Raw genomic sequence first — 49,000 nt, 5'->3', positions numbered from 1 at the left:
TACCAGCAGACCAAAGTCGACGGGGTGGTGCCCACCATTCTGGTCGAGCAGGCCGTGGTCAACGTGATCAGCGAACAGCAAGACTGGATCCGGCGGCGTTACCCGGATTTGGAGACGAAGTACCTGTTCCTCGGGGTGCGCTACCAGCACCAGGGCCAACGACCACGCAGCTATGACTCCTACAGCCGGATCCTCAATCGGCTCGACAACATCCACGGTCTCACCGACACCGCCGGCCACCCGCTGCGGTTCTCCCAGACCCACCGGCTGCGCCACACCCGGGCCACCGAGCTGCTCAACGACGGCGTCCCGATCCATGTGGTGCAGCGCTATCTCGGACACGCCTCCCCGGCGATGACCCTGCGCTATGCCGCCACCCTGCAAGCGACCGCCGAAGCGGAGTTCCTGCGGCACAAAAAGATCGGCGCCCATGGCACCGATATCACCATCAGCCCGTCCGACATCTACGACATGACCCAGCTCTCGGCCCGCACCGACCGGGTGCTGCCCAACGGGGTATGCCTGCTGCCACCGGTAGCCACCTGCGACAAAGGCAACGCCTGCTTGTCATGCGGGCATTTCGCCACCGACGCCACCCACCTCGACGAACTGGTCGACCAACGCGCCAGGACCCTGAAACTGATCGACGTCCGCCGCGAACAGTACCGTGCCCGCACCGGGCGCGAGCTCACCGACGACAACGTGTGGATCCATGAGCGTCGACGCGAAATCGCCTCCCTGGACGCCATCCTCGACCGGCTCCACCGCGACGACGTGACCGATGACGGCGCAAACAGCGTCGCCGGTGCGGGTACCGCCAACCGGGCACCCACGATGCAGACTGCTGCCCGCGGAAGCCACGAATCAGTGTTGCGCAAGGCTGACCCGGACACGCCGCGATGAGTCGCCCCAAGCCGCCGCCACCCACCCAGAAAGCACTGAATGCGCTGGCCGAATACCGCGACGGCCGCAGCGATGAGAAGCGGCGTGCCGTCGAAAAAGCGATCGCCTACCTGCGCAAGACCAACGCCGACATCAACTTCTCCACCGTGTCCCGCCGCGCCAAGGTGTCCCGCAAGACCATCTACAAACACGACGACCTGGTGGCCCTCATCAAGCAGTACCGCGACCGCCCCGCCGCCCGCCAGCCAGCACCGGCCGGCCGCGAAACCAGCATCGACGCTGCGCTGCGCCACCGGCTCGCCGCCAAAGACAAAGAGATCGCCGCACTCAAAGCCACCGTGGCAGAACAACAATCAACGATCGAGCTGCTCTACGGCCAACTCGACACCCTTCACGAACAGATCACCTGATCATCTCACCGTGGGGCGGTCATTCCGGAGCATCCCAGCTGACCCGCGCGCGCGGCGACGGTGTCCAGCTCACCTGTCGGCTAAGTGCAGCAGTCGGGGTCGAGCACCACGCAGAGTGCTTGGAGCGCTTCGGGTTTGACGCGGTGAAAGACGTTCATGCCGCGACGGTCGGAGATCACCAGCCCGGCTTTGCGGAGTTGGCCCAGGTGGTGGCTGACGGTGGATTCGCTCAAGTCGAGCGCCCCGGCCAGTTCCCCGCTGGTCTCCTCGCCGGGGCGCGAACTGAACAGTAGAGACATGATTTTGACCCGCATCGGGTCGGCGAGCGCCTTCAGGCGCATCGCCACCGCCAGGGCGTCGTCGTCGCTGATCGGGCCCGCGGCTACCGGGGCGCAGCATACCGGCGCGGACATGTCGATCACGGGCAGCGCTTTGGGCATGACCCCATCCTGCCACCAATCTTGACATATATCAAAAAGGTGGCATCCTGAGGTCGACGCGTCAATTCGATATATGTCTCAGCCCTAGAGGAGGCGGATTATGTCCCGTGTTCAACTCGCCCTCAATGTTGATGATCTCGATGAGGCGATCACGTTCTACTCCAAGCTGTTCAACACCACTCCGGCGAAGGTGAAGCCGGGCTATGCCAACTTCGCCGTCACCGAGCCGCCGCTGAAGCTGGTGCTGCTGGAAAACCCCGGTAAGGGCGGCACCATCAACCACCTCGGCGTCGAGGTGGAGTCCAGGGAAGCCGTCCATGCCGAGATCGCCCGGCTGACCGGCGAGGGGCTGTTCACCGACGAGGAGATCGGCACCACCTGTTGCTTCGCCACCCAGGACAAGGTCTGGGTGACCGGCCCGGCCGGGGAGAAATGGGAGGTCTACACCGTGCTGGCCGACTCCGACACATTCGGCGCCAGCCCACAGCACCTCGACGAATCCAGTGAGGGTGACGGTGATGTGTGCTGCGGCGGCGCATCCAAGGAGTCAGATCAAGCCGCAGCATCCTGCTGCTAGCCGACCGTTCGCGACCTGCCGCGGCCGTGGCCACACGGGCCGCGGTAGGCGCATGATCGGGGCATGGACCGCGACGCCATCGCTGCCGATCTGGAGCGCGCGCGTGTCACGTTTCACCAGCTACTGGCGGCCGCCGGTCCCGACGACTGGGGCGCCCCGACGCGCGGAACCCGTTGGACCAACGAGCAATTGCTGTTCCACATGGTGTTCGGCTACATGGTCGTGCAGCGACTGCTGCCCCTGGTGCGGGTGATGGGCCGACTGCCTGACCGCGTCAGCGTCACCTACGCCCGGGTGCTCAACGCCGCGACCACGCCGTTTCATCACGTCAACTACTACGGATCGTGTGCCGCCGCCCTGGTTTACAACCGGGTCAGGATGGGCGCCAAACTCGACCGGGTCATCGCCGCGCTGCAACAACGACTCGCCCGAGAAACCGACGACTCCCTGCGCCGCGGCATGCACTTCCCGCCGGGATGGGATCCGTTCTTCTCCGATTACATGACGCTCGAAGACGTCTACCGCTACCCAGGGCGCCATTTCGACTTCCACGCGGCCCAGCTCATCTTCACCTGACGTTCATTTGCCATCTGATTCGATAGCTGTCAATATCGATGTATGTCGAAGTCCCGGGAGATGTTGGCCGATCAAGTGTGTTGCCCTCCGGGCGCCCTGCTGCACGAACCCATATCGGCGGCGGTGGCGGCGGATATGGCGGTCAAGCTCAAGGCGCTGGCCGATCCGGTGCGGCTGCAGCTGTTCTCGGCGATCGCCAGCCACGCCGGCAGCGAGGCCTGCGTCTGTGACATCTCACCCGGGCTGGAAGTCTCCCAGCCGACCATCAGCCATCACCTCAAAGTGCTGCGGGACGCTGGATTGCTGACCTCGCAGCGCCGGGCGTCGTGGGTGTATTACGCCGTGGTGCCCGAAGCGCTGGCCAGCCTGGCCGTGCTCCTCGGCGCGACCACCGCCCACACCGTGGCGGGAGTATCGGCATGACCGACACCACCACATCCCCTCCAGCGGTCGTCGGCAAGCTCTCCACCCTCGACCGGTTCCTGCCCTTATGGATCGGCGCGGCCATGGTCGCAGGGCTGCTGCTGGGCCGCTGGATCCCCGGCCTGAACACCGCTCTGGAAAAGGTTCAGATCGACGGGATTTCGCTGCCGATCGCCCTGGGCCTGTTGATCATGATGTATCCGGTGCTGGCGAAAGTCCGCTACGACCGCCTCGACACCGTCACCGGCGACCGCAAACTCCTGCTCTCCTCACTGGTCCTGAACTGGGTGCTCGGACCCGCGCTGATGTTCGCACTCGCCTGGCTGCTACTGCCCGACCTGCCCGAATACCGCACCGGCCTGATCATCGTCGGACTGGCCCGCTGCATCGCCATGGTCATCATCTGGAACGACCTGGCCTGCGGAGACCGCGAAGCCGCCGCCGTCCTCGTCGCGCTCAACTCGATCTTCCAAGTCATCATGTTCGCCGTGCTGGGCTGGTTCTACTTGTCGGTGTTGCCCGGCTGGCTCGGCCTGGAACAAACCACCATCGACACCTCACCGTGGCAGATCGCCAAATCCGTACTCATCTTCCTCGGCATCCCGCTATTGGCCGGCTACCTGTCCCGCCGCATCGGCGAGAAAACCAAGGGCCGCGACTGGTATGAGGCCAAGTTCCTACCGACGATCGGCCCATGGGCCCTCTACGGTCTGCTGTTCACCATCGTGATTCTCTTTGCCCTGCAAGGCGATCAGATCACCCACCAACCCTGGGACGTCGCCCGCATCGCCCTACCTCTGTTGGCGTACTTCGCCGTCATGTGGGGCGGGGGCTACCTGCTCGGCACGCTGTTGGATCTGGGTTATGAGCGCACCACCACCCTGGCGTTCACCGCCGCCGGCAACAACTTCGAACTGGCCATCGCCGTGGCGATCGCCACCTACGGCGCCACCTCCGGCCAAGCGCTGGCCGGGGTCGTCGGCCCGCTCATCGAAGTCCCGGTCCTGGTCGGATTGGTCTACGTCTCGCTGGCGCTACGTAATCGGTTCAGCCACCACACCTCCCAACACCTGCCCACCGGCTCGACGACGAGAACGGAACCAGCCGATGACTGACAGCCCCGTCACCCACCAACTGCGCCACGACCTCTCCATCGACCAACAACTCGCCCTGAAAACCGCGGCGAGCCGTCTGCACGGCGAGTTCGACGGCACCTTCGGCACCGAAACCATCGAACGGTTCCTCTGCTCGTCCTACGACCAGTTCGCCGGCCGCGCCACCATTCCCAACTTCCTGCCGCTGCTGGCCGAACGGTTCGCCCGCCAGCGCCTCCACGCCCTGGCCCGGGTGGAAGGCAAGATCAGCGACGGCAAACCGACCGTCCTGTTCCTATGCACCCACAACGCCGGCCGCTCCCAGATGGCCCTCGGCTTCTTCACCCACCTGGCCGGCGACAACGCGATCGCCTGGTCCGGAGGGTCAGAACCCGGCAACGAGATCAACCCCGCCGCCATCGAGGCCATGCACGAAGTCGGGATCGACATCACCGGCGAATACCCCAAACCCTGGACCGACGAAATCGTGCAAGCCGCCGACGTCGTCATCACCATGGGCTGCGGCGACGCCTGCCCCATCTTCCCCGGAAAACGCTACGAAAACTGGGAACTCCCCGACCCCGCCGGCCAAGGCCTCTACGCGGTCCGCCCGATCCGCGACGACATCGAAGAACGCATCCACCGACTCCTGACCGATCTGAACGTGCCCATCACCCGCTAATCGCGAAAACCCAAGGAAAACACCGATATGGCCGACAGATCCGTGTTGTTCGTCTGCGTCAGTAACGCCGGCAAGTCGGTGATGGCCGCCGGGCTCATGCGGCAGATCGCCGGCCCGCACATCCGCGTGACCTCGGCGGGCACCCACGCCAAGGGTGCAGTCAACCAACAATCGGTGCAGGCATTGGCCGAAGTCGGCGTCGACATCAGCGACCATCAGCCCACCCAACTCACCGAGCAGATGCTCGACGAGGCCGATCTGGTCGTCATCGTCGGCACCCAAGCCCAACTCGAGGACCATCCCGGCACCACCATCCAACGGTGGGACACCGACGAACCCTCCCTGCGCGGCATCGACGGCATCGACCGCATGCGAATCATCCGCGACGACATCACCACGCGCGTCCAGGCCCTGGCCGCCAACTTGTCCACCGCGGCCGCACCACCCGCCGGCCAGTCAACACAATCCGACCGCCGAGACGGTTGAGGGCCACCCCGCTGCCGTTCGCCACCGATTGAGGGTTGCATTCCGTACCTAGGTACGGGTTTATCGTCGACGTATGGCCAGCGAGGAAACTACGGGTTGGGTGCCCGATTCGTGCTCGTTACCCACGGTTGATCGGCCGTTGCGGGTGGCCGAGTTCGACGGGCTATTCGGTCAATCGGTGCTGCGGTCGGTACGGGTGAGTGCCACACGGTTGGATCTTGTGCTGGCCGCCGACGCCGAGGCCGCTGCCCGCGACCTGGCGGCACGCGAAGTCGGCTGCTGCTCGTTTTTCCGCTTCGACTTCGACACGGCCGGTTCGGATGTGGTGATAAGCATCGGCGTTCCCCCGTCGCACACCGACGTGCTCGACGCCCTCGCACAGCGGATCGGTGACATGACGACGGGGCAGACGCGGTGAGCGACAGCGGATTGCGCAGCGGGCAGGTCGCGGCCGCAGCCGGGGTCAACACCGAGACGCTGCGCTACTACGAGCGACGCGGCCTGCTGCGCCAGCCGCAGCGATCACTGGGTGGACACCGCCTATACCCACCGGAAACCGTGACCATGATGCGGGTGATCAAGGCCGCGCAACGGTTGGGCTTCACCCTCGACGAAGTCGCCGACCTGTTGGCCGCCACCCGACTCGGTAGCCGCTCCGAGGCCGGACTACACACCCGGGCGGCCACCAAACTGGCCGAGGTCGACCAGAAGCTCGCCGAACTTACCGCCGTGCGCGACACGCTGCGTGCTGCGCTCGCCGCGGGCTGTGACGACCTCCTCGCCTGCGCCGAAAGCCCCTGCTGCCCACTACCATTCACCGCAGAACCCGACAACGAGACGAAAGGCGGCACCGGTGGCTGCTGCTGACGACCGCGCCCGCAAGGCGTGGTGGGCATCGATCGGCGTCGGGGCGCTGGCATGTGTGGGCTGCTGTGTGGTCGTGCCACTGCTGGCCGCGGCCGGCATCGCCGGCGGTGGCATGCTGCTCGTCGGTTCCCGGTGGCTAGAGCCACTCGGATTCGCGCTCATCGCCGTCGGAGTCGTCGGGGTGGTCGTGTCACAGATCCGCGCCTACCGCCGACGCGGAGCCGACACCTGCCAGTGCACTCGTCCGAACACGAACACCAGTTGCCGGTGCCGACGATCACAGCCGGCAGCGGCCCCAGTGCCCGGCCAGGTCTCCTAGGGTCATCACCATGGTGATCCGTTCAATCCTGTTGTTCGTGTTGGCCGCGGTCGCCGAAATCGGAGGCGCGTGGCTGATCTGGCAAGGTGTGCGCGAGCAACGCGGCTGGCTATGGGCCGGGCTCGGCGTCATCGCACTCGGAATCTACGGGTTTGTCGCCACCCTGCAGCCGGATGCGCATTTCGGCCGGATCCTGGCCGCCTACGGCGGCGTGTTCGTCGCCGGCTCACTGGCCTGGGGCATGGCGCTGGACGGGTTTCGACCCGACCGCTGGGACATCATCGGCGCCCTGGTCTGCCTGGCCGGCGTCGCCGTGATCATGTACGGCCCACGCGCGCACTGACACTTCCCCAGGAGGGGCATGCTGTGATCGAGTTCCTGTCCTGCAGCACCGGCAATGTCGTCGGAATCCGGTTCAGCGGCAAGCTGAACCGGCAAACCTACCGCGACGTGCTCGGCCCACGAATCGACTCCCTTCTGGAGCAGTACACCACGTTGCGGGTGCTGATCCTGATCGACGAATCCTTTGAAGGCTGGACCCTTCCCGCGGCCTGGGCCAACACGATCTTCGACCTCAAACATCGACGTCACTTCGACAAGATCGCCATGCTGGGCGCCCCGAAATGGGAAGAATGGTGCGTCAAAATACCCGCGGCACTGCTCATCCGCGGTCAACTGAAGACGTTTCCACGCGATCAACTCGAACCCGCATGGGACTGGCTTCGCGCATAGCGCCCGCTGAGCGGTCAGGCCAGCGTCAGCCAGCAGCGCCACCACTGGTGGTGGGCCTATGTGTGCGTTGCAGCCGCCGTCGGCGCTTCGGTCGTGGCACCAGCGGCCAGTGGTGTGGTGCGTCCGGCGCGCACACCGTTGGCGATGACGACGATTTCGTGCACCGTGCCTATGTCAACCTAAATTGGCTCCGCCTGGGCGGTGTCAGTTGGCCCCGCCTGGAGGCGTGCAGAACTCGCGCGGGTTGAGCGAAGCTGGATGTATGCGTGTGGAGCTTCTCACGAGCCCGGGGTGTCCGAATGCGGCGGCGGCTCGGCGCTTGCTCGCCGAGTGTCTGTCTGAGGTGGGTATCGCTGACGATGTGGTGGTGGAAAGGGTCGGTGCATATCCATCGCCGACGGTGCTCGTTGATGGTGTGGATATCATGAAGCCGGGCACTGAGTTGGCAGCTGATGCATGCCGATTGGACCTTCCGACCAGGGATCGCGTGCTGGCGGCGCTGCGGAGTGCGACACCGTTGACCTGATCGATCCGGGGTTTCACCCCGTTGCTCGGCCGACCCCTCTTGGCTGTGACGTGATCCTGTTGCGCCCCGAGTTCAACTGGCTGTCGTGGTTTCCTGGGTGCGGGTGTGTGCCAGCCGGTGGGAGTCGGTTCCGGTTTCGATGATGGCGCCCCGGAGGGGTTTGGTGCGTCCGGCGCGGACCCCGTTGGCGATGACGACGATTTCGGCGAGTTCGTGCACGGCGACGACCGCGGCCAACCCCAGCATCCCGGTGAGGGCGAGCGGAATGAGTACCGTGATCAGGCCCAGTGAGAGGCCGACGTTTTGCAGCATGATGCGCCGGGCACGGCGGGCGTGGGCGAAGGCTTGGGTGAGGTGGCGCAGGTCTTCACCCATGAGGGCGACGTCGGCGGTTTCGATCGCCACGTCGGTGCCCATTGCGCCCATGGCGATGCCGAGGTCTGCGGTGGCCAGGGCGGGGGCGTCGTTGACGCCGTCACCGACCATGGCCGTCGAGGAATGTTGGCGCAGTTGACTAATCAGCGCGGCCTTGTCTTCGGGCCGCAGATCAGCATGCACCGTATCGATCCCCACCTGCTTGGCCAGGGCGGTCGCGGTCGCTTGGTTGTCACCGGTCAGCATCGCCACCTGATAACCCCCACGGCGTAACGCCTCGACGACCCGGGCGGCTTCGGGCCGTAGTTCGTCACGCACCGCGACCGCCCCAATGACCTGACCGTTGTCTTCGACCAGCACCGCGGTCGCCCCGGCGGCCTGCATCTTGGCGACCTGTTCGGCCAGCGGGCCGGGATCGAGCCAGCCGGGCCGACCGAGCCGCAACCGGCGGCCGTCGCGATACCCGGTGAGGCCGGCGCCGGTGACCGCCTCCACCTCCTCGGCGGGTCGGACCGGGCCCTCGGCGGCGGCGAGGATCGCTGCAGCCAGGGGGTGTTCGCTGCGGGCCTCCAACGCCGCCGCGACCTCCAGCACATGCTCGCGGGTGGCGCCGTTGGTGGTGGCGACGTCGATGACGGTGGGCTTGTTGGCAGTCAATGTGCCGGTCTTATCCAGCGCCACGGTGCGGACCGCGCCCAGGGCTTCCAGCGCCGCGCCGCCCTTGACCAGGACGCCGAGCTTGCTGGCCGCGCCGATCGCGGCGACCACGGTGACCGGCACCGAGATCGCCAGCGCGCATGGGGAGGCCGCCACCAGCACCACCAGGGCGCGTTCGATCCACACCAGCGGATCACCCAACACGCTGCCGATGGCCGCGATGAGGACGCCGGCGATCATGATCGTCGGGACCAGGGGTTTGGCGATGCGGTCGGCCAGGCGCTGGGCTTCGCCCTTGCGGGACTGCTCGGCCTCCACGATGGCCACAATGCGGGCCAGCGAGTTGTCGGCGGCGCTGCTGGTGACCTCGACCTCGAGCACCCCGGTGCCGTTGATCGACCCGGCGAACACCTCATCACCGGGCCCGGCCTCCACCGGCACGGATTCGCCGGTGATCGCCGAAACATCCAGCGCGGTACGGCCTGAGACGATGACCCCGTCGGTGGCGACGCGTTCACCGGGTTTGACCAGCATCCGGTCACCCACCCGCAATTCGCTTGGCGGGATGATGGTTTCGGCGCCGTCGCGCAGGACGGTGGCCTCATCGGGCACCAGCGACAACAGGGCGCGCAGGCCGCGGCGGGTGCGGGCCAGCGAGTATTCTTCGAGACCTTCGCTGATGGAGAACAGGAACGCCAGCATGGCGGCCTCGCCGACCTCGCCGAGGATCACTGCGCCGACCGCGGCGATCGTCATCAGCGTGCCGACCCCGATCTTGCCTTGGGTCAGCCGGCGCAGCGTCGAGGGCACGAACGTGTAGGCCCCGATCGCCAACGCCAGCGCATACAACCCGATTTCGACCGGGCGGGGCCCGCCGGCCCCGCCGACCACATACCCGGCCAGCAGCACCACACCCGCCACCGCGGCGGCGCGCAGTTCGGTGATCTCCCAGAGCCGTTCGGGTTCGTGCTCGTCGTCGCTACGTTCGTCGCTGCCGCAGCCACACGCCTCACTCATCGAGCAACCTTCTTCCGCTGATCGGGGAGGCCGTAGTTGGGGCACAACGCCACCGCGTTGCCGGTGGCCTCCAGCACCGCCTCGGCCGCGCGCAACATCTCCAGCAGCTCCGGGCGGGCCAGCCGATACACCGAGGCGCGGCCCTGCGGCCGGAAATCCACCAACCCGCAGTCACGCAGGCAGGCCAGATGCGCCGACACCGTCGACTGCGCCAACCCCAACTCGCCCGTCAGATCCACCACCCGGGCCTCACCACCCGCCAGGCGGCGCAGGATCGCCAACCGGGTCGCATCCGAGAGGCTGTGAAACAACGCCGTCGCCGCATCCACATTCCCGCACACCGCGGGATCGACCGAACCACTTTTCATCGCCACATAACGATGATAGCGTCCAATGCTATTGATCGGTCAACCTCGCCAACATCGATGCCATGCGATATAGCCGCCGATCCCACGAAAGAGGTATCTGAATGGCGCGCGCCAGCCGCATGTTGCTCACCGCGTTCGTCATCGCCGCGATGGCGATCGGTGCGCTGGTCTACCTGTCGGTGCGCGACCGTGACTCGACCGCCCCAGCGCAGTCCGATACCAGCGAGATCGGGCAGGTGGTGCGGGAGAACAGTCACCGGCTCAACTCGGTGCCTGAGAGCAAGGTGACGTTCGTGGAGTTTCTCGACTTCGAATGTGAGGGTTGCCGCGCGGTTTACCCGGAGATCGAAAAGTTGCGGGCTGAATACGGGGACCGGGTGAATTTCGTGATCCGCCACTTCCCGCTGCCAGCGCACGTCAACGCCGAGCGGGCCGCCCGGGCCGTGGAAGCCGCCGCCCAGCAGGGCCAGCTGGAGGCGGTGTATCGCAAAATGTATGACACCCAGGCTCAGTGGGGTGAAAAGCAAACCCCGGCCGATGACGTATTCCGTGGATTCGCAGCAGAACTCGGCCTGGATATGGCCGCTTTCGACGCGGCCTACGCCGATCCCGCCACGCTGGAGCGCATCCGGCTCGACATGGCCGACGGCCGGGCCTTGGGGGTGCAGGGCACGCCGACGTTTTTCCTCAACGGCACCCGCATCCAACCGCACAGCTATGAAGACCTCGCCAAGGCCCTTGATCAAGCGCTCGCCGAGAACTAACCGCGCCGTCCCACGTCCATCGGCTTTAACGCCCATCTCCACATCGGCACCTATCCCAGTCCCGGCCAGGAGGTTTCACCCATGCCCGCCACCGCGCTCATCTTCTACGTGATCTTTGCCGTCTTAGGGTTCGGCTGGCGCAGTTGGACCCAATACCGCCACACCGGATCCACCGGATTCCGCGGCATCCACGGTCGGCCCGGGTCGCTGCAATGGTTGGCCGGTGTCGGATTCATCGCCGCCATCCTCGCCGGGGCGGCCGCGCCCCTGCTGCAACTGCTCGACATCCTCACCCCGATGGCCGTGCTTGATGCGCCGTGGATCCAGACCACCGGCATAGTGCTGGCCGTCGCCGGGATCGCCGCCACCGTCCACGCCCAACGCGACATGGGCCCATCGTGGCGCATCGGAGTGGACCCCAGCGAAACAACCACATTGGTGCGCCACGGCGTGTTCGCGCTGGTACGCAACCCCATCTTCACCGCCATGCTGATCTTCGCCGCCGGCATCACCCTGATCACCCCAAACCCGCTTGCCCTGGCCGCCTTCGCCGTCTTGTGGGCCACGATCGAACTGCAGGTACGAGTGGTCGAAGAGCCCTACCTCAACACCATCCACGGCCAGGCCTACCGGGACTACTGTGGGGCTGTCGGCCGGTTCGTTCCCTACATCGGACGCCGCCTGACCGTCTGACCGCCGACGCGAGGTGAACCATGCCCACCGATGATCGCACCGCCCGCTGGAACCGGTACTGGGACAAGAAATCTCGCACCTATGACCGTGAGATCGGGTTCTTCGACCGCCACCTGTTCGGCGACTCCCGCCAATGGGTCTGCAGCCAAGCCACCGGCGACGTCCTGGAGGTCGCGATCGGCACCGGACTCAACCTTGCCTTCTACCCCGAGAACGTCACCCTGACCGGGATCGACTGGAGCCAGCAGATGCTCGACATCGCCCGCCAACGCGCCGCCGACCTCGGTCACCCCGCCACCCTGCAACAAGCCGACGCGCATCACCTGCCGTTCGACGATGCCAGCTTCGACACCGTCGTCTGCACCTTCGGGCTCTGCGCCATCCCCGACCACACCCAAGCCCTCACCGAAATGACCCGAGTCCTGCGCCCCGGCGGAAAACTCATCCTCGTCGACCACATCCGCAGCAGCACCGCCCCAGTCCGAGCCGTGCAGCGGGGCCTCGAACTATTCACCATTCCCCTCGGCGGCGAACACTTCCTACGTCGCCCCCTAGAGCACCTGCGGGCCGCGACCGACCTCGCGATCGACCATCGTGAGCGGTTCACACTCGGCCTCGTCGAACGCGTCGTCGCCCACAAAACCCCTGCCACCTGACCTGCCCTGCAGCCAAGGGGTCCGAGCGGGACACCATCACGAAAGCAGCCGCACATGACCGAATTCACCAGACGCGCCGCACTTGCCCTACTCAGTGGGGCAGGGGCGATCGCCGCACTGGGATACCTGTTGCGCACCAACAGTATTCGCATGCCCACCGGGAACGCCAACGGTCCCGGCATGATGGGCGGAGTCTCCGGCACCGACATGGATCGCTACATGACCATGTTCGCCCGCCACACCGAACTGCGCCGCACCGTGGAAAACATCCCCGGAGGCATCCGTACCACCACCGAATCCGACGCCCCCGATCTCGTCGCGCAACTGCACGCCCACGTCTCCTCGATGTATCAGCATCTCGACCAAGGCGCCGAAGTGAGCTGCATGAGTCAAAGCCTGCCCACCCTGTTCCGCCATGCAACCGACTACCAGCGGCGAATCACACTGACACCTAACGGAGTTATCGCCACCGAGACCTCCTCCGACCCCGAGCTCACCAACACCATCCGCGCCCACGCACACGAAGTCACCGGCTTCGTCACCGACGGCATGCCCGCCATGATGGGCCCGATGATGGGCGGCCGCGGAATGATGGGCTCCTGAATCGTCGCGTCAACCAGAACGCACCAACCAACCCCTAACCGGAAACACCAACAGCCTAACCTGTTTCCGATCAGGCCCGACTAGATCAGATCGCCTCAGCGGGAACAACAGTAAACATCAGAATCTGACCCCAGATAACGCCGCGGCCCGGGCCCGCTACGCCGACCATGACACGGGCCGAAACTGCCGGCCTACCAACGACCAGCTCGCCGAAGCCACAGGGTTCTCGGTGCGTCAGGTGCAGCGGGCCAATGAAGCGCTGCGGCTTTTGGGTGTTGCCACCGAGATCATGCGCGGTCGGCAACGGACGCTGACGGAGCGGTTGGCGTCATGGCGTGTCGGTGATCGTGGCCGTGGTTGGGCATCGGTCTGGGTGCTTCATGATTCGGCCTGGCTGGCGCCGGTTATTCACAGGTTGTCACCCCACCTCGTAGGGTCTCTTTTTACTTGTAAAAGCTCGCTTTTACGAGAACTCACTACCACCAAGCGGACGCCTGTCGGCGCCCGTGGTCGCGGCGCGGGGCGCCGCGAGGGCCCGGACAAGGCGGGTTCGGCTCTGGCGCGGTCCTGGAGGGCGCATCCTGGGGCCCCACCGTGGGCCAGACGGTACTCGGCGGACGCTTGGGCTGCGATGCTGGCCGGACCGGCTGTGCACGGCTGGACGGCACGTGACCTCAACCAGCTGATCACCGACTGGCTCGGTATCACCGGGCGCCGTATCCCCGATGCGCCGCATAAGCCGATCGGGCTGTTGGGCGCGATTCTGGCTTGGCATGGCGCCGAGAATCTCGATGATCGGCCGGCCGTCGCCGACGAAGCGCGCGAGGTCGAGGAACTCGCTGCGATCGCGGCCAGGGTTGCGCGGCAGGCCACCGAGCTCACGCCGCCGAATGGTCCGGATGGCGGTGGCGCCGGTCGTGTCGCCGCGCGTGCGGCGGCGTTGGAGGCTGCGCGTAATGCTGCCCGGAAGCGGACCGAGGAGGCTGCGCGTCAGGCCGCCCAGCTGCAGGAGGCGGTGCGTTGGGCCCGCGGGGTGGAGTAGGTGTGAGTGCCGTGGTGTTGTTGGTCCTCGCCTCATCGGGAGTTCGCGGCGCTTGCGGTCTCGGCGCGGAGCCCGGAATCTCTCGCCGCCGCCGATCATCGCGATCCGTTGCCGCGCTGCTTAACGTGGTAGTTGCGTGACTTCTCGGGCTCCCCGTCTCCTCGGCGGTGCGGTCGCACCCAGGTGGTTCCGCCTTCGCGCAGTCGCCGCTGGTGACCCCGCACCTGGTGGCCAACGGGTGCATGGCGCGGATCGTCGAGATGGCGTTGGTGGCCGGGAAGTGGCGCGTCGCCCCACATGAGGACCACCGGGCCCCCGAGTTTATGGAACTTGGCTGGCAGTACGGGAGATGTCGCGTGCGGTCGCGGGGCCCACAAGTTTCGTGTATGCACTTCGTTGATGAGTGCGAGGTGGATGTATACCGCATCGAAACTGCTTGTAACCGCGTCGATTTGGAATTGGCTAAAGTTGTTGCGGCGAGCCGAAGTCGAAGGTCGCCGATGGGTAAGCAAACCGTCTACAGTCAGCTCTACGATTTCGGGGCCAGGCCACCATAACGGTGCTTTTCGACCGGCGGGGTTGCTGGTGACGAACTGGATGCTCAGACGCCGGCCACCGTTATCAGTGGCCGTGATCAATGCGCCGCAGAGCAATTCTTGGTGCGGGTACTCCAGCCACAGTGTGTCGAAGGGTGGCCTAAGACATTTGGCCTTCCAGTCCGTCGACGGCGCGGCCTGGGTTTCGACAGCAAACCGGACAGGGCAGTTGGTGATTACCTTGACGAGGCTATCTGGGGCTGGCGCGCCGTCGTCGGTCTGGTCGCAGATTCGCATGCCGCGTTCGGCGATCAAGTCGAGTAGCGGTGATGTATCGACTGTCTCCTGTTGGGGTGTCTGTTCGCGGTCCGGTGCAAGCGCTGCCGGAGGCGGCAGGGCGGCTCCGGGCTGTGGAGGCTTGGGGTGACTTTCGGCTGGAGTCTTCGGTCGCTCTGTAGCAGCGGTCCGGGCTGCCAGGGCTCGTGCTCTGGCCCGTTCGGGGGATGACCAGCCGAGGGAGTCACGGCTGACCGTTTTCGGCACTACGCCGGCGGCCTGGGCGGCGGCGACCATCCGCATGTTCTCAGCGGCGCGGTCCTGAGCCGCAGCTTTGCGGATTTGCTTGGTTCTCTTGCGTTCCTGATGGCTGGGAGAAACAGGGTTCGACGATCCCACAGCGGAGCGATCGCTCGAGTTCTGTGGGTCCTTATCCCTCATGCCGCGCAATCCTAATTCCGACCCACGACCACCCAACGCCTAACGTCGAAGATCCCTTGGCGAAGAGCCCCCGGTTGTAGGAGACCGGGGTTAGGAGATGAGTGCGGTCACCATGGTTGTTGTCTCGTGCAGGGCCGTGGGGCCGATGTTGCCGATCGGTTCGTCGAGTGCAGCGGTCGGGAGCCATTGGACAAGTTCGGGGAGTGCGACGCCGTTGGGATCCGCCACGGGGACGACCATTGCCATTGTGGCATTGGGGATTTCACCTGGAATGTAGGGGCAGGTGATCACGCGGCCGGTTTCGGCGGCCAGGTGTATCGGGTTGGACAGGACTATCACGAACATTTCGCTTTTCGCGTCGCGGCGCGGCACGATGTCGCCTGGTCGTATCACAGGCCGGCGGCTTGGTTGGCTTGGTAGATCTGCTGGGCGTAGTCGTCGATGTTCAGTGCGGGCACTGTGTGAGTTGTGTAGTTCTTCAGGGCAATTCGAAGATGCTCGTGGCGTAGTGCTTGTTCGATGAGCTCTGATCGGTTGAGGCCGGCGGCTTTGGCGTCGCTGTCTGCGGCTGCCAGCACTGCGCCGTCCAGCGTGACGGACACCTTTTCTTTCGGCATACCAATCATCCTACTAACAGGAGGATGATCCGTCCTACCGTTCGGTCGCCGCGCAGAGTTAGTCGGGTAGTTCGACGTAGGGGACGCCGAGCACGTCGGGTTTGAACCGTGGGTCGCCCGGTGAGAGGTATTCCGCGTAGAGGTTGCGGACTTGGTCGGCGAACTGTGCGCGGGTCTGGCGGAGTGCGTCGGTCATGATCTGTTCGAGCTCGGTGTTGGTGTACTTGTGCAGGGCGTCGTCGTCGACCTCGAACACCGTCAGGTCACCGTTCTCGTCGAACCGGACCGTCACGTCGGGATGGGCCTGGTCGAGGGCGATCTTCTCGCACGCATCCATCCAGGCGCGGTTGCGGGCGCGCCAGTGCGCGATCCCGCCTTCGACGCGCGCCACGTACTCCTCGTCGGACAGCTGCGTCACTTCTTCTCCCCCTCAGACTGTTTGACACTGCGTGCCTCGCGGCGGCCCTTGACCGGTTCGGTGTTCGGCTGCTCCTCGATGTGCAGCCGGCGCTCCGGATACAGCCGGCGGTCATCTTCCGAGCCGCCACCGCGGCCGCCCATCGGTGCACCCATCATCGGTGGCATCATGCCCCCGCCCATCGACGCCCCTCCCATCGATGGGCCGGCCGGTGACGATGCGCTGACCGTCGCCGGCGCCGCGGCGATCGGTGCCGATGTGCTGGCGGTGGTGGCCGGCGCTGTCAGCGGGCCCGCCGGTGACGATGCCGGTTCGGTGTCGCCGGGCATTCCCCCGCCGCCTCCGCCGTCGAAGCCGCCGAAATCTGGTGTGCCGCTGCCGGCTTCGTCGCCGCCGCCCAGTTCCGGTGCTGCGGCTGACATGGCTGAGGTCAATGCGCTGGCGCCTTGGGTGACACCTTGGACCGCTTGGTTGCCGACTTCCTGAAGTTTCTGGCCTGCGCCGCTCACTGCGCCCAGTACTCCGCCCAGGGCGCCGGATACGCCGCCGAGCACGGCGGGCAGGACGGTTTGAATCATTTCGGATGCGGTGTCGGTCGCGCCGTCGAGCGTGGGATCGGCCAGCGGATTTGCCGCGGACAGTGGGTCTGCGGTGTCTGTGTCGGTGCCGGGCAGGTCGGCGGGGTCTGTGCCGCTGGGTGTGGCGTTGGGGGTCCCATGAGGTCCGCCAGGCCGGTTTTCGGGTGGTTGCATTGTGCCTATCGGGCCGGTGTTGGCGGCAGCGGTGTATTCGGCGAATCCGCGGTTGGCTTTTTCGTTGGCTTCGGCGAGCTTGAGCTGCAGGTCGGTGATGGTGGCCGAGTAGCGGCCCATGCTGCCGGGTTGCGTGTTGGCGACGTTGGCCGCGTGCAGGCGGCGCTCCAGGTTGCTGAACACTTCCGGTGCGGGGATGGTGGCTTTGGCTTGGCGGAAGTTCGCGGCCTGAGTGCGTGCGTGCGAGGCCAGTGAGCGTGCTCGTTCGGCGTGTTCGGTGTAGCGGGTTTGCAGGCTCGAGATGTGGGTGTCGGCCTGGTCTGCGGCGGTCGACGTCCAGCTGTTGGTGGTGTCGGTGCGTGCCGATTGCACGGTGTTGGCCGCGTTGTCGAGCGCGGTTGCCCTGTTGTCGAGGGTGGTCGCGGCCGCATCGAGGCTGTCGGCGCCCGGGCCGCCGTGGATCAGTTGGGCGATCTCGTGTCCGGTGGTGGGGATGACGCCGGCCGGTGCGGGTACCGCCGGGGCTGGAATGTCGGGTGCGGTGAACGTTGGCATGTTGACCGAGACAGGGCCTGTCGAGGCGGCCGTGTCGCTGTAGGCCAGGCTGCGCGAGGACTCGGTCTCCTGCTCTTCGTAGGTGGCCGCGGTGGTGTTCAGCCGCGTCGACGCGTCGGTGGTCCGAACGTTCGACGACGTCGTGTCGATGTCCAGGCCGCCCATCAGAGTGGCCAGCTGGGTGGTGACCTGCACCGAGGTCGCGTCCGCGGCCGGCGGCGTGACCGACGCGCCGGACGGGGCAGTCGGTGCCGCGTTCAGAACCGCGCTGGCACCGCGCACCCCGTCCGGATCGATGTCGACGTTTTTCCCCATATCGTGTGCCGATCTAGGTCGACAACGCCTTGGTGTTGGCGTCCTCGGTGTCGCCGTAGCTTTGCAGGTCACGACGGATGTGTGAGGCCACACCCGAAGCGAAGGCGCCGAAACGCTCGCCGGCCTCACTGCGGGCCTTGAGTGCTGCGGCGTATTCCTGTCCGATCGAGGACGAGCCCAGCTTGCCGAACGCTCCCTTGGCTTCGGTGAGCGTGGCGTCGTCGACGTGCAACCGCTCACGGGCGGCGTCTGCTTCGGAGTCCCACCACGAGGCGTGGTTGTTCCACTCGTCGGGATCGAGGTTCAACGATCTGCTCATCGGTTTCCTCCTGCTGTACCTATTGTCTGCATTTCCCCACCGTAACCACGGTTTTCTGGTTATGCCGTATCAGAAATTGATGTTGCGGCGTCGGTATTCGTCGATCTCTGAGGCCATCGGGTAGGCGGCTGTGCCCGGGGCGATGTTGGCGCCGCGCTCGTTCATCGCCGCCAAAGAGTCACACCGCACCCGCATCAACGCCACCTTGTACAAGTGCAGGACGCGTTCGGACAGCTCTTCGGCCGTCCATGTGGCGTTGACTTCGGGCTCGATCTGCACACGAGGTACCTCGTTGGCGTCGAGTTCGACCATCAGCGCTCCGTCGCGCGACGACTCCACATAGGTGTGCTCGGTGGTCGTTGCTTCAGGCTGCATCGGCGTTCTCCTACACGGCTCCGACACCGGTGGATCGCGCGGCTGCGCCCGGCGCCTGTGTCCAGCCTAGAAAGTCTGTACGGCTGCCGAGTGCACTAAGTGGTTGCACCTGCCCATCCAGCCAGATTTTTCGGTTCCCAAGGGCCAGGATCGGCTCCTGAGCGTCAAAATAGCCCAGCTCGCCGCCCTTCATCATGTTCGGATCAACCGGTGCGGTCACCGCGGTGCCCGGCGGTGGCAGCTGGATGTTGTGTGCGGAATAGGCCGCGGTCACGCCCATGCCCTTGTTGATCACGTCATCCATGACCGCTTTGGTGGTCGGGTCGGGAGCCTTGAACTCTTCGTCGCCGGCCTTGACCGTCAGGTCGGACTCCCCCGGCTCAGGCTTGCCGGCTTCCGGAGCAGCGGCTTCCGGCGCGGTTTCGTTCTTGGCCTTCGGGTCGCCGGCGAGCGGGTCAGCCGGGTTCGTCGGCGGGGTCGGCTGCGGCTTGTCGTCCTTGAACTCCTCTTTGGGTTCTTCGGGCTTCTTACCTTCCTCGTCTTTGAATCCGTCCTCAGGTGACGTCGACGCATCATCGGCCGGCTTGTCGGTGAAACCGTCCTTGGCCATGCCGGCCAAACCACCACCCAATGACCCGAGCATCGAGCCGAGATCTCCGATCGGCAGGCCTCCCCCGCCCATACCCGACATCATCTGCGGCAACGAGCTCAGCCCGGCCAGCGCCGGACTCAACGCTGACAGCGGATCCATCATCCCGCCGCCCAGCGGGCCCAGGCCCGCCAGCGGATCCTCCAAGGGGTCGCCACCGCCCGCCACCGGGCCGCCGCCGACCGCCGCTGGGTCGCCACCGCCACCACCAGTGCCGCCACCGTCACCGCCGCTGCCGCCAGGGCCGCCACCATCACCGCCGCTACCACCGGCCTCGTCGTGCTCGTCGCCCTTCGGACCCGTCGTGCGGTACTCGTCCCCCAGTTCCTTGAGGATCTGCCCCTGGGTGGCGGAGTCGACGTGGGCATCGGCGAGGATCTTCTGGACCTCGGCGAGCTTCTCGTCAAGGAACTTCTGGAACGTCAACAGGCCGGCAGGGTTGTCCAACGCCTCCGGACCCATCTGGGCCTTTTTGTCCTCAATCTCCTTGAGGATGGCCATTACCCGGTCATACGACGCCTTGTTGGCGGCGAAGATCTCCTTGAGCTTGGCCGCCAGCTTCTCGTCGATCGCCGACACACCTGCAGTACCCGTGCCGTAGTCGCTGCCAGCCTGGTTCGCACCACCCGGAAGGCCACCATTCTGTGCACCAGGCGGCGGCGGTGGGGGCGGGGGTGGTGCGGCCGCCGGCGGTGGCGTGATCGGGTCATGGCCCGGTGGCAGCGGATAGGTGGGATTAGTCGACGTCCCTCCACCGCTGCCGCCGCCGCCATCGATGGTGGGCGAGACAGCCGGTGACTGTGGCGCGGGTGCGAACAGGTTGCCAGCGGCGCCGATCAACTTGCCCACGTGGAAAACCGAGTCCGCCAAGATCTGGTCAAACGGAATCGTCACCGTAGACCCGTCCTTTCCTTTCGGGAGGCGCCAGCCGCCGCAGTTCTGTTGATGTGAACGCTATGGACCGTTTGCCGGTTATGCGACAGCAGTCGGTAACCGAAATAACGCCGCTGCAGCAGGGACTGATGGCGGATCAGCCGGCAGTACTGCACTGAGCGTCCACTCCTATCCCGAGAAGCACGGCTGTCTCGTCACGTACCTTGCCCACGACGTCGTGGTGCCGGTCGACGCGCCGGCCGATCTCCCGGAGCGTCAGCGGGGGCTGACTGTGGAACAACAGCTGTACCGTCTCGGCGATGACCTCCTGCGGATGGCCTGTCAGCTTGCCGCGCGCCTGGATACCGGCCGCGACTGCCAACGACAGCTCGGCCACTCCCCCGACGTAGTTGCCGACCTCTGCGGGCGCGGGTGCGGTGAGCTCGTCCTCGGGTGTGAATGCCCAAAGTCGAGCCAGCAGATGGGTGCAGGCCAAGAGCGCGATCGGAGGGATGCAGGATATGCCGGCCCCCAGCCAGGAGCCGGCCGTGACGGGGCCTTGGTCCTGGCCTGTGAGATGGGGCAGCAGCGGGTGAATGAAGTTGGCGCTCATACTCACAACGGCTCCGAAGGCCAGAACGCACCACGAGTAGATCTGGTTCGACTTCTGTCCGGAGTAGCCACCGAACGCGACCAGCGACATCGTGGCGACGATGATCATGCCGTCGACGATGAGCGGCCACAGCCATGCGATGTATCCCGGCCACGCCAGCTGCGATGCCATATCCCATAGCGAATAGAACGAGAGTCCGAATGAGCCGAGAGCGATGAACACCGTGACGCCAACCGCGCTGCGTCGGGCGCGGCGCAGCATCCGCAGCTTCTCGTCCGCGCGGCTTGTCGCCCCAGGCTCTCCCACCACGGGCGGCGGCTCTGGACTTGTCGGCTGAGCTGACGGCGCTGGTTCGGCCGAAGCCTCAGGTGCCATTGGGGGTCGCTCATCGAGGAGGGTCATTCGGGCTTCCTTTGCATAGCTCGGATCTCGACTCGAAGTGTCAGCGGCAACCCCAGCCTTACGCGACAGCCAAAGCAGATTCGAAGCATTCCGATGGTGGCCGGTGTCTGGTTCGGGGCTGGGGTATCGCCTTCCGCGCCTGTTGAACGTGCTGGGGCACCACGTGCGACAGGCTCACCGAGCTGGCGGAAGGGCTTGCAAGAGAAGCCACGAACCGACCCTTGACCGACAATCAAGGGGCATGACCAGCGTGTCTGACCGGTTTAACCGGCCTTCCGTGCCAAACTCTGCGTCAACACGAGCACCAGGAGGCACACCTATCACTTTGCCGACGCGTCGGGCGCTGCACCCAGCGTAGGACGCCGCAGGGTCAAAAACCAGAAAACCCCGCCGAAGCGGGGAGATCCGAAACCTGAACCGAAGCGCCAACTTCCGCTCAGGCGACCCGTAACAACCGAATTCTCTGACACCGATTTGGGGCCAACCACGTAAGGCTGGCTCCAGGATAAAGGACGCCCATGTGAGCCGCAATGAACGACACCCCATTGTGATATCGGCGCGGGCAGCTCGGCCCAACCAGCCAGGCCCGCAACCATTTTCCGTGATCCGCCCGTGACAACGGCGGTCCTCCCAGCTGATCGCAGGGCCCCAGCATGCCCGCCGGAGCTCGTGTGGAAACGGCTGGCACGACTCGTGGCTGCGCCCGGGCGCAGTCGGATGCGCCTGTGGAACCCGGACACCGGCAAGTTCAGCGACACCGCCAAACACTGCGAGCGCCTTCCGAGCCGGCCCGCCGCGGTCTATCTCTACTCACGACGCCGTACCCAGACGTTGTGGTTGGACTTCGATGCCAAGCTGCACGGACCAGCGGCCGCCTCAGCCGACCTATCCAGGGCCGTGGAATGGCTCACCGAATGCGGCGGAGCGGTCGTCACTGATCGATCCAGCAGCGGCGGCCGACATCTGATCTGCCCACTGGCCATCGGCACCTCAGCATCACTTGACGAAATGAACCACCTGGTGCGGCTTCTCGCCGCCCGACTGCCCACCCTCGACATCACCCCGAACACCAACGCCGACACGGGTTGCATGACGCCACCGGGATCACCATGCCGCGAAGGTGGCTACCGCCAGCTCGACGGAACCCTGGACGCCGCCGTCGAGGCCTTCACCACACGATCCGACCCCGGCCTACTGCCGCGGTTGCTCATGCTCCTCGGTGCACTCAATCCACCAGACCGTCAGCGCCCCATTCCCGCACCAGAAACGCCCAGCGCCGCAGCCGAATACACCGTGGGCGCCGGCGACGACCAACGCATCAGCGCTCCCTACGTCCGCCACGATCCGCTGCCGGCCGACGTCGCCGCCTACGCCACGCACGCAACACTCAACCCAGCGCGCCTCACATGGCAGTCCAACCATGAGGCCCGCCAATCCGTCGTCGTCAATGCGATCGCCCGTGGCCACAGCCTGGCCACCCTGCGCGAGATGATCGGGCCGAACGGTCCCTGGCACCAAGGACTCGGTTCCGCCTACCGCCGCTACGACCACCGCAGCGACCAGGCCCTCACACGCGATGTCACCAAAGCATTCGACTGGTTGATCAACAACGTCTTAAAGTCCTCTCCCCCACGGCACAAGACAAAGAACTCACCGGGGGGGTACACCCCAGGACCACGCGGACCGAAGGATCTTCGGGACTGGCTCGCCAACGCAACCGCCTGGGCCGATAAAGAATTCGTCGGCAAGAGGTACCGCTGGACAGTGCACGCAGTTCTGCAGAGCATCGCCTTCTACGCTGTGATGGCCGGAGAACAACGATCAGGAACCTGGCTGGTAGGTGTCGGCGGCCGAGCACTCTCACTGAGCTGCGGGCTCCTGAGCGAAGACACCATCTGGCGCGTACTCGCAGACCTTCGGGAAAGAGCCGGCGCCCCCCTCGTCCTGGTCCGACACCACATCCGAACCGAGGCCGACGTCTACGCCCTGACCACCCAGAACCGCGTGACCAACGACCCCGCAGCCGCCGAACGCACCCGCATCGAACCAGTGCACGACGCCTGGATCGTCCTGGGCCACCACCTGCGCCGAATCTACGAACTGGTCGCCCACCACGGACTGACCAACAAAGCTGATATTTACGCGGCGGCCGCGGTGCCCAGAGCCACCGGCGACGCCATGGTGCTCGACCTCGAAGTGGCCGGCCTCCTCACACGTACCGGCCGAGGCGCCGTAGCTCGGGGGCCCGTCGAGCTCGACACCATCGCCACCAGCCACCATCTCGACGACTGCCGCACCGCTCGCCTTCAACGTCATCAGGCCGAAAGAGCCGCGTGGAAAGACTGGCTCGATCAACGCGAACAAGCCCGCAACGGCACACAACAGGCCGTATCCCAAGAAACACTCGTCGCCGCGCGGCCCTCAACAGGTGTCGACGAACCCACCGAACACGCTTACCTGGACCTCACGATGTCGACCGGTCCCCCACCGATGGACGACATCGACATCGAGCGGGAAGCAATCGACATGATCGCCGACCTGCTTGGCGGGAGGATCCTCGTCGCGTAGAAGACTGGGTGACCCGGTGTCCTCAGGACGCCTTGGCCGGCTCCAAGATCTCGCCGTTCTTCTCGCAGTACTCGTGAGCCTGCTTGATCAGCTCAGTGACGAACGGTTCGAGCAGTACGGCAACCTTGACGCCCTGGGCTTCTGCGAACTTGGTGAGCGCCTCGTGGTCCAGGGCACTGACCCGTTTGGCCACCATCTTGTCGCTGGCGCGAGTCTCGTTGTGCCGCCAGTTCCTCCGGCGACGCGGCGCCTTGGCGACGTCCGGTGTGTCCGGCATATGCGCGCTCCGTTCAACTAGCGGTATCGTGTGGCATACCCAGACTGACCAGGTATTACAGGATCTGTGTAACAGAATATCAGTAACACGAAACCTGTAACAGAAATCCTGTAATAGCATGTCAGGCGTGTCGTCGTACGCCCAATCCGAGAGAGTCCAAGAACTCTCCCGGGTGGTGTTCGGCCAGAAACACCGACTCGCTGTAATGGCGGCGATCGCTCAAAGCGACGGCCTGGTCAACCCCAGCGACCTCGCGATGCAACTCGGATTCGCCGCACAAAGCGCCGTCCAGCAGCCGCTCAAGGACCTCACCGCCGCCGGCCTCATCACCCGCCAAGACGGAATGGGACGCGTCTACTACCGGCGAAACCCGCACACCCTCTGGGACGCCGCCATCGAATTGCTCGGCCAAGCCCTGGCCGTCGACGTCAGCTCGGAGACCGTCGAGAACTGATACACCACCGCGCCCGGAGCACATCGGCGCGAAACTTAGGGCCCTTCACGGGACCTCAATGATGTGGTGAGCACGCGGATCCAGCTCCCGGCACCTGGACGGATAAGGCTGGATCCGCTGAGCTCACTGAGCCGTCGCGTCCTTCTTGCCGGGGAGGAACGCGTTGAGGACCGGGGCAATCCACGTCGACCGGGTATCGAAACCCAACTTCTTGCCGATTTGGTCGATCACCGCCTCCTGTTCCGGAGTCGGGCTGAACGAGATTTGGGAACTCCCACCACCCAGATAACGCACCGCCGACGGATCGGCAGGGAACAGTTCGTTCACCGGAGCCGTGCTGTACCGCGACTCCTGGATGATCTGGTCAAGCTTTTCGGCCTTGTGCATGGCGCTGATCGCCTGCAAGACCACCTGCAAATTGGTGGACTTGTTGTCATGCCGGTACTTCTCGAACCGCTTCTTGACACCGGCCGTCACGTACACAGCTGAGGCCGGCTTGTTCCGTGTCCGAGGTCGACCAGGCTTGCGCGTGGTCGGATCTGGCGGCGTCAACCGAACCGGCGCCACGGCCGCAGGTGCCGGTTCGGCTGGCTGCGGATCAACCTCAGGAACCTCGCGCCGCTGCGGGCGGTCCGGAACAGGGGCCAGCGGAGCGGCAGGGACGGGGCCGATGAGATCGGCCAGACCTGAAGCGCGGCTCTTTGGCTTGGTGATATCGCCGAGATCCTCTGCAGGAAGCTGCTGTCGGGTCAACTTGCTCATGGCCATGCTCCTTCTTCGATCATGTCGGCGCGGATCTGCGATCCACGTCTGAGAATCTCGGCGGTCAGTTTTACGAAGTCCTCGGCAACTCCAGCCGACGTCTTGCTCACTACGGCATTGGCGTCCGCCGTCCCTCTTCGGATCGCCGACTGCGATGGATTGTTTGCGACTTCCAACTCCAGTTCGTGGGCCAGCCGGCCAAACTTCGGCACGTCACGACCGACAGCTTCCGAGTGGCGAATGAACGCCTTGAGCATCACGTCCTCGTTCTGCCCCAGGTCCGCCGCAACATTCTTCCCGTGCTCTTCGCGGATCTTCTTCGACGAATAGCCCGACGCGAACACGCAGCAGCCCAACAACATCACGTACGGATTGAGCTCACGCATCGCCCGCAAGTCGCCGGCCACTTCCCGCAATCCGATCCTCGACAGGTCGTCGGTCTTCATCGGGATTATCACGAACCGTGACGCACACAGAGCTGCCTGTAGTAACAGCTGGTTCTCCGGAGGCGAGTCGATGAAGATCACGCCGTACTGATGACTGATCTCTTGAAGAGCCATAGCCAGCGACATCAGCACCTGCCTGGCTGACTGAGAATTCCCCATCTCGGCCGCCATGACGGGGGCGATCCGGCGTACAAACGGGCCGCCCGGCACGACATCTAGCCCGGGCCGAACATCACGCGCCGGACTCAGCGCAGCGCCAGCAGTGATCGCACTGTAGAGGTTCCGCCCCTTGTCATCGGCTTCAGTATTCGCGAAGCCCAACATGGTTGCGACATTCCCCTGCCCATTGAGGTCGACCAGGAGAACCCGAGCACCATCGGCGGCGAGAAGCGCCGCACCGTGCGTCGAGCACGTCGACTTGCCCACCCCACCCTTGCCGTTCGCGAACAAGTAAACATTGCCGAGCCTGCTCCAATCGACCGCGGGTTCTGCAGGCCCAGATTCATCCCAAGCGGCTACGCTGCTAGTCATGCGGGCGCCTCACTCTGCGAGTATCGGGGGTTCTGCGCGCCTGCTGAACCGCACCACCGAAGGTGCTGCACACCATGCACGCTCATGGTTCACAAAGTCTAAGGCGACCAATGCGACACGCCGGCCTATGCCACGCACGCCTCAGCACATGACACCGGGTCAGACCGCGAGCCAGTGTCCGACCATCACCTCACCCATGGCGCGCTGTAGCAAACGTGACAACAACTCACACGGTGCCGCACATGCGCTCACGGGTGCGGTCACCCATCGCGGCCCACACAACCAAATCAACCCGCGTGAGCGCTCGTCATCAGGCTCGCGCGCATGCCGTTTCGTGCACGTATACCTCCACTTGCAGCCACGCGCGGAATGCGGTGGGACGCATTGGGCGCCGCCATATCATGCGCAAACCCCCATGTCAGGCCACATGCCCAACCCGGCGCGGCATGCTGAACCATACCGGCACCAATACCTGACTAGATACCTGGATGCATACCGCACCTCAGGTATGTCCGACTATGTGAGGCGATACCGTGCTAGGTGGTCGAGTGTCGACCCGTCTGCATGTTTGGTGGCACCCACAGCGGAGTGCTGCGATGGATAACAGCTATCGGATAATTCAGCGCGCAGTGATCGCAGCCGTCAATCCGACAGTGCGCCAGGTGTCGCGAAAAATCTTTTTCCCTACTCGGCGTGTCGCGTGTTTCGCGATGCAAATCGATGGCATGCGCGGTACGCCACACATCACTCTGATGCCGATATCGACACCCATCCGACATCAAGCAGACAGAAGAATCCGACTTACTACGCGTGGCCCAACCCAGCCACAGATACCGACCCGAACCCACGCAACAGCCTGTGGCGGAATCTGCGTCCCGGCTCGCCACTCAACGAGGGTGTTCATGCCATCCGTCACGAGCACATCCGCAGAGCGCGTGACGCGCCGTCATGTTGAGCATCGCAGTGGACGCGCAATGCGACTGCCAGTACGGGCACATGCTGCCCATCGCACCCGCGTATGTACATACCTCGCTGCACCGCACCACATGCTGATCGCCATCACTGCAGCGATATTCCGACCTGTAGCCCGACCTACCTGGTACAAAATGTGATACGGAATGTGGCCCGAAACCCGCGACAGTACAAGTGACCGCACACGACCACTCATCGTGCGGACCGCCTGTTGGGTGGGGGAGCGGCCACCGGTCGACGCGCCTCGGAACATCTCCCACCAGGCGTTTTGTCGGGTTCGGTCACCTCTCCCGAACCGGACACCGCAGAAAAGGACCCTGACGCGCCTTCAGTCGCGTGGGACAGCCGCTAGGCCTCCAAGTATCTAACCGTGCGATGTTTGGGCCGGTACGTGGCTGCTAGGCCGTTTTCGCAGGTCGCGTGAGTCAAGCACCCCGGGTTCCGGCCCAGTCCGGTGCCTAGATCTTGCGGTCGGGACGCGGACGTCAACGTTCGACATGGGGTAGGGGAGTGGCAGCGTGACGACGTTTCAATGTTCCGGCCGGCACTGAGAGCCTGTGCCCGATGCTGACCACGTGGCCAGGTTCCACCGGGCAACTCCTGTGGCGGACGCAACGTTTACCCAACGCTGCGCCAGATCCCTCGCGCTTCGAGCAGCGGCTGCACCAAAGCCAGAACCTCACCGGCCGGAATTTCAAACTTTCTCATCACGCGATCTCGATTGGCGGGTAACTCCGAGTACGGACCAGGCTCGGGGTCCGCACTGGAAAGCCCGTCCCGCAGAGCGGCCGCCAACTTCTGGATAGCCGGCCACGCGCATTCCAGATCACCCGACCAATAAGCTTCCATACTCGGGATGCTGGGATCCACCCGCACTTGTTGCATGTACATCGCGAGATCACTACCGCCACCGAAGTGCGGTGCGTCTTTGAACGCAGCTATGACCGCCTCGCGGAATGGAATGCCTCGGTCGTCGGATTCGTCCAAGCCGCCGAGGACCGGGTGCGCCCATTGCGCACGAGCCTCGGCCCACGGGCCCGCGTAGAAGACGAATGCGACCTGCGCCGGCTGACCGGCAACCCAACGCGTGATCTTGGCATTGCCGGTGCCCCGACCGGCCACCATCGAAACGGTCACCGGGCCATCCAGATCGCCGAGCACAGTCATCAACACAGCGACGGCGTGACCAGCCTCATGATGCGTGATCGCCGCAGTCTGATCGCTCATAGCGCGCCGCCTTGGTTCATTCGCCGATCGCGGGAATCCATGTCTTGGTTTCCCAGTCCCAAATCGGATCCGAAATAGAAGGTGGAAGTGGTACGACCGTCGCGCCGGCGCCGGCATGCTCATCGGCGTACCGTTGCGCCTCGGCATGCTCATCGGCGGTGAAAGCCGCTGTCACACTGGGGTTGCCGGGAACGCGAACGAGGATCGTCAATTCGTCCAGTGTGACGTCGCGGCGCTTCGGCGCGACTCGGATCCGCAGGTCCCCGGCGGTGGGTTCACTGCTCACTGTTCCGGCACCTCGTTGGATGTTCTGCCCATCGGTACATCATCGCGGGACCGACATTCCATGACTGTGCGCCAGCCAAACATGTCATGACATGGGCTAAGAGGTGCTCATATTGGATGCCTGCTCGCCGTGTTCACCGCACGATCCGAGCCACACGACTAGGCCTAGCGTTCGAGCAACTTCCGGCCGCGCGCAACGAAGGTGGACCGACCGCTCCGCCTGCCGGCGAGGGATTCGCGTCAGCGCCGGAATCCACGACCTGCCGGGCGCGCTTCGAACCCATCGAAGGGGTCGAACCAGGTCCCTGGATCCGGGATTACGCCCAGCCACACGGGTGCGTCGCCGGGGGAGAGGTGCCAGCCGATGTGCCGGTTCCCGACCAGTGCATCGGTTGCGAGATCCCAGTCGCCGTCACCGGCCGCCGCCGGCAGCTCCGCGACGTCGTCCCCGTACTCCTCATCCATCCAGATGGCTTGTGCCGTCGCCACCGACAGCGCCAGCGCGACCTCCTCGGCCACACAACGCGGGTAGGGCAGGCGGCCTGCTTCCAGGTCCAGGGCGAGGTCGTCGAAGACCCGAGCGAATTGTCGCCTCCACGAAACCGGGCATCCCCACGCCGCTTCAGGTAAGCGGTCGAACATCGCCCACCAGCCCGACGATTCCTCCTCCACTGGCAGCCCGCCGCGCTCCTCGATGTCGTCATAGCAGTCGTCGGCATGCACCCACAGATACGTGCGGAGTAGTTCACGCTGCCGCGGAGTCAGTCTCGATCGAAATGCCGCTACCTGCCCCATTATTTCCCTTCCTGGTGATCGCCCTGCACGCTCGTGCCATCCCTACTGAGCATCGGAGACGCTCTTCTTCGGTTTTCCTGGTCGAATACGTTGAGGAACCACCGTGGTGTAGGTAGCCGGATCCTCGATCTCGAGGCTGTGTTGCCATGCTTCGTCGGCGTCGGAAAACAGGGGAGAAGTGGTGGCCGTGCCGCTCTCACGGTCCACACTGATGACCCAGTATCCCGCCACTACCTGGACCCCTCCCGGGTGCGTTTGGCCCAGCGTTCGTGGGCGGCTTGCCCTGACATCTGTGCTGCGGCACCAATTTTGGCCCATGACAGCCGGTTCTGCCGGGCACGCACCACTGCCTGGTCGAGCTGTTCTTCGCCGGCGCGGATCGCCGACAAGGCAGCCTTGATGGCTGTCTCGGCATCAATGTCGTCGATGTGCTCGTGCTGCCACACGTCATGGGTGGCGGTATAAGCGTCGCCGACGACATCCAGAACGTCCTCATCGGCCGCGTAGATCCGAAACATGTTGGGGTCATGCCGAATCGGTGACGGCACGCGAGTCCAGAATTGCTGGCTGACCCAGCGTTGCGCGGGCGTCGAAGATCCGGGGGGATAGCAGTTGCAGACGACCCGCCAACCGATCACTTCGCCAGCCGGCCGCGTCTCAAACTCGGATGTGCCGCCGTGGCGCCGTACCGCTCCCTGCCCGAACGATCCATCGCCGTACCGATCTACGGCCAGGTGTCCCGGCGGAATACCCGTGCCACCGATGCCCAAGGCCCGCCGGCCGTCCTCGAACTCGGCCGCAAGATATCCCTCGTGCCACTCGCTGCCGCGATCCCCGGTGGAGTACTCCCATCCCATGCGCAACACCATACCGAGGTGGCATCAGGATTTCTTGATGTTGAACATGGTTGCGTCAAGTACATTTGACGCAGTCCGCTGCGCTTCCGGTCAACGCCAAAAAAGCACTTCAACCAGTCTGACCAGGCAGCCTCCGTTAGCGTGGACGGCATGGACGAGGGGGACCGCCTAGTGGCCCATGCCGCCGATCTGCGGGCACAAGTGGTCGAGTTGTTTGAGCACCGTGACGAGATCCTGGCAGAGATGGACGACGATGAGCTGCAAGCACTGCTTGAGGTACTGCAGGGGATACGGCGCAATCGTGAACGTGGCGGGCCCTCGCTGAACTGACAGCAAGGCCGCTAGATAGGACCTCGCCGAGGAGTAGTCGTGAACCCTCGCGGTCGGCAGGTTGGCGCGTGCACTCCGTGGCGGACGTGATCAGCAACTATGGTTCAGGGTGGTTCTCCAGCGAGGGAGGCGGCATTCAAAGGGGGTTGACTGTGACGTTCGACCGCGGTCAACGAGTCCGTGTCCAGGCTGCCGGGGTGCCCGAATTCGCGACCATTCGCTATGCGCTTCGGGGGGATTCCGACGGGTCTTGGGACCTGATCCTCGTCGACGATGACGACCGTCGTCACGAGATCAATCTGGCGGCCGGCGACACCCAGACCGTGCGCAGGCTCGTCAGCGACGGCCACGGCGATTCGGCGCGGGTTCTAGCGGCGATGTGGACGCAGTGGATGGACGCGGCCGCGACCAACGCGGAGTCCAGCGCCATGGCCTCGATGCCGCTCAAGCCGTACGCCCACCAAACCACCGCGGTGTACGGAGCGATGCTTCCGCAGCCCCAACTCCGGTTCCTGCTCGCCGACGAACCCGGCACCGGCAAGACGATCATGGCCGGCCTGTACCTGCGCGAAATGCAACGCCTCGGACTGGTCAAACGTGCCTTGATCGTGTGCCCCGCCAACCTGGCATCGAAGTGGGTCGACGACTTCTCCCGTCTGCTCGGCGGCGGTCTGCGACAGATCACCGCGGCGACGGTGCGCGAGGATGCGCTGAACTCAAACGACCTGTGGGTCGTCTCGCTCGAACTGGCTGCGGTCAACCCCGCCGTCCAAGATGCGCTGCGCCCCGACAAGGCCGGCTGGGATCTGGTGGTGTTCGACGAGGCGCACCGGTTGACTCCGACGGCGGCAGGGTTCCACCAGGTGGGCCGACTGCTGGCGAAGAACACCCCGCGGGCCCTGTTGATGACCGCCACTCCGCATCGCGGCAAGGAATGGCTGTTCAGACACCTGCTGCACCTGGTCGACCCCGCGATCTATCCCGACCCGGGCAGCGATCCGAACGTCGCGCTATCGGCGTTGCGCCCCGGTCCCATCCACTTCCTTCGCCGGATGAAAGAGGATCTGGTCGACTACGACGGCAAGACGCGGCTGTTCAAGGGTCGATCAGCGCACAACCACAGCGTGGCCCTCTCGCAGGTCGAATACGCCTACTACCAGGCCGCACTCGACATGGTGGAGCAGTTCTTCCCGCAGACCGCGCAACCGTTGGCGCGGATGGTGTACGGCAAGCGCGCCGCATCGAGTCTGTACGCGCTGGCCGAGACGTTGCGGCGGCGTTCCACCCACATGGGCGAGATGAGTGAGGCCGAGGCGGCGCTGATCGCCGAGAGCAGCGGTGACGGCGACGAGAACGAGGTCGACGAGGCCAAGGTCATCCACACCGGGTCGACATCGACGCGGGCAGAGCGCACGGCGATCAAAGGACTGGTAGACCGGATCGACGCCACCCTCGCCGATGCGGCGTGGCTGCCGTCGAAGTGGCGACGCCTAACCGAGGACTGTTTGGCCAAGCACTCGATCCTGCCGGGCAACGGCGAGCAGGCGGTGGTATTCACCGAGTACGCCGACTCGGCCCAGTGGATCGCCGATCGGCTCAACGCCGAGGGTTACACCGCGAAGATGTATTCAGGCCGGCAGAATAAACCGGATCGCGACGAAGTCCGAAAAGCGTTCATGCGCGGCGACTTTCAGGTCATCGTCACCACCGACGCGGGCAACGAGGGTATCGACCTGCAGGCAGCCCATGTGCTGGTCAACTACGACATCCCGTGGTCACTGGTACGTCTGGAACAGCGGATGGGCCGCATCCACCGGGTGGGCCAGAAGCGTGAGGTCCACCTGTACAACCTCGTCGCCACCGACACCCGCGAGGGTGAGACGTTGCTTCGGCTGCTCGACAACTTCGTCACTGCGGCCAACGAGTTGCACGGGCAGATGTTCGACAGCCTCTCGGCCGTAGCCGAAATCACCGGCGTGGACTACGACCGATGGCTGACCGACCTGTACGGCAACGACGAGGCCAAGAAGCAGACCGCGATCGACGCCGCCCGCGCGGTGCAGGCCCAGGAGTTGACGCGCGTCGCTCGCCAGGTCCGCGATAACGAACGCCGGCTCGCCAGCCAGGTCGACGCGGTGGCCGCGCTGACCCTCCTGCAACGCGACCTGTTCGCGCGCATCAACCCTGCCATCGTCGAGGCCTACCTGGACCGGCTGTCGGCAGCCAGGGTGCTGCAGTCAGCGCCGACGGCCGCGGGGCCGGGTTTCCGACGCTTGACCTTGGGAGGCCAAGCACTGCCGGCGTCGCTGGGGGGCGGCACGGACGCGCTCATCGCCACGAGCGGGGAAGCCGTACGCGCAGCCGAGGGCAGCATCGACGTCGGCGACACGGTCACTCTGGGACCGGGAGAAGAGGCATTCACCGACCTGATCGCCTTGGCTGATCGCGCCCTGGCTGAAGATCTCTATCAGTCGGGCGCCGCTGCCGATCCCAGCAGCCTGACACCATATGACCTGTATGCCTACGAGGCGACGATGACAGAGAGCGACGGGAAGCGTGCCAGCGTGTGGGCGACGCTGGTGAAGGTCGACGACAGCGGCAGCGCCCGCCCGGTGCGTTGGGAAACGTTGGCCAATCTGGTGCCCACCGACGCGGCCGGTACAGCGGCCCATCCGGCGCGTGAGGGCCGCGCCCTGCAGGTGGCGCGGGCGGTCGCCGACACCACAGTCACCGAGCATCGCAAGGTCCGCACGGACTGGTTCAGTCAGGCCAGGCGCGACCTGAACAACTTGCCGTTGAACCTGACTGAAGGCATCGAGGACCGCGACACCCGTGTGGCGCTGCGGCGCCAGTTCCAGGTGCAGACCGCCGCGCGGATCGCGGAGCTGGAACGTCTGACCGACGTGCAACTGACCGAGCCGAAGCTGGTGGGCCGGATCCGAGTGGTGGCGGCCGCCGACGCCGGCACCCAGGCAGAGATCGACGCCGAGATGGTCTCGATGAGTCACGTCCGGCAGCTGCTCGTCGACGACGGCTGGGTGGTCGAAGACGTGCACACCGAGGGCCGCGGCTACGACTTGGAGGCCCGCCGCAACAGCCAGATCCGGCACGTGGAAGTCAAGGGGGTGCTCGACAGCGCGGCCAGCAACGGCATCCGGATGACCGGCAACGAGGTGCTCATCGCCACCCAGCACCGTCGGAGCTACTGGCTGTACGTCGTCGACCAGTGCGCCGACGGGGTGGGCCGATTCTTCGGTGCCTACGAGGATCCCGCCACGTTGTTCTCCAACGACATGACTGGGGACGCGATCTTCCGCGTTCCTGGTAGCAGCCTCAAGAATGCGCCGGGAAGCAACCTATGACCTGGATGATCGAACGCTGGTTTCCGTGCGCCGAGGTCAGTGCTAACAGTCAATCCGGTTGGGGGAGTGGGAACTCCGAAGTCGGCATTATGACCTGGTTTGCGAAGCGGCCCACCGCGCAGGCCAAGGCGGCGACCATCTGTTCGCTGCTGCCGTGGCCCGATGATCCCGCCGAGCAGCAGGACTTGCAGCGCCTGGTCCGCGAGGCGATGTCGGGGCGCTTCGCCGCGGTCGAGGAGATCAACAAGAGGATCTCTGCCAGTCACAGCACGCCAGTGTCGACGCTGGACCCGTTCAGCGGGCGCGGCATGCTGCCGCTGGAGACGGCGCGCTTGGGTCTGCTGGCCCACGCGATCGACTACAGCCCGGTCGCGGTGCTCGCGTCGCGACTACTCACCGATTTCCCGTTCCGCAGCTGGGAGGACGAGCCCGCGCTGCCGTTCGACCAGACGTTGTTGGGCACTCGGGCGCGGCTCGTCGGTGACGTCGACGCGGTGTTCCGCGAAGTCTCGATGCGACATCAAGAGGCGCTGGCTCGGTTCTATCCCGAAGTCGGCGGTCGGCAGGCCTGGGGCTACCTGTGGGCGGTCACCATCCCCTGCCAGGAATGCTCGCGCCCGTTCCCGCTGATCGGTCGCCTCAATTTGCGTCAGCCGAGCACCCGCCGAAACCGCAAGACCAAGACCACTTTTGCAGATCCTGGGCAGGCCTACTACATCGACGCCGATGTCGCTTCGGGTACCTGGTCGGTTGTCGTTCACGACGGCGAGCCGCAACGTCCCCCGACTCGCCAGGTGCCGCCGGGGCGCAGCAAGTACGACAGCAACGGGCGGCTGGCGGTATGTCCGTTCTGCGGTCACGCACACGACCGGCATATGCAGATGAGGATCCTCGCCGAGGGCGGCGGTGACGATGCGCCGCTGTTGGCCGCCGATCTGGATTCGGAAGTGGGCAAGTCCTACAGGGCACTGGAGGCCGTGGAGTTGGAGGCGATCACCGCCGCGGCCGCGGTCGTCGGCAATCAGCCTCGGTTCGCTCCGTTCCTGCCCGCGGTGCCCGATGAGCGGATCCCCGACGGCAACACCTGGACCGTGCAGGCCACGGTGTACGGCACGCGCACCTACGGCGAGATGATGAACGCCCGCCAGACGCTGTCGTTCGTGACGCTGGCGCGCGTGATCGGCGACATCGGCAGCGAGCTGGTCACCAACGGCAACAGCGATGAGTACGTGCGCGCGTTGACGGGGTATTGCGCGGCCGCGATGGCGCGCAAGATCCGCCGCGCCACGCGCGGCTGCACCCTGGACCCGAAGCTGAACAAGGTCAACGACGTGTTCGCCACCGAGTCGAGCCTTAACTTCTCGTTCGACTACTTCGAGGTCGGCTTGGCAGACGGACCCGGCAGCTGGGATTCCGTGGCCGGCGGCACGTTGAGCGCGTTGGAGGCGACGATGCCGCCTTCAACTGGTCACCCCTGCGACGTGCGGCGAGGGTCGGCAGTGAGCTTGCCGTTCCGTGATCGCAGCATCTCCGCGGTCGTCACCGATCCGCCCTATGACGCGATGATCGACTACAGCGACGCCAGCGACCTGTTCTACGTGTGGATCAAGCGCGCGCTCGCCGTGTCGTGGCCCGAAATCGGTTTCACCGCACATGAACTCGGTGTGCAGGAGAAGCAAGAAGAGATCATCGTCAAGAAGGGCGGCACCAGCAACAACGATCACCGCAACCGTGCGCATTACGACACGTTGATCACCAAGGCGTTCTCCGAGGCGCAGCGCGTGGTCGCCGAGGACGGCATCGTGACGATCGTGTTCGGCCACGGCGAACCCGAGGTGTGGCAGCGGTTGTTGACCGCCATCCGCGATGCCGGATTGGTGCTGACCGGCGCGTGGCCCGCCAAGACCGAACCCGGCGGCAAGGTGGGCTTCACCAACATCGTGACCACGTTGACGATGACGTGTCGGCCCGCACCGACGGGACGCTCGGCAGGACGCAAGGGCGCCGTCGAGGCCGAACTGAAGGCCGAGATCCGCCGGCGGTATCCCGACTGGGAACGGTGGGGTCTCGCGCCGGCGGACATGCTGATGGCCGCCGCCGGGCCCGCGATGGAGGTCGTGGGCCGCTACAGCGAGGTCCTCGACGCCCGCGGCAATCCCGTCGACATGCACACGTTCCTGCCGTTGGCCCGCGCCGCGGTACAGGAGGCGATGGCAGTCGAGATCAATCATCAACCGCTCGACAGTTTCGACGCCCGCACGCGATTCGCATTGTGGTGGATACGGCTCTACGGCCGCCAGGTGCAGGCCAAGTCCGAACTGCGTTGGCAGACACTGGCATCGGCGCTGGAGATCACTCAAATCCGCGACCTGATCCGCGACTCGGGCAACGGCGTCCAGTTCGTCGACGCGGCCCACTTCACGACCAGGATCGACGCCGACTCGGCGGCGATCGACGTCGCCCTGGCCGTCGCGCGGGTATCCGAGGAGGGCCTCGATGCGATGGGTCAGGTGCTGGCCGCCGCCGGCCGCGACGCCGACGACGTGCATCTCTGGGCGGCCATCCAGTTCCTCGCCGACCGGCTACCCGACAATGACCCCGACGCGGTAGCCCTCACCCGCATGCTGCGTACCCGCACGGCCATCGGAACCGCGGCTGGCGCCGCGACGGCCAGCAGCAGCGCCGCGGCCCAGCGCCGCCAGGACGCCGACGACCAGCTCAAGCTCATGTAATGCCCGCCATCTTCGTCAACGCTCACCAGGAGGACCACCATGACGACCCCGGTAACGCCGTGGTGGAAGGCGCTGAAGATCCGACAGGAGATCCTGTCGGCATCCGGGCAGATCGACGACGTGCAGATGTCGCTGTTCGCCGCCGTCCACGGTGCCGGGGCGGCGCGTCCGCTGTACGCCGACGCCGCCTACTACGGCGAGATCACCCACCCCACCGAGCGGCTCGTAGACCTGCTCACCGAGATCGCCATCCGCATCGGCGGTGCCGACGACTATCTGAAGGCCCGTGCAGTGACGCGTCTCGACCAGGGGATGGGCGGCGGTAAGTCCCACGCGTGCATCGGTGCGTTCCATCTGGCCGCTAATCCGGAAGCGCTGTTCAGCACCGAGCTGGGAAAGCAGGTCGCGGCGCGCGCCAAGGCCAAGATCGGTCAGCCCTTGGCGGCGGATCTGCGTGGTCCCCACGTCGTGGTGTTGCCGTGCGACAACATGACACCGGGCGCCTCGGTCCAGGAGTACGACGGCCCGGCGGTCAACCTCTACGAGCGCTTCCTGTGGCGGCTGTTCTCCAAGGATTACGCGCTGTTCGAGCGCTACCAACCGTTTTGGAGTGACAAGCACAAGATCGCCGAGGCGATCCGGGCGGTGAACCGGCCCGTTCTGATCATCGTCGATGAAGTGCTCGACTACATCGGCAACGGGCTCGACGGGGCAAACAAGCCTGACCTCGCAGCGCAGGACATGGCGTTCCTGCGGGCGTTGCTGGACGTCGTCAACGACGTCCCCAACGTCTCGATGCTCATGGTCATGATCGCCTCCGACGCCGACCAGACCGCACTGTCGAAGGCCGCCCAGGAACGGCGCGATGATCTCAACCGTCTCCTCGAACGCAACGGTTTTCCCGCTGTGGTCACCGAGGTCGCCGACTTCGCCGACATCCTGCGGCGGCGCCTGTTCGACGCCGAACCCGCCGCCGAGGTCCTCAGCGCCACCGCCGCACAATACTCTGCGGTGTTCGCCGACAAGGGGTGGACCAAGAACGTCTGGGACGCCATCGGCGCGACCTGGCGCAATCGCTGGGCCGATGAGGTCGCCGCCTGCTACCCGTTCCATCCGATGCTGATGGCGCTGGCCAAGGACGAGTGGAGCAAGGTCACCGGATTTCAGCGAGTCCGCTCGACGATCCGAATCTTCGCCGCGACGGTTTACGCGCAACAGGAGCGGGGAAAGGCCGGCGAATGGGTGCCGACGCTCATCGGGCCCGGAGACTTCCCCCTGTCAGATTCGGCTGTGCGTGAAGCGATCCTGGGAAGCGGTCTGGTCGAAGATGAACGCACGATTGCCAACTACCGCAGCCTCGCCGAGATCGAGGTCGTCAACCACGACGGCAGCAGTGGCACCGCACGCCGGCAGGACCTCACTCGCGAGCCCCTTCTGTGGAGCGAGGCCAACCCGCGGGCCGCGGAGCGGGCTGCAACCTTCATCTTCATGGCCAGCATCGTCGGGACGCTGCGTCCCGGTCGTGGTCGCGGCGCCAGTGCTCCGGAAGTGAAGGCCGCCACCAGCATTCCCGACACCGCATACACCATCACCGACGCCGATGCCGTGGTCACCGACCTCGTCGACGTCGACCACGGCCTCAGCGCGCTGGACATCATTCCGGGGCAGGGCAACAACAAGCCGGCGCGCTACTTCCTGTCGACACGGCTGACACATCGGATGTTGGTCAACAACATTCGGCGCACGATCACCGAAGCCGAGCGTGACGCCGTGCTCGTCGAGTTCGCTCAGCGGCTCGCCAGCACCGGCCCGTTCCGTGAGCTGCGGTTCGTCGCCGCCGACGCCACCCGCACACCGGCGCAGGTGCTGTCCACTGCAGGGCTGGACACCGCATTTACCACCCGGCTCGTCATGCTCGATCCTGCCCAGTTCAGTCTGCGCAACGGAGCCGAAGCAGCCACCTTGGAGGCTTTGCAGGCGGCGATGGGCTTGAGTCAGGGCCCCGATCAACTGCCGGTGCAGTGGGCCAGCAGCGCCGTGTTCGCCGTCGTGAACACACAGCGGCGCGGCCTGGCGCGCAGCGTGGCCGCGGAGTACTTGGCTAGAAGCAAGGCGTTGGCCGCCCCCGAGGTGCAAGCCGATGACGAGTTGAAGGCCACGGGCACAAAGGAACTCGCGACCGCCAAGGACCAACTCGAGAAGGCGTTGAAGCGGGCGTACCAGCACGTCGCGTACGTCGCGCAGCCTGATCCCGACGGGGAGCGCTATCTCGACCAGCTCACGTTCGACGACGACACGCTTACCGCGCTCAACGGCACCATCGTATGGAAGGGGCTTGCGGACCGGGACAAGGTGTTCGACGCCGGCCAGTTCGGCGCGCAGGCGTTGATGCACAACCTGCGCGAGCAGGACTACGGCAAGACGCTGGCAGACATCCGCGCCGCGTTCTACAGTGCGCCGCGGCTACCTCTGCTTTACGAAAGTGATCGCGACCTCCAGCAGGCCATCTACGATGCCGTGGCGCAGGGGTCGTTGCGCATCGTCGACGCGTCCGGGACCGCCGTCGAGGTGACCACGCCTGGGCAGGTGAACCTCACCAGCACCGCATTGCGGATCGCCGCCCCCGCGCCGCCGGCCAGCGACGACCCCGATGGCCCCGATAGCGGCGGACCGGGCTCTGCAACCGGCGCCACGGGAGGCCCACAGGCCGGTGCCGCCACCGGCGGGATGTATGGCGGGTCGACGGCGGCCACAACCGGGTCTGGCTCTACCGCGGCCCCCGCAGGCAGCGACGCCCAATCCGGGCCCGGGGCGGCGACGGTCGAGCGTCAGATCGCGTTCTCCTTCACAAGCAACCTGCTAGCCGGCGCCGATGCCGCCGACGGATTCGCGGCGGTGTTCCGCGCGCTCTACATGGCGCTCGACGAGCGTCAGATCAGCTACCTACAGGGCACACTGCAGCTGGTCCTCGACGCAACGGTCGTCGATCAGCTGCAGCCGCTACTGACCGACCTCAGTATTTCGGCGACGGTCAAAGAGATCTGAAACCGGCCCTGCCCCGAGGTAGGCGGGCGCCTCGCTGTCACGTGTCGGTGTGCGATGGGGTAGTGCGCACCCGCATGGGCTGGCGTACGTGCGGAGCGCAACCGCGCTAGTAGCTCGGTTGCGTTTCGTTATCGACGACAGGGGTGGTGGGGCGCGCCGTGGATCAACGACCATCGTGTTGATCTGGAAACCGATGAGCGGGCGGAAGCGATCCGGCGACCGCCACGTTCAATGAGAAATCCGCCAGATCTACTGAGACCGGACGATATTATCGGAGTATCCAAAACTGTTGGAGCACAAAGGGTTAGCGCCGGACTGGTAACCCTCCATATTCGATTCCGCCGTATTCGTCGTGCTGAAAGCGGCCGTCGGCGATAAGGCTTCCTAAGCAGCTTGTCGTATTGGATGGCTGCCGCTCCTTTGGGCGCCTACCCGGAAACTAGTTTGCTGAGTGTTGGTCTAGGGGTCGATGGGGTAAGCGGGGCATCAAGCTGCCCCCGTCGTGTCGGCCGGGGCCCATTAACGCTGACATGGCCAACCGTCGAACTAGCCAAACTCGGCTCGTCCTCCAACGCCACTGCGGCGTTATCGCGCGCAAACCGGCTATCTCGATGAATCGGATTCGGCCTCAAACCCCTGGAACACTCGCGACGCCGATCGGTTGAAGCGGGCAAATGATTTCATGGCGTGGGTGGTCGAGGGGTCGCCGTGGAGGCCCGCCGCATCGCCGAAACACGCTGCTTTGCAGACAATCTGGATGGAGCCGTCGCGATGAGTGACCGCCGGGTGATCAGCCTGAATCAGCGACGCTTGAATGACGGGGCGCAGTGATCGCGCCTGGCCCACGCCCGCGTGGCCCGGGCCACCACCTGATCAACGTTTTACACTCGCTCCATACTCCTACTATTATCTGCGCATGAATGCAGATAAAGGGGCTTGTAGTCGTCGGCTGCCCGACGACCAGGTCGATCTGGTGGTCGAGGTGTTCCGGATGTTGGCCGATGCCACTCGAGTTCAGGTGCTGTGGGCGCTGGTGAGCCGCGAGATGTCGGTCAACGACCTGGCGACCCATATCGGCAAACCAGCGCCGTCGGTATCTCAGCATTTGGCGAAGCTGCGGATGGCGCGGCTGGTGCGGACCCGCCGCGAGGGCACCACGATCTTCTACAGCCTCGACAACGACCACATCGGTCAACTTGTCACCGACGCGGTGTTCAACGCCGAACACGCCGGACCAGATGTGCCGGGCCATCACCGCGACGCCGCCGACCTGGCCACCCTGCATCCCGCCACCGTCGACCCCACGCCGATCCGATCGAAGGGACGCCGCACATGATGCACAAGGCCCGACCCGCCGCGGCTGTCGGACATGACCACGGTGAACACGCCGGTCACGACCACGGCTTAGATCACGGCCACGATCACCCCAAAGGCCTGCGCGCAGCGATCAAGGAGATCTTCGCCCCGCACAGCCATGACGCCTCCGACAGCATCGACGGGGCCCTGGAATCCAGTGCCGCGGGCATCCGCGCAGTCAAGATTAGCCTCCTCGCGCTCGCAGCGACCTCCATCGCGCAGCTGGTAATCGTCGTGATCTCCGGGTCGGTAGCCTTGCTGGCCGACACCATCCACAACTTCTCCGACGCCCTGACCGCCATCCCGCTGTGGATCGCTTTCGCGCTGGGCACCAAGGCCGCCACCCGCCGCTACACCTACGGCTACGGCCGCGCCGAAGACCTGGCCGGACTCTTCGTGGTCGCGATGATCACTCTCTCGGCCATCATCGCCGGCATCGAATCCGTTCGCCGGCTGATCAACCCGGTTCCGATCCAACACCTCGGATGGGTCGCCGTGGCCGGGCTGGTCGGCTTCATCGGCAACGAACTCGTCGCGGTCTACCGCATCCGCGTCGGACGCCAAATCGGGTCGGCCGCCCTGATCGCCGACGGGCTGCACGCCCGTACCGATGGCTTCACCTCCCTGGCCGTGCTGCTCGGCGCCGGCGGCGTCGCCCTAGGCTTCCCGCTGGCCGACCCCATCATCGGCGTGCTCATCACCGTGGCGATCTTGGCGGTACTGCGCACTGCCGCACGCGACGTGTTCCGACGCCTACTGGATGCCATCGACCCCGCACTCGTCGCCGCCGCAGAGACCACGCTGGCCGCCGAACCCGGTGTCACCGCTGTGCGCAGCGTCAAAATGCGCTGGATCGGACACCGCATCCACGCCGACGCCGAACTGGACATCGACCCGTCCACCAGCCTCACCAACGCCCATCAGATCGCCCACGACGCCGAACACGCCCTCACCCACGCCATTCCGAAACTATCGAGCGCACTGGTCCACGCCTACCCCGCAAGCCCCACCACCTGAGTCGAGCACCTTCCCGCGAAACACCGGGAGGCGAGTTGTCACTGCGGCTCTGTCTGGATGGCTAGTCGCTGAGACTGGCGGCGAGGTTCTGGACGCGGGTGTTGATGTCGTCGCGGATAATTCGCATGCGTTCGATTCCGTCGATGCCGCGGAGTGAGGGTTCGTCGGTGTCCCATCGCTGGATGGTGGTGCCAGGGTGGTTGCCGAGTTCGGCTTGGGTGCCGACGATGACCACCAGGTCCGCATCGTCGAGCATCTGATCGGTGAGTTGGACGGGCTGGTGGCCGCTGATGTCGACGCCAACTTCGGCCAATGCCTGCGCTGAGAGGTCGTTGACGGCGGTCTTGGCGTGGGTGCCCGCCGAGGCGACGTGAATGGCTGTTCCTGCGATGTGGTGCATGAGTCCTGCTGCCATCACTGATTTTCCGGCGTTGCTGACGCAGACGAACAGGACGGTTGGGGGTGAGTTGGTCACCGGGTGTTCTCCTTCGTTGTGGGCGGTCAGATGATGTGCGGGCTGCGCCGCTCGAGGAGGATGACGTCACGCCAGTGGCCGTGGTGTCGGCCGTGGCGCTCGCGCACGCCGACGACGCGGAATCCGGCCCGGTGGTGAAGGGCGAGAGTGGCGGTGTTCTCGGGAAACACCTGGCTTTGCAGGGTCCAGATTCCGGCGTTCTCGCTGGAGGAGATCAGAGACTGCAGCAGCAGTGTCCCGATACCTTGGCCGCGAGCGTGCTCGGCGACATACACACTGAGCTCTATCACCCCGGCATGCACGCACCGTGATGAGACAGGTGCAGCGGCAGCCCATCCCATGACGTGTCCGTCGGAGTCGGTGGCGACGAAGCGGTGATCCGGGAGGTGTTCGGTGTCGAAGGTTGCCCAGTCCGGAGCATTGAGGTCGAAGGTGGCGTTTGCGGTGTTGATCCCGGCTTGGTAGATCGCCAGGACGGCATCGGCATGGTCGGCGGTCATTGGCGCCACCTGATGTTGACTGCGGATCATCGCGACGGATGCTCGTGCGGTGCGATGGTCACGGGGTGACTGCGACGTTCAGCTGGGCCAACAGTTGGTGGATGCGTTGGTCGATTTGGTCGCGGATTGGGCGCACAGCGTCGAGGCCTTGGCCGGCCGGGTCGGGCAGTTCCCAATTCTCGTAGCGTTTTCCGGGGAAGATCGGGCAGGCGTCCCCGCAGCCCATGGTGATGACAACGTCGGCGGCAGCCACGATTTCGTCGGTCCAGGGTTTGGGGTATTCACTGGTGATGTCGATACCGACCTCGGCCATGGCAGCGATCGCGGCCGGGTTGATCTCGTTTCCGGGTTCAGAACCCCCCGACCAGGCGATCGCGTTGTCGCCGGCGTAATGGGTGAAGTAACCGAGCGCCATCTGCGAGCGGCCGGCGTTGTGTGTGCAGAGGAACAGCACGGTGGGCTTGCCGTCGCTGATCTTGCCTTCGACCCGTGCCAGGGCGTGCAGGCGTTGGCGGGCGAACCGTTCGGCCAGCAGCGGCAGGAAGTTGGGAATGGTGGCGCGACCGGCGAATTGGTCGTAGGACGAGCAGAGGAACCGTTCGATGGTCTCGGTGCCGAATGTGCCATCGAACTCGCCGTGCAGCCGGGTCGCCGCGGTCTTCAAGGCGAGCTGTTGGTCGATCGAGAGGTCGTCGCGCAGTTGGTGAGTGACGGGGCTGTCAGTCATGGTGTGGGTTCCGTTCTCGTCGTCGAGCCGGTGGGCAGGTGTTGGGGGGTGTGGTGGTGGAATCGTTTGCGTAGCGCCAGCGAGACATAGACCAGGGCGACCAGGACCGGGACTTCGATCAGCGGGCCCACGACGCCGGCCAGGGCTTGGCCGGAGGTGGCGCCGTAGGTGGCGATCGCCACGGCGATCGCAAGTTCGAAGTTGTTGCCGGCGGCGGTGAACGCCAGGGTGGTGGTGCGCTCGTAGCCGAGATCCAAGATGGTGCCGAGCAGGTAGCCACCGCCCCACATGATCGCGAAGTAGGCGAGCAGGGGCAGGGCGATGCGGACCACATCCAGGGGTCGGTTGGTGATCTGATCGCCTTGCAGGGCAAAGAGAATCACGATGGTGAACAGCAGCCCGTAGAGCGCCCAGGGCCCGATCCGGGGTAGGAACTTGGCCTCGTACCAGTCGCGGCCTTTCGTCTTTTCTCCGATCCGGCGAGAGAGGTAGCCGGCCAGCAGTGGGATGCCGAGGAAGATGAGCACGGATTTGGCGATCTGCCACGGTGAAGTCGAAATGGTGGTCTGTTCCAGGCCGAGCCAGCCAGGCAGCACTGACAGATAGAACCAGCCCAACACCGCGAACATGATGACCTGGAAGATCGAGTTGAGTGCCACCAGGACTGCGGCGGCTTCGCGGTCTCCGCAGGCCAGGTCGTTCCAGATGATGACCATGGCGATGCAGCGGGCCAGCCCGACGATGATCAGTCCGGTGCGGTATTCGGGCAGGTCGGGCAGCAGCATCCAGGCCAGCGCGAACATCAACGCCGGGCCGAGCACCCAGTTCAACACCAGCGAGGAGAGCAGAAGTTTGCGGTCTCCGGTGACGGTGTCGAGGCGGTCGTAGCGGACTTTGGCCAGCACGGGATACATCATGATCAGCAGGCCCAGGGCGATGGGCAGTGAAATACCGTCCAGCTGAACGCTTTCCAGCGCGGTGTTCAAGCCGGGGATCCAGCGGCCCAGCAGCAGGCCGGCGACCATGGCGGCGCCGATCCAGACCGGCAGGAACCGATCCAGGGTGGAGAGCTTGCCGACGACCGGCGGCGCAGTGCTGGTGTCGGTCATGCCGGCACCCCCGCCAACGTCGCGCCGAGTAGCACGGCCAGGCTGGCCAGTGCGTCGGGCACCACCGCGTAATACACCCACGAGGCCCGACGCTGCGAGGTGAGCAGGCCGGCGTCGCGCAGCACCTTGAGGTGATGACTCACGGTGGGTTGGGAGACCTCCACCCCGGCCGAGATGTCGCAGACGCAGGCCTCGCCGCCGGCGTGGCTGGCGATCGCCGAGAACAACTGCAGCCGAACCGGATCGGCCAGGGCCTTGAGTTTGACTGCCATATCTGCGGCCTCTGCGGCCGAGAGGGGTTCCCCCAGTAGTGCTCCGGGTGGGCAGCACGCGTCGTCGACCGGATCAGATGATTTCGACATACATCAATATTGATACTTATCGAACTAGCCGTCAAGCCAGGCCACCAATGACCAGGGGCCCACCATCGTGTGATGGTGGGCCCCTGGTGTCGTGGCGCGGATCCCGCTCAGCAGCAGGCCGACGTCTTCGCCGCTTGGGGCTCCGCGTCGGCGGCGGCAGTTCCGCCGCAGCAGACTCCACCCTCGGCAGCCTCACCCTCGGCGAGAAGCTGGGGATTGGTGCCGAATGTCTCGGAGTCGGCCAGCACCGTGTAGACCTCCCATTTCTCTCCGGCCGGGCCGGTCACCCAGACCTTGTCCTGGGTGGCAAAACAACAGGTCGTGCCGATCTCCTCATCGGTGAACAGCCCTTCGCCGGTCAGGCGGGCGATCTCGGCGTGCACCGTCTCGCTGGATTCGACCTCGACCCCGAGGTGGTTGATGGTGCCGCCCTTGCCTGGGTTTTCGAGCAGCACCAGCTTCAGCGGCGGCTCGGTGACCGCGAAGTTGGCGTAACCGGGCTTGACCTTGGCGGGGGAAACGCCAAAGAGTTTGGTGTAGAACGTGATCGCCTCGTCGAGATCATCGACGTTGAGCGCTAACTGAACACGGGACATGATGGGCCTCCAACCACTGATGAGACATATATCGAACTGACGCGTCAGTGCTCAGCATGCCACCTTTTCGATATATGTCAAGAATTGTGGCAGGATGGATGTCATGCCCAAAGCGCTGCCCGTGATCGACATGTCCGCCCCGGTGTGCTGCGCCCCGGTGGCCGCCGGACCGCTCAGCGACGCCGACGCCCTGGAGGTGGCGATGCGCCTGAAGGCCCTGGCTGATCCGATGCGCGTGAAGATCATGTCGCTGCTGTTCAGTTCGCGCCCTGGGGAGGAGACTAGCGGGGAGCTGGCCGCGGTACTCGACCTGGCCGAATCCACGGTCAGCCATCACCTCGGGCAGCTCCGCAAGGCTGGCCTGGTGATCTCCGATCGGCGTGGCATGAACGTCTTTCACCGGGTGAAACCCGAAGCCCTGCAAGCACTGTGTGTGGTGCTCGACCCGAATTGCTGCCAGTAGATGATCCCGCCGAGCGGCCACATGTAGTGCGATCACCGCGGTCCTGCGTGAGGGCCAAGTTCGTTACGGATCCTGCGTGTCGTGAGCGTTGCCCGGCCTGTCGTGCTCGGCCGGGTTGCGGGCCCGTGCCGCCCACCGTTGGTGTGCAGCCTGCGGCGAGATACCCAGTCTCGCAGCAATTCTCGTCCAAGTGAACCCGGAGCGATAGGCGTGTAGCACAGCCTGTGCGAGTTCCTCTTCGGCTGCGGTGACAGCGGCCCGTGCTTGCGTGACGGTGTCCGCTGCGCCATCAAGGGCATCGAGGAGAGCCTGAACGGGACTGGCTGGGGGAGCACCATCGTCGATGTCGTCATCGGTGAGGTCTAAGGTCAGTTGGTCACCGTTGTCAGCGTGCGCAAAGTGAGGAACAGGCTGCGGCTGCTGTCGCGGAGGAATCACGCTGCTCCGTTCGGGTGCGGTGGATGCGTAGGCGGCCCAGGTGTTGCCGGCGTCCGCAGCATGTTTTTGGGTGACTTGGTCGCTGTATCCGAGCATCTCGGCGACCAGGGGAGCGGGGACCTGGGCGACGAGTTCCTTCAACGCGGTGTTGCGTGAGCCCAGCGTGTTGATGCCCACCCATCGAAGCCGGTGCATGATCGTTTGTGGGTCCAGGTGCCAGCCCGGTCTGCTGCTGGGGAACATCCAGGGGGTGCCGACGGCTCCGCCGGTGGTGCGCAGATTGGGTCGATGGCGAAGGTGGTAGTTGAGCTGTGAGGCGAACGGTTCGGGCACCGGGATGGGCTGTTTGCCCAGCGCGATGAGCGTTTGCCCGTCGGCTTGGGAGATAACGGTGCTCTGCAGGGCAGCGATTTTGGTGAGTGGTTGTGCGTAGAGCAGCACGAGGACGCCGGCCACGCGATAGGGAAGGCTTTCGGCGTTGCCGGTGAGCAGTTCCTTGAGCCAGGCCAGTCGCTGTTCTTGGGTGATTGTCGGGGTTGTTCTGGCCTGCCGGAATCCGATCTGCACTCCGGTATTGATCCTGCTGCTCTTGGCCCAGACGAAGAATGTTCTGATCAAGTGGCGGGTGGTGGGTCCCGATGCGAGATATTCGTCGACGTCGTGCTGTGTGCAGTCCACGGCGGTGCGGCCATGGGTGTTCTCGAGCCAGGTGAGGAATTTGATGGTCTCGGTGATCTCTTGTTTCGCGGATCGCTTCGGTCCGTCGGATGATTGGCCGGGCTGGGACTCACTGCGTAACCGACGTAGGTGGTGCCAGGTGGCGAACTGCTCAATCGGTGCGCGGACTGCCGGTGAAGCGACGGCGCCCAGTTTGGCGCTCAACCATTCTTCGAAGCGTGCCAGGTGTTCGTCTCGTGGTGGGAGCAGTCCATGGTGCTCCAGGATCGATCGTAGGTGGCCGATGTGTTTGCCGCGGCCCGCTGCAGTGAGGCCGTCGTGGGTGAGTGGTATTGCGCCGGAGGTGATCCCGCCGAGCATTTCCAGGACCTTCTGGCTGCGTTTCCAGGTCAGGATGCTCTCGGGCCGGTCCACGCCGCACAGTACTTCGATGAGGGTCTCCATCGCGGCAGAGTCTGCCGGGTGGTGCAACAGGATCCGGCAGAGGTCATCGCGCAGTGCGCATCGGGCGCAAACGCCGTTGCGGTAGATCTCGCCTTCCTGTTTGCAGGTCCGGCAGGTGAAGTTGCCGGGGATGCCGGAGCAGGTCAGGCAGACCGGCCGTGGGTCGGTGTGGTTCGCGCGTCCTGGTAGGACGCCATCGTGGCCGCAGAGCGGGCAGATGCCATGCGTGCGCATCGCGGCGTAGAAGCAGCTGTGGCAGAGCTGATCACCGGGCCAATACACCCGCAGTTTGTTGGCCATGCGGTGGCACCTGCTGCACTCTTGGTCACCATCAGTGACCGGTGGCCTTCCACGTCGTGTCGAGCGGGGCTTTGGGTCAATGGTCATCGGTGATGACTCGGGCGCGCCGTGGTCGGACCGATTTGTTGAGTTCGACGACGTTCGGCGCGGGCGGGGTCGTGCCCGAGGCGGTCTTGCGGCGGCGGACGTCGGTGGCGGTTACTGTGACCAGGTCTTCGACGCCGCAGCCCAGGATGTCGCACAACGCCGCCATCAGCTGCAGTGAGACACGTTCGGGCCGTTGATGAACGACGCGGTACACCTGGGGCCGGGACAGCTGTATCCCACGCTCGGCGAGCCGGGGGATCAGGTCGGTGCTGTTGTGCATGCCATGAGCGGCCATGAGCTCGGCCAGTCGCCAGCTGTAGTCGACTTCGCGTTTCATGAGGTTTCCTCTCCCAGCGAGAGCGCATCCTTGATGGTCTGGTCGAGCACGCGGCGCAGGGTGCGGGTCCGAAAGTCGCTGCCAACACTGGTGTACAGCGATGTGGTGCTGGCGAAT

General features: G+C 65.1%; 51 protein-coding genes and 3 pseudogenes. 27 read left to right on the top strand and 27 right to left on the bottom strand.

Annotated features, from left to right (window positions below; all coding sequences use genetic code 11):
- Positions 1-903: tyrosine-type recombinase/integrase (locus tag JF781_RS21470; protein WP_225329386.1), on the top strand; the 903-nt coding region annotated here is incomplete at its 5' end.
- A complete protein-coding gene (locus JF781_RS21465; protein ID WP_036432609.1) occupies positions 900-1,313 on the top strand; it encodes a DUF6262 family protein in 414 nt (137 codons plus the stop codon). The genes JF781_RS21470 and JF781_RS21465, both read left to right, overlap by 4 nt.
- 80 nt (positions 1,314-1,393) lie before the next feature.
- Here the strand turns inward: JF781_RS21465 and JF781_RS21460 are convergent, their stop codons facing one another.
- Positions 1,394-1,753: an Rv2640c family ArsR-like transcriptional regulator gene (locus JF781_RS21460; protein WP_036432606.1), complete on the bottom strand. Its 360-nt coding sequence runs from the start codon at positions 1,751-1,753 to the stop codon at positions 1,394-1,396.
- A gap of 100 nt (positions 1,754-1,853) precedes the next feature.
- Here JF781_RS21460 and JF781_RS21455 point away from each other — a divergent pair, with 100 nt between their 5' ends.
- From JF781_RS21455 to JF781_RS21405, 11 genes and pseudogenes are all read left to right on the top strand, one after another.
- Positions 1,854-2,330: an ArsI/CadI family heavy metal resistance metalloenzyme gene (locus JF781_RS21455; RefSeq protein WP_036432603.1), complete on the top strand. Its 477-nt coding sequence runs from the start codon at positions 1,854-1,856 to the stop codon at positions 2,328-2,330.
- A 63-nt stretch (positions 2,331-2,393) separates the two neighbouring features.
- Positions 2,394-2,906, top strand: coding sequence for a DinB family protein (locus JF781_RS21450; RefSeq protein ID WP_036432600.1), 513 nt, complete (start codon positions 2,394-2,396; stop codon positions 2,904-2,906).
- A 42-nt stretch (positions 2,907-2,948) separates the two neighbouring features.
- Positions 2,949-3,329, top strand: a complete 381-nt coding sequence (locus JF781_RS21445; protein ID WP_036432596.1) for a metalloregulator ArsR/SmtB family transcription factor — start codon at positions 2,949-2,951, stop codon at positions 3,327-3,329.
- A pseudogene (gene arsB, locus JF781_RS21440) lies at positions 3,326-4,379 on the top strand (ACR3 family arsenite efflux transporter); the annotation flags it as partial. The gene JF781_RS21445 and the pseudogene arsB (JF781_RS21440), both read left to right, overlap by 4 nt.
- A gap of 57 nt (positions 4,380-4,436) precedes the next feature.
- A complete protein-coding gene (locus JF781_RS21435) occupies positions 4,437-5,105 on the top strand; it encodes an arsenate reductase ArsC (protein WP_055119549.1) in 669 nt (222 codons plus the stop codon).
- A gap of 27 nt (positions 5,106-5,132) precedes the next feature.
- Complete coding sequence (locus JF781_RS21430; RefSeq protein ID WP_036432587.1) at positions 5,133-5,591, top strand: low molecular weight phosphatase family protein; 459 nt, start codon at positions 5,133-5,135, stop codon at positions 5,589-5,591.
- A 73-nt stretch (positions 5,592-5,664) separates the two neighbouring features.
- Entirely contained in the window at positions 5,665-6,009 is a 345-nt protein-coding gene (locus tag JF781_RS21425) for a hypothetical protein (RefSeq protein WP_036432584.1), read from the top strand.
- On the top strand, positions 6,006-6,458 hold the full coding sequence (locus JF781_RS21420) for a MerR family transcriptional regulator (RefSeq protein WP_036432581.1): 453 nt from the start codon (positions 6,006-6,008) through the stop codon (positions 6,456-6,458). The genes JF781_RS21425 and JF781_RS21420 overlap by 4 nt, the downstream gene beginning before the upstream one ends.
- A complete protein-coding gene (locus JF781_RS21415) occupies positions 6,445-6,777 on the top strand; it encodes a hypothetical protein (RefSeq protein WP_036432580.1) in 333 nt (110 codons plus the stop codon). The genes JF781_RS21420 and JF781_RS21415 overlap by 14 nt, the downstream gene beginning before the upstream one ends.
- 10 nt (positions 6,778-6,787) lie before the next feature.
- Positions 6,788-7,120, top strand: coding sequence for a YnfA family protein (locus tag JF781_RS21410; protein ID WP_036432578.1), 333 nt, complete (start codon positions 6,788-6,790; stop codon positions 7,118-7,120).
- A 23-nt stretch (positions 7,121-7,143) separates the two neighbouring features.
- Positions 7,144-7,509 carry an STAS/SEC14 domain-containing protein gene (locus JF781_RS21405; RefSeq protein ID WP_036432576.1) on the top strand — a complete coding sequence of 122 codons (366 nt, stop codon included), beginning with the start codon at positions 7,144-7,146 and terminating at the stop codon, positions 7,507-7,509.
- A gap of 598 nt (positions 7,510-8,107) precedes the next feature.
- Here JF781_RS21405 and JF781_RS21395 read toward each other — a convergent pair.
- On the bottom strand, positions 8,108-10,084 hold the full coding sequence (locus JF781_RS21395) for a cation-translocating P-type ATPase (RefSeq protein ID WP_036432573.1): 1,977 nt from the start codon (positions 10,082-10,084) through the stop codon (positions 8,108-8,110).
- The gene (locus JF781_RS21390; protein WP_371725680.1) at positions 10,081-10,458 is read right to left on the bottom strand and encodes a helix-turn-helix transcriptional regulator; all 378 of its coding nucleotides are present in this window, start codon (positions 10,456-10,458) and stop codon (positions 10,081-10,083) included. The genes JF781_RS21395 and JF781_RS21390 overlap by 4 nt, the downstream gene beginning before the upstream one ends.
- A gap of 95 nt (positions 10,459-10,553) precedes the next feature.
- Between JF781_RS21390 and JF781_RS21385 the strand changes: the two genes are divergently transcribed.
- The 5 genes from JF781_RS21385 (at position 10,554) to JF781_RS28595 (ending at position 14,210) form a co-directional block, all read left to right on the top strand.
- Positions 10,554-11,216: a thioredoxin domain-containing protein gene (locus JF781_RS21385; protein ID WP_036432571.1), complete on the top strand. Its 663-nt coding sequence runs from the start codon at positions 10,554-10,556 to the stop codon at positions 11,214-11,216.
- 81 nt (positions 11,217-11,297) lie between these two features.
- The gene (locus tag JF781_RS21380; protein WP_036432568.1) at positions 11,298-11,909 is read left to right on the top strand and encodes an isoprenylcysteine carboxylmethyltransferase family protein; all 612 of its coding nucleotides are present in this window, start codon (positions 11,298-11,300) and stop codon (positions 11,907-11,909) included.
- A 20-nt stretch (positions 11,910-11,929) separates the two neighbouring features.
- Positions 11,930-12,565: a class I SAM-dependent methyltransferase gene (locus tag JF781_RS21375; protein WP_036432566.1), complete on the top strand. Its 636-nt coding sequence runs from the start codon at positions 11,930-11,932 to the stop codon at positions 12,563-12,565.
- 54 nt (positions 12,566-12,619) lie between these two features.
- On the top strand, positions 12,620-13,168 hold the full coding sequence (locus JF781_RS21370) for a hypothetical protein (protein ID WP_036432564.1): 549 nt from the start codon (positions 12,620-12,622) through the stop codon (positions 13,166-13,168).
- Positions 13,169-13,799: 631 nt separating this feature from the next.
- On the top strand, positions 13,800-14,210 hold the full coding sequence (locus JF781_RS28595) for a hypothetical protein (RefSeq protein WP_308011583.1): 411 nt from the start codon (positions 13,800-13,802) through the stop codon (positions 14,208-14,210).
- A gap of 1,343 nt (positions 14,211-15,553) precedes the next feature.
- On the opposite strand, the gene JF781_RS21360 is transcribed toward JF781_RS28595, so the two are convergent.
- The 8 genes from JF781_RS21360 to JF781_RS21325 all read right to left on the bottom strand — a co-directional run bounded on the left by JF781_RS21360 (position 15,554) and on the right by JF781_RS21325 (position 21,210).
- Complete coding sequence (locus tag JF781_RS21360; RefSeq protein ID WP_308011584.1) at positions 15,554-15,856, bottom strand: toxin; 303 nt, start codon at positions 15,854-15,856, stop codon at positions 15,554-15,556.
- Positions 15,853-16,080: a ribbon-helix-helix protein, CopG family gene (locus JF781_RS21355; RefSeq protein WP_064880208.1), complete on the bottom strand. Its 228-nt coding sequence runs from the start codon at positions 16,078-16,080 to the stop codon at positions 15,853-15,855. The genes JF781_RS21360 and JF781_RS21355 overlap by 4 nt, the downstream gene beginning before the upstream one ends.
- Positions 16,081-16,138: 58 nt before the next feature.
- On the bottom strand, positions 16,139-16,498 hold the full coding sequence (locus JF781_RS21350) for a type I secretion protein TolC (protein ID WP_225329388.1): 360 nt from the start codon (positions 16,496-16,498) through the stop codon (positions 16,139-16,141).
- Complete coding sequence (locus JF781_RS21345; RefSeq protein WP_225329389.1) at positions 16,495-18,120, bottom strand: PPE domain-containing protein; 1,626 nt, start codon at positions 18,118-18,120, stop codon at positions 16,495-16,497. Before JF781_RS21345 ends, JF781_RS21350 begins: the two co-directional genes overlap by 4 nt.
- Positions 18,121-18,133: 13 nt before the next feature.
- Entirely contained in the window at positions 18,134-18,439 is a 306-nt protein-coding gene (locus JF781_RS21340) for a hypothetical protein (protein WP_225329390.1), read from the bottom strand.
- Between the two features lie 69 nt (positions 18,440-18,508).
- The gene (locus JF781_RS21335; protein ID WP_064880202.1) at positions 18,509-18,814 is read right to left on the bottom strand and encodes a hypothetical protein; all 306 of its coding nucleotides are present in this window, start codon (positions 18,812-18,814) and stop codon (positions 18,509-18,511) included.
- 10 nt (positions 18,815-18,824) lie between these two features.
- Positions 18,825-20,357 (bottom strand): DUF4226 domain-containing protein, encoded by a 1,533-nt coding sequence (locus JF781_RS28475; RefSeq protein ID WP_308011585.1) that lies wholly within the window; start codon positions 20,355-20,357, stop codon positions 18,825-18,827.
- 136 nt (positions 20,358-20,493) lie between these two features.
- On the bottom strand, positions 20,494-21,210 hold the full coding sequence (locus JF781_RS21325; protein ID WP_225329391.1) for a DUF2637 domain-containing protein: 717 nt from the start codon (positions 21,208-21,210) through the stop codon (positions 20,494-20,496).
- 858 nt (positions 21,211-22,068) lie between these two features.
- Between JF781_RS21325 and JF781_RS21320 the strand changes: the two genes are divergently transcribed.
- Entirely contained in the window at positions 22,069-23,919 is a 1,851-nt protein-coding gene (locus JF781_RS21320) for a hypothetical protein (protein ID WP_225329392.1), read from the top strand.
- Positions 23,920-23,941: 22 nt separating this feature from the next.
- On the opposite strand, the gene JF781_RS21315 is transcribed toward JF781_RS21320, so the two are convergent.
- Positions 23,942-24,196: a hypothetical protein gene (locus JF781_RS21315; protein ID WP_225329393.1), complete on the bottom strand. Its 255-nt coding sequence runs from the start codon at positions 24,194-24,196 to the stop codon at positions 23,942-23,944.
- 127 nt (positions 24,197-24,323) lie between these two features.
- Between JF781_RS21315 and JF781_RS21310 the strand changes: the two genes are divergently transcribed.
- Positions 24,324-24,650, top strand: coding sequence for an ArsR/SmtB family transcription factor (locus tag JF781_RS21310; protein WP_374109726.1), 327 nt, complete (start codon positions 24,324-24,326; stop codon positions 24,648-24,650).
- A 123-nt stretch (positions 24,651-24,773) separates the two neighbouring features.
- Here the strand turns inward: JF781_RS21310 and JF781_RS21305 are convergent, their stop codons facing one another.
- The 7 genes from JF781_RS21305 to JF781_RS21275 all read right to left on the bottom strand — a co-directional run bounded on the left by JF781_RS21305 (position 24,774) and on the right by JF781_RS21275 (position 30,525).
- Positions 24,774-25,412 carry a hypothetical protein gene (locus tag JF781_RS21305; RefSeq protein WP_225329395.1) on the bottom strand — a complete coding sequence of 213 codons (639 nt, stop codon included), beginning with the start codon at positions 25,410-25,412 and terminating at the stop codon, positions 24,774-24,776.
- Complete coding sequence (locus JF781_RS21300) at positions 25,409-26,389, bottom strand: ParA family protein (RefSeq protein WP_225329396.1); 981 nt, start codon at positions 26,387-26,389, stop codon at positions 25,409-25,411. Before JF781_RS21300 ends, JF781_RS21305 begins: the two co-directional genes overlap by 4 nt.
- Before the next feature lie 1,590 nt (positions 26,390-27,979).
- A complete protein-coding gene (locus tag JF781_RS21295) occupies positions 27,980-28,588 on the bottom strand; it encodes a hypothetical protein (RefSeq protein WP_225329397.1) in 609 nt (202 codons plus the stop codon).
- A gap of 16 nt (positions 28,589-28,604) precedes the next feature.
- Complete coding sequence (locus tag JF781_RS21290) at positions 28,605-28,874, bottom strand: hypothetical protein (protein WP_225329398.1); 270 nt, start codon at positions 28,872-28,874, stop codon at positions 28,605-28,607.
- A 239-nt stretch (positions 28,875-29,113) separates the two neighbouring features.
- Entirely contained in the window at positions 29,114-29,596 is a 483-nt protein-coding gene (locus JF781_RS21285) for a hypothetical protein (protein WP_225329405.1), read from the bottom strand.
- A gap of 114 nt (positions 29,597-29,710) precedes the next feature.
- Positions 29,711-29,899, bottom strand: a complete 189-nt coding sequence (locus JF781_RS21280; protein WP_225329399.1) for a hypothetical protein — start codon at positions 29,897-29,899, stop codon at positions 29,711-29,713.
- Complete coding sequence (locus JF781_RS21275; protein ID WP_225341301.1) at positions 29,899-30,525, bottom strand: hypothetical protein; 627 nt, start codon at positions 30,523-30,525, stop codon at positions 29,899-29,901. The genes JF781_RS21280 and JF781_RS21275 overlap by 1 nt, the downstream gene beginning before the upstream one ends.
- Before the next feature lie 150 nt (positions 30,526-30,675).
- Between JF781_RS21275 and JF781_RS21270 the strand changes: the two genes are divergently transcribed.
- The 6 genes from JF781_RS21270 (at position 30,676) to JF781_RS21245 (ending at position 42,367) form a co-directional block, all read left to right on the top strand.
- The gene (locus JF781_RS21270) at positions 30,676-30,855 is read left to right on the top strand and encodes a hypothetical protein (protein ID WP_225329401.1); all 180 of its coding nucleotides are present in this window, start codon (positions 30,676-30,678) and stop codon (positions 30,853-30,855) included.
- A 152-nt stretch (positions 30,856-31,007) separates the two neighbouring features.
- Entirely contained in the window at positions 31,008-34,217 is a 3,210-nt protein-coding gene (locus tag JF781_RS21265) for a helicase-related protein (protein ID WP_225329402.1), read from the top strand.
- An 89-nt stretch (positions 34,218-34,306) separates the two neighbouring features.
- Positions 34,307-36,949: a DUF1156 domain-containing protein gene (locus JF781_RS21260; RefSeq protein ID WP_225329403.1), complete on the top strand. Its 2,643-nt coding sequence runs from the start codon at positions 34,307-34,309 to the stop codon at positions 36,947-36,949.
- Between the two features lie 39 nt (positions 36,950-36,988).
- Positions 36,989-39,994 (top strand): DUF499 domain-containing protein, encoded by a 3,006-nt coding sequence (locus tag JF781_RS21255; protein ID WP_225329404.1) that lies wholly within the window; start codon positions 36,989-36,991, stop codon positions 39,992-39,994.
- Positions 39,995-40,910: 916 nt separating this feature from the next.
- Positions 40,911-41,330, top strand: a complete 420-nt coding sequence (locus JF781_RS21250; RefSeq protein ID WP_033725375.1) for a metalloregulator ArsR/SmtB family transcription factor — start codon at positions 40,911-40,913, stop codon at positions 41,328-41,330.
- Entirely contained in the window at positions 41,327-42,367 is a 1,041-nt protein-coding gene (locus JF781_RS21245; RefSeq protein ID WP_033725373.1) for a cation diffusion facilitator family transporter, read from the top strand. The genes JF781_RS21250 and JF781_RS21245 overlap by 4 nt, the downstream gene beginning before the upstream one ends.
- Positions 42,368-42,428: 61 nt before the next feature.
- Here JF781_RS21245 and JF781_RS21240 read toward each other — a convergent pair whose 3' ends face one another.
- From JF781_RS21240 to JF781_RS21215, 6 genes and pseudogenes are all read right to left on the bottom strand, one after another.
- The gene (locus tag JF781_RS21240) at positions 42,429-42,782 is read right to left on the bottom strand and encodes a low molecular weight phosphatase family protein (protein WP_044524883.1); all 354 of its coding nucleotides are present in this window, start codon (positions 42,780-42,782) and stop codon (positions 42,429-42,431) included.
- Between the two features lie 86 nt (positions 42,783-42,868).
- A complete protein-coding gene (locus JF781_RS21235; RefSeq protein ID WP_088304394.1) occupies positions 42,869-43,342 on the bottom strand; it encodes a GNAT family N-acetyltransferase in 474 nt (157 codons plus the stop codon).
- Positions 43,343-43,400: 58 nt separating this feature from the next.
- Complete coding sequence (locus tag JF781_RS21230) at positions 43,401-44,069, bottom strand: arsenate reductase ArsC (protein ID WP_033725367.1); 669 nt, start codon at positions 44,067-44,069, stop codon at positions 43,401-43,403.
- Positions 44,070-44,072: 3 nt separating this feature from the next.
- A pseudogene (gene arsB, locus JF781_RS21225) lies at positions 44,073-45,178 on the bottom strand (ACR3 family arsenite efflux transporter); the annotation flags it as partial.
- Positions 45,175-45,540: a metalloregulator ArsR/SmtB family transcription factor gene (locus JF781_RS21220; RefSeq protein ID WP_033725365.1), complete on the bottom strand. Its 366-nt coding sequence runs from the start codon at positions 45,538-45,540 to the stop codon at positions 45,175-45,177. The gene JF781_RS21220 and the pseudogene arsB (JF781_RS21225), both read right to left, overlap by 4 nt.
- A 107-nt stretch (positions 45,541-45,647) precedes the next feature.
- Positions 45,648-46,136 (bottom strand): ArsI/CadI family heavy metal resistance metalloenzyme, encoded by a 489-nt coding sequence (locus JF781_RS21215; protein ID WP_033725364.1) that lies wholly within the window; start codon positions 46,134-46,136, stop codon positions 45,648-45,650.
- A 103-nt stretch (positions 46,137-46,239) separates the two neighbouring features.
- Between JF781_RS21215 and JF781_RS21210 the strand changes: the two genes are divergently transcribed.
- Complete coding sequence (locus JF781_RS21210) at positions 46,240-46,599, top strand: Rv2640c family ArsR-like transcriptional regulator (RefSeq protein ID WP_033725383.1); 360 nt, start codon at positions 46,240-46,242, stop codon at positions 46,597-46,599.
- Positions 46,600-47,058: 459 nt separating this feature from the next.
- Here the strand turns inward: JF781_RS21210 and JF781_RS21205 are convergent.
- Positions 47,059-48,459 (bottom strand): annotated as a pseudogene (locus JF781_RS21205) (hypothetical protein); the annotation flags it as partial.
- Positions 48,460-48,535: 76 nt separating this feature from the next.
- Entirely contained in the window at positions 48,536-48,883 is a 348-nt protein-coding gene (locus JF781_RS21200; protein ID WP_033725363.1) for a helix-turn-helix transcriptional regulator, read from the bottom strand.
- Between the last annotated feature and the right edge of the window lie 117 nt (positions 48,884-49,000).

The organism is Mycobacterium sp. WUMAC-067 (assembly GCF_020217485.1).
Lineage (GTDB): Bacteria > Actinomycetota > Actinomycetes > Mycobacteriales > Mycobacteriaceae > Mycobacterium.
This window is presented reverse-complemented; position numbering and strand designations above follow the sequence as displayed.

Excerpts from the sequence above, each read along its gene's own strand:
- JF781_RS21295 (WP_225329397.1), bottom strand. The coding sequence starts at position 28,588 with ATGAGCGATCAGACTGCGGCGATCACGCATCATGAGGCTGGTCACGCC.
- JF781_RS21465 (WP_036432609.1), top strand. The coding sequence starts at position 900 with ATGAGTCGCCCCAAGCCGCCGCCACCCACCCAGAAAGCACTGAATGCG.
- JF781_RS21460 (WP_036432606.1), bottom strand. The coding sequence starts at position 1,753 with ATGCCCAAAGCGCTGCCCGTGATCGACATGTCCGCGCCGGTATGCTGC.
- JF781_RS21455 (WP_036432603.1), top strand. The coding sequence starts at position 1,854 with ATGTCCCGTGTTCAACTCGCCCTCAATGTTGATGATCTCGATGAGGCG.
- JF781_RS21430 (WP_036432587.1), top strand. The coding sequence starts at position 5,133 with ATGGCCGACAGATCCGTGTTGTTCGTCTGCGTCAGTAACGCCGGCAAG.
- JF781_RS28595 (WP_308011583.1), top strand. The coding sequence starts at position 13,800 with ATGCTGGCCGGACCGGCTGTGCACGGCTGGACGGCACGTGACCTCAAC.
- JF781_RS21300 (WP_225329396.1), bottom strand. The coding sequence starts at position 26,389 with ATGACTAGCAGCGTAGCCGCTTGGGATGAATCTGGGCCTGCAGAACCC.
- JF781_RS21255 (WP_225329404.1), top strand. The coding sequence starts at position 36,989 with ATGACGACCCCGGTAACGCCGTGGTGGAAGGCGCTGAAGATCCGACAG.
- JF781_RS21305 (WP_225329395.1), bottom strand. The coding sequence starts at position 25,412 with ATGAGCAAGTTGACCCGACAGCAGCTTCCTGCAGAGGATCTCGGCGAT.
- JF781_RS21375 (WP_036432566.1), top strand. The coding sequence starts at position 11,930 with ATGCCCACCGATGATCGCACCGCCCGCTGGAACCGGTACTGGGACAAG.
- JF781_RS21230 (WP_033725367.1), bottom strand. The coding sequence starts at position 44,069 with ATGACTGACAGCCCCGTCACTCACCAACTGCGCGACGACCTCTCGATC.
- JF781_RS21315 (WP_225329393.1), bottom strand. The coding sequence starts at position 24,196 with ATGCCGGACACACCGGACGTCGCCAAGGCGCCGCGTCGCCGGAGGAAC.
- JF781_RS21370 (WP_036432564.1), top strand. The coding sequence starts at position 12,620 with ATGACCGAATTCACCAGACGCGCCGCACTTGCCCTACTCAGTGGGGCA.
- JF781_RS21410 (WP_036432578.1), top strand. The coding sequence starts at position 6,788 with ATGGTGATCCGTTCAATCCTGTTGTTCGTGTTGGCCGCGGTCGCCGAA.
- JF781_RS21275 (WP_225341301.1), bottom strand. The coding sequence starts at position 30,525 with ATGGGATGGGAGTACTCCACCGGGGATCGCGGCAGCGAGTGGCACGAG.
- JF781_RS21220 (WP_033725365.1), bottom strand. The coding sequence starts at position 45,540 with ATGTCGAAATCATCTGATCCGGTCGACGACGCGTGCTGCCCACCCGGA.
- JF781_RS21250 (WP_033725375.1), top strand. The coding sequence starts at position 40,911 with ATGAATGCAGATAAAGGGGCTTGTAGTCGTCGGCTGCCCGACGACCAG.
- JF781_RS21395 (WP_036432573.1), bottom strand. The coding sequence starts at position 10,084 with ATGAGTGAGGCGTGTGGCTGCGGCAGCGACGAACGTAGCGACGACGAG.
- JF781_RS21335 (WP_064880202.1), bottom strand. The coding sequence starts at position 18,814 with ATGCAGCCTGAAGCAACGACCACCGAGCACACCTATGTGGAGTCGTCG.
- JF781_RS21325 (WP_225329391.1), bottom strand. The coding sequence starts at position 21,210 with ATGCTGCGCCGCGCCCGACGCAGCGCGGTTGGCGTCACGGTGTTCATC.
- JF781_RS21425 (WP_036432584.1), top strand. The coding sequence starts at position 5,665 with ATGGCCAGCGAGGAAACTACGGGTTGGGTGCCCGATTCGTGCTCGTTA.
- JF781_RS21320 (WP_225329392.1), top strand. The coding sequence starts at position 22,069 with ATGCGCCTGTGGAACCCGGACACCGGCAAGTTCAGCGACACCGCCAAA.
- JF781_RS21445 (WP_036432596.1), top strand. The coding sequence starts at position 2,949 with ATGTCGAAGTCCCGGGAGATGTTGGCCGATCAAGTGTGTTGCCCTCCG.
- JF781_RS21345 (WP_225329389.1), bottom strand. The coding sequence starts at position 18,120 with ATGGGGAAAAACGTCGACATCGATCCGGACGGGGTGCGCGGTGCCAGC.
- JF781_RS21215 (WP_033725364.1), bottom strand. The coding sequence starts at position 46,136 with ATGTCCCGTGTTCAGTTAGCGCTCAACGTCGATGATCTCGACGAGGCG.
- JF781_RS21245 (WP_033725373.1), top strand. The coding sequence starts at position 41,327 with ATGATGCACAAGGCCCGACCCGCCGCGGCTGTCGGACATGACCACGGT.
- JF781_RS21340 (WP_225329390.1), bottom strand. The coding sequence starts at position 18,439 with ATGAGCAGATCGTTGAACCTCGATCCCGACGAGTGGAACAACCACGCC.
- JF781_RS21200 (WP_033725363.1), bottom strand. The coding sequence starts at position 48,883 with ATGAAACGCGAAGTCGACTACAGCTGGCGACTGGCCGAGCTCATGGCC.
- JF781_RS21210 (WP_033725383.1), top strand. The coding sequence starts at position 46,240 with ATGCCCAAAGCGCTGCCCGTGATCGACATGTCCGCCCCGGTGTGCTGC.
- JF781_RS21260 (WP_225329403.1), top strand. The coding sequence starts at position 34,307 with ATGACCTGGTTTGCGAAGCGGCCCACCGCGCAGGCCAAGGCGGCGACC.
- JF781_RS21270 (WP_225329401.1), top strand. The coding sequence starts at position 30,676 with ATGGACGAGGGGGACCGCCTAGTGGCCCATGCCGCCGATCTGCGGGCA.
- JF781_RS21240 (WP_044524883.1), bottom strand. The coding sequence starts at position 42,782 with ATGGCAGCAGGACTCATGCACCACATCGCAGGAACAGCCATTCACGTC.
- JF781_RS21435 (WP_055119549.1), top strand. The coding sequence starts at position 4,437 with ATGACTGACAGCCCCGTCACCCACCAACTGCGCCACGACCTCTCCATC.
- JF781_RS21355 (WP_064880208.1), bottom strand. The coding sequence starts at position 16,080 with ATGCCGAAAGAAAAGGTGTCCGTCACGCTGGACGGCGCAGTGCTGGCA.
- JF781_RS21380 (WP_036432568.1), top strand. The coding sequence starts at position 11,298 with ATGCCCGCCACCGCGCTCATCTTCTACGTGATCTTTGCCGTCTTAGGG.
- JF781_RS21450 (WP_036432600.1), top strand. The coding sequence starts at position 2,394 with ATGGACCGCGACGCCATCGCTGCCGATCTGGAGCGCGCGCGTGTCACG.
- JF781_RS21385 (WP_036432571.1), top strand. The coding sequence starts at position 10,554 with ATGGCGCGCGCCAGCCGCATGTTGCTCACCGCGTTCGTCATCGCCGCG.
- JF781_RS21235 (WP_088304394.1), bottom strand. The coding sequence starts at position 43,342 with ATGACCGCCGACCATGCCGATGCCGTCCTGGCGATCTACCAAGCCGGG.